At 56.0% G+C, this 57671-nt stretch carries 49 protein-coding genes (2 of these 49 running past the window's edge); 20 read left to right on the top strand and 29 right to left on the bottom strand.

Annotated features, from left to right (window positions below; genetic code table 11):
- From kaiC to ACAW74_RS08825, 4 genes are all read left to right on the top strand, one after another.
- Positions 1 to 542: the end of a circadian clock protein KaiC gene (kaiC, locus tag ACAW74_RS08810; RefSeq protein ID WP_370697818.1), read on the top strand. 1171 nt of this gene lie to the left of the window's left edge; 542 of the gene's 1713 nt are visible here — the last part of the coding sequence; its start codon lies beyond the left edge, outside the window; the stop codon is at positions 540 to 542.
- Positions 543 to 627: 85 nt separating this feature from the next.
- On the top strand, positions 628 to 933 hold the full coding sequence (locus ACAW74_RS08815; protein WP_370697819.1) for a circadian clock KaiB family protein: 306 nt from the start codon (positions 628 to 630) through the stop codon (positions 931 to 933).
- Between the two features lies 1 nt (position 934).
- A complete protein-coding gene (locus tag ACAW74_RS08820; protein ID WP_370697820.1) occupies positions 935 to 1261 on the top strand; it encodes a circadian clock KaiB family protein in 327 nt (108 codons plus the stop codon).
- Positions 1258 to 2580, top strand: coding sequence for a sensor histidine kinase (locus ACAW74_RS08825; protein WP_370697821.1), 1323 nt, complete (start codon positions 1258 to 1260; stop codon positions 2578 to 2580). The genes ACAW74_RS08820 and ACAW74_RS08825 overlap by 4 nt, the downstream gene beginning before the upstream one ends.
- On the opposite strand, the gene ACAW74_RS08830 is transcribed toward ACAW74_RS08825, so the two are convergent.
- The 7 genes from ACAW74_RS08830 to scpA form a co-directional block, all read right to left on the bottom strand.
- A complete protein-coding gene (locus ACAW74_RS08830; RefSeq protein WP_370697822.1) occupies positions 2577 to 3179 on the bottom strand; it encodes a GNAT family N-acetyltransferase in 603 nt (200 codons plus the stop codon). The genes ACAW74_RS08825 and ACAW74_RS08830 overlap by 4 nt on opposite strands.
- 115 nt (positions 3180 to 3294) lie before the next feature.
- Positions 3295 to 3696 carry a ketosteroid isomerase-related protein gene (locus ACAW74_RS08835; RefSeq protein WP_370697823.1) on the bottom strand — a complete coding sequence of 134 codons (402 nt, stop codon included), beginning with the start codon at positions 3694 to 3696 and terminating at the stop codon, positions 3295 to 3297.
- 79 nt (positions 3697 to 3775) lie between these two features.
- Complete coding sequence (locus tag ACAW74_RS08840; RefSeq protein WP_370697824.1) at positions 3776 to 4078, bottom strand: Dabb family protein; 303 nt, start codon at positions 4076 to 4078, stop codon at positions 3776 to 3778.
- Between the two features lie 115 nt (positions 4079 to 4193).
- On the bottom strand, positions 4194 to 4916 hold the full coding sequence (locus tag ACAW74_RS08845) for an RluA family pseudouridine synthase (protein WP_370697825.1): 723 nt from the start codon (positions 4914 to 4916) through the stop codon (positions 4194 to 4196).
- Positions 4917 to 5053: 137 nt separating this feature from the next.
- Positions 5054 to 5455, bottom strand: coding sequence for a putative toxin-antitoxin system toxin component, PIN family (locus ACAW74_RS08850; RefSeq protein ID WP_370697826.1), 402 nt, complete (start codon positions 5453 to 5455; stop codon positions 5054 to 5056).
- Positions 5455 to 5691: a DUF8507 family protein gene (locus ACAW74_RS08855; RefSeq protein ID WP_502918609.1), complete on the bottom strand. Its 237-nt coding sequence runs from the start codon at positions 5689 to 5691 to the stop codon at positions 5455 to 5457. Before ACAW74_RS08855 ends, ACAW74_RS08850 begins: the two co-directional genes overlap by 1 nt.
- A gap of 12 nt (positions 5692 to 5703) precedes the next feature.
- Positions 5704 to 7917, bottom strand: coding sequence for a methylmalonyl-CoA mutase (scpA, locus tag ACAW74_RS08860; RefSeq protein WP_370697828.1), 2214 nt, complete (start codon positions 7915 to 7917; stop codon positions 5704 to 5706).
- 182 nt (positions 7918 to 8099) lie between these two features.
- On the opposite strand from scpA, the gene ACAW74_RS08865 reads away from it, so the two are divergent.
- Positions 8100 to 9050 carry a DUF2279 domain-containing protein gene (locus ACAW74_RS08865; protein WP_370697829.1) on the top strand — a complete coding sequence of 317 codons (951 nt, stop codon included), beginning with the start codon at positions 8100 to 8102 and terminating at the stop codon, positions 9048 to 9050.
- A 220-nt stretch (positions 9051 to 9270) separates the two neighbouring features.
- A complete protein-coding gene (locus tag ACAW74_RS08870; RefSeq protein WP_370697830.1) occupies positions 9271 to 10809 on the top strand; it encodes a S41 family peptidase in 1539 nt (512 codons plus the stop codon).
- Between the two features lie 71 nt (positions 10810 to 10880).
- Here ACAW74_RS08870 and ACAW74_RS08875 read toward each other — a convergent pair whose 3' ends face one another.
- The 9 genes from ACAW74_RS08875 to ACAW74_RS08915 all read right to left on the bottom strand — a co-directional run bounded on the left by ACAW74_RS08875 (position 10881) and on the right by ACAW74_RS08915 (position 19636).
- The gene (locus ACAW74_RS08875; RefSeq protein WP_370697831.1) at positions 10881 to 11414 is read right to left on the bottom strand and encodes a YceI family protein; all 534 of its coding nucleotides are present in this window, start codon (positions 11412 to 11414) and stop codon (positions 10881 to 10883) included.
- A gap of 78 nt (positions 11415 to 11492) precedes the next feature.
- Positions 11493 to 12194 (bottom strand): hypothetical protein, encoded by a 702-nt coding sequence (locus ACAW74_RS08880; protein ID WP_370697832.1) that lies wholly within the window; start codon positions 12192 to 12194, stop codon positions 11493 to 11495.
- Positions 12195 to 12284: 90 nt separating this feature from the next.
- Positions 12285 to 12842, bottom strand: a complete 558-nt coding sequence (locus ACAW74_RS08885) for a QcrA and Rieske domain-containing protein (protein WP_370697833.1) — start codon at positions 12840 to 12842, stop codon at positions 12285 to 12287.
- A gap of 83 nt (positions 12843 to 12925) precedes the next feature.
- Positions 12926 to 14548 (bottom strand): hypothetical protein, encoded by a 1623-nt coding sequence (locus ACAW74_RS08890; protein ID WP_370697834.1) that lies wholly within the window; start codon positions 14546 to 14548, stop codon positions 12926 to 12928.
- A complete protein-coding gene (locus ACAW74_RS08895; RefSeq protein WP_370697835.1) occupies positions 14529 to 15104 on the bottom strand; it encodes an RNA polymerase sigma factor in 576 nt (191 codons plus the stop codon). The genes ACAW74_RS08890 and ACAW74_RS08895 overlap by 20 nt, the downstream gene beginning before the upstream one ends.
- Before the next feature lie 59 nt (positions 15105 to 15163).
- Positions 15164 to 15982 carry a hypothetical protein gene (locus ACAW74_RS08900; RefSeq protein ID WP_370697836.1) on the bottom strand — a complete coding sequence of 273 codons (819 nt, stop codon included), beginning with the start codon at positions 15980 to 15982 and terminating at the stop codon, positions 15164 to 15166.
- A gap of 247 nt (positions 15983 to 16229) precedes the next feature.
- Complete coding sequence (locus ACAW74_RS08905; protein ID WP_370697837.1) at positions 16230 to 17231, bottom strand: glycosyltransferase family 2 protein; 1002 nt, start codon at positions 17229 to 17231, stop codon at positions 16230 to 16232.
- A gap of 86 nt (positions 17232 to 17317) precedes the next feature.
- Complete coding sequence (locus ACAW74_RS08910) at positions 17318 to 17665, bottom strand: YbaB/EbfC family nucleoid-associated protein (RefSeq protein ID WP_370697838.1); 348 nt, start codon at positions 17663 to 17665, stop codon at positions 17318 to 17320.
- Between the two features lie 123 nt (positions 17666 to 17788).
- Positions 17789 to 19636 (bottom strand): T9SS type B sorting domain-containing protein, encoded by a 1848-nt coding sequence (locus ACAW74_RS08915; RefSeq protein WP_370697839.1) that lies wholly within the window; start codon positions 19634 to 19636, stop codon positions 17789 to 17791.
- 336 nt (positions 19637 to 19972) lie between these two features.
- Between ACAW74_RS08915 and ACAW74_RS08920 the strand changes: the two genes are divergently transcribed.
- The 5 genes from ACAW74_RS08920 (at position 19973) to ACAW74_RS08940 (ending at position 26394) form a co-directional block, all read left to right on the top strand.
- Positions 19973 to 21196 carry a bifunctional 3,4-dihydroxy-2-butanone-4-phosphate synthase/GTP cyclohydrolase II gene (locus ACAW74_RS08920; protein ID WP_370697840.1) on the top strand — a complete coding sequence of 408 codons (1224 nt, stop codon included), beginning with the start codon at positions 19973 to 19975 and terminating at the stop codon, positions 21194 to 21196.
- Between the two features lie 115 nt (positions 21197 to 21311).
- On the top strand, positions 21312 to 23414 hold the full coding sequence (locus tag ACAW74_RS08925) for a BatA domain-containing protein (RefSeq protein ID WP_370697841.1): 2103 nt from the start codon (positions 21312 to 21314) through the stop codon (positions 23412 to 23414).
- Positions 23415 to 23679: 265 nt separating this feature from the next.
- Complete coding sequence (locus ACAW74_RS08930; protein ID WP_370697842.1) at positions 23680 to 24468, top strand: TauD/TfdA family dioxygenase; 789 nt, start codon at positions 23680 to 23682, stop codon at positions 24466 to 24468.
- A gap of 119 nt (positions 24469 to 24587) precedes the next feature.
- Positions 24588 to 25532, top strand: coding sequence for an aldo/keto reductase (locus tag ACAW74_RS08935; RefSeq protein WP_370697843.1), 945 nt, complete (start codon positions 24588 to 24590; stop codon positions 25530 to 25532).
- Between the two features lie 97 nt (positions 25533 to 25629).
- Positions 25630 to 26394 (top strand): glycosyltransferase family 2 protein, encoded by a 765-nt coding sequence (locus ACAW74_RS08940; protein ID WP_370697844.1) that lies wholly within the window; start codon positions 25630 to 25632, stop codon positions 26392 to 26394.
- Positions 26395 to 26476: 82 nt separating this feature from the next.
- On the opposite strand, the gene ACAW74_RS08945 is transcribed toward ACAW74_RS08940, so the two are convergent.
- Positions 26477 to 28138: a glycerol-3-phosphate dehydrogenase/oxidase gene (locus ACAW74_RS08945; RefSeq protein WP_370697845.1), complete on the bottom strand. Its 1662-nt coding sequence runs from the start codon at positions 28136 to 28138 to the stop codon at positions 26477 to 26479.
- Positions 28139 to 28236: 98 nt separating this feature from the next.
- Positions 28237 to 28680 (bottom strand): sterol desaturase family protein, encoded by a 444-nt coding sequence (locus tag ACAW74_RS08950; protein ID WP_370697846.1) that lies wholly within the window; start codon positions 28678 to 28680, stop codon positions 28237 to 28239.
- Positions 28681 to 28850: 170 nt separating this feature from the next.
- Between ACAW74_RS08950 and ACAW74_RS08955 the strand changes: the two genes are divergently transcribed.
- Positions 28851 to 29522 carry an AlbA family DNA-binding domain-containing protein gene (locus ACAW74_RS08955; RefSeq protein ID WP_370697847.1) on the top strand — a complete coding sequence of 224 codons (672 nt, stop codon included), beginning with the start codon at positions 28851 to 28853 and terminating at the stop codon, positions 29520 to 29522.
- A 277-nt stretch (positions 29523 to 29799) separates the two neighbouring features.
- Here the strand turns inward: ACAW74_RS08955 and ACAW74_RS08960 are convergent, their stop codons facing one another.
- Positions 29800 to 30192, bottom strand: coding sequence for a DUF6934 family protein (locus ACAW74_RS08960; RefSeq protein WP_370697848.1), 393 nt, complete (start codon positions 30190 to 30192; stop codon positions 29800 to 29802).
- Between the two features lie 100 nt (positions 30193 to 30292).
- On the opposite strand from ACAW74_RS08960, the gene lipB reads away from it, so the two are divergent.
- The 3 genes from lipB (at position 30293) to rnr (ending at position 34096) form a co-directional block, all read left to right on the top strand.
- Complete coding sequence (gene lipB, locus ACAW74_RS08965; protein WP_370697849.1) at positions 30293 to 31015, top strand: lipoyl(octanoyl) transferase LipB; 723 nt, start codon at positions 30293 to 30295, stop codon at positions 31013 to 31015.
- Positions 31016 to 31129: 114 nt separating this feature from the next.
- Entirely contained in the window at positions 31130 to 31534 is a 405-nt protein-coding gene (locus ACAW74_RS08970; protein WP_370697850.1) for a hypothetical protein, read from the top strand.
- A 75-nt stretch (positions 31535 to 31609) separates the two neighbouring features.
- The gene (rnr, locus tag ACAW74_RS08975; RefSeq protein ID WP_370697851.1) at positions 31610 to 34096 is read left to right on the top strand and encodes a ribonuclease R; all 2487 of its coding nucleotides are present in this window, start codon (positions 31610 to 31612) and stop codon (positions 34094 to 34096) included.
- A gap of 116 nt (positions 34097 to 34212) precedes the next feature.
- Here the strand turns inward: rnr and ACAW74_RS08980 are convergent, their stop codons facing one another.
- A complete protein-coding gene (locus ACAW74_RS08980; protein WP_370697852.1) occupies positions 34213 to 35361 on the bottom strand; it encodes a glycosyltransferase in 1149 nt (382 codons plus the stop codon).
- Between the two features lie 187 nt (positions 35362 to 35548).
- Entirely contained in the window at positions 35549 to 36694 is a 1146-nt protein-coding gene (locus ACAW74_RS08985; protein WP_370697853.1) for a DUF922 domain-containing protein, read from the bottom strand.
- Between the two features lie 244 nt (positions 36695 to 36938).
- On the opposite strand from ACAW74_RS08985, the gene ACAW74_RS08990 reads away from it, so the two are divergent.
- Positions 36939 to 37640 (top strand): HAD family hydrolase, encoded by a 702-nt coding sequence (locus ACAW74_RS08990; protein WP_370697854.1) that lies wholly within the window; start codon positions 36939 to 36941, stop codon positions 37638 to 37640.
- A 101-nt stretch (positions 37641 to 37741) separates the two neighbouring features.
- On the opposite strand, the gene secA is transcribed toward ACAW74_RS08990, so the two are convergent.
- Complete coding sequence (gene secA / locus ACAW74_RS08995; protein WP_370697855.1) at positions 37742 to 41146, bottom strand: preprotein translocase subunit SecA; 3405 nt, start codon at positions 41144 to 41146, stop codon at positions 37742 to 37744.
- Positions 41147 to 41485: 339 nt separating this feature from the next.
- Entirely contained in the window at positions 41486 to 41689 is a 204-nt protein-coding gene (locus ACAW74_RS09000; RefSeq protein ID WP_370697856.1) for a hypothetical protein, read from the bottom strand.
- A gap of 130 nt (positions 41690 to 41819) precedes the next feature.
- Here ACAW74_RS09000 and ACAW74_RS09005 point away from each other — a divergent pair, with 130 nt between their 5' ends.
- Positions 41820 to 43316 (top strand): BatD family protein, encoded by a 1497-nt coding sequence (locus ACAW74_RS09005; protein ID WP_370697857.1) that lies wholly within the window; start codon positions 41820 to 41822, stop codon positions 43314 to 43316.
- Positions 43317 to 43419: 103 nt separating this feature from the next.
- Positions 43420 to 44499 (top strand): chorismate synthase, encoded by a 1080-nt coding sequence (gene aroC / locus ACAW74_RS09010; protein ID WP_370697858.1) that lies wholly within the window; start codon positions 43420 to 43422, stop codon positions 44497 to 44499.
- Positions 44500 to 44507: 8 nt separating this feature from the next.
- Here aroC and ACAW74_RS09015 read toward each other — a convergent pair whose 3' ends face one another.
- The 4 genes from ACAW74_RS09015 to ACAW74_RS09030 form a co-directional block, all read right to left on the bottom strand.
- Positions 44508 to 47003 carry a carboxypeptidase regulatory-like domain-containing protein gene (locus ACAW74_RS09015; protein WP_370697859.1) on the bottom strand — a complete coding sequence of 832 codons (2496 nt, stop codon included), beginning with the start codon at positions 47001 to 47003 and terminating at the stop codon, positions 44508 to 44510.
- Between the two features lie 100 nt (positions 47004 to 47103).
- Positions 47104 to 48762 carry a T9SS type B sorting domain-containing protein gene (locus ACAW74_RS09020; protein ID WP_370697860.1) on the bottom strand — a complete coding sequence of 553 codons (1659 nt, stop codon included), beginning with the start codon at positions 48760 to 48762 and terminating at the stop codon, positions 47104 to 47106.
- Between the two features lie 371 nt (positions 48763 to 49133).
- The gene (locus tag ACAW74_RS09025) at positions 49134 to 50306 is read right to left on the bottom strand and encodes a CaiB/BaiF CoA transferase family protein (RefSeq protein ID WP_370697861.1); all 1173 of its coding nucleotides are present in this window, start codon (positions 50304 to 50306) and stop codon (positions 49134 to 49136) included.
- A complete protein-coding gene (locus ACAW74_RS09030; protein ID WP_370697862.1) occupies positions 50303 to 51721 on the bottom strand; it encodes a hypothetical protein in 1419 nt (472 codons plus the stop codon). Before ACAW74_RS09030 ends, ACAW74_RS09025 begins: the two co-directional genes overlap by 4 nt.
- 317 nt (positions 51722 to 52038) lie before the next feature.
- Between ACAW74_RS09030 and carB the strand changes: the two genes are divergently transcribed.
- Entirely contained in the window at positions 52039 to 54912 is a 2874-nt protein-coding gene (gene carB / locus ACAW74_RS09035) for a carbamoyl-phosphate synthase large subunit (protein WP_370697863.1), read from the top strand.
- 257 nt (positions 54913 to 55169) lie between these two features.
- Here the strand turns inward: carB and ACAW74_RS09040 are convergent, their stop codons facing one another.
- The gene (locus tag ACAW74_RS09040; protein WP_370697864.1) at positions 55170 to 55460 is read right to left on the bottom strand and encodes a hypothetical protein; all 291 of its coding nucleotides are present in this window, start codon (positions 55458 to 55460) and stop codon (positions 55170 to 55172) included.
- Positions 55461 to 55570: 110 nt separating this feature from the next.
- A complete protein-coding gene (locus tag ACAW74_RS09045) occupies positions 55571 to 56587 on the bottom strand; it encodes a LacI family DNA-binding transcriptional regulator (RefSeq protein ID WP_370697865.1) in 1017 nt (338 codons plus the stop codon).
- Positions 56588 to 56825: 238 nt separating this feature from the next.
- On the opposite strand from ACAW74_RS09045, the gene ACAW74_RS09050 reads away from it, so the two are divergent.
- Positions 56826 to 57671, top strand: the 5' portion of a protein-coding gene (locus ACAW74_RS09050; RefSeq protein ID WP_370697866.1) for a Gfo/Idh/MocA family protein. 528 nt of this gene lie beyond the right edge of the window; only the first 846 of its 1374 coding nucleotides appear in the window; it begins with the start codon at positions 56826 to 56828; the stop codon falls past the right edge of the window.

The raw sequence follows: 57671 nt of genomic DNA on the forward strand, positions 1-57671 counted from the left end.
CGATGCTGATCCGGCTGATCGACTTTTTGCAGGCCCAACAGATCACGGTGCTCTTCACGGCACTGACTCGCAACACAGTTGTTGAAGAGCAGACCGACGAAGGCGTGGCTTCGCTGGTGGATACGTGGCTGCTGGTGCGCGACATCGAATCGAACGGCGAACGCAACCGGGGGCTCTACGTGATGAAGGCGCGGGGTATGCGGCATTCCAATCAGGTACGTGAGTTTGTGATTACCGATCACGGCGTCGACCTGGTCGATGTCTATCTCGGCCCCGACGGCGTGCTGACCGGTTCAGCGCGCGAAGCACAACAACTACAGGAGTATACCGGCGAGGCCCTGCGCGACCACGCGGTGACTCAGAAGGATCGTGAAATTGAACGTAAACGGCTGGTGCTCGAATCAAAAATTACCAGCCTGCGCGAAGAATTTGAATCGGTTCAGGATGAGCTCAACAAGACCTACATTGAAGACGAGCTTCGGAAAGAAATTCTTCAGAAGAATCGCGAGCAGCTTACCCGTATCCGACATAAAGAAGAGTAAGCAGCCCCACCAAACTGCCACTCTTTCAACTTTTTAGCTTTCAGCTACTTAGCTCTACCCGTTCACTACACACACGTCCAAGGGAATGAACACGCCTACCAATGAGCAGGATACCATCTGGGAGCTGCGCCTCTACATCGCCGGTAATACACCCAAATCGGTGGCGGCACTGGCCAATCTCAAGCGATACTGCGAAAACAACCTTAAGGATAATTATGTCATTGAAGTAATCGACTTGCTGGTTCACCCCCAGCTGGCGGAAGGCGACCAGATTCTGGCCGTGCCAACGCTGGTCAAGAAAGTGCCCGAACCGATTCGGAAAATCATCGGCGATTTGTCGAATGAAGAAAAAGTACTGGTTGGGCTGAACATTCGCCCGGCAACGTCTTAACATGCATACGCTCAACCCTGCCGATGACCCCTCCCCTGAAAACGGCGCAGCGCCCTATCAGCTAAGCCTATTTGTAACGGGGGCCTCGGTCAACTCGGTGCGGGCTATTACCAATCTTAAACGCCTTTGCGAGACGTACCTGCCGGGGCGTTACGCACTGGAGGTTATCGACGTGCATCAGCAGCGCGACATAGCCGAACAGCACCAGATCATTGCCTTACCGTTGCTGATCAAACGCTTACCCCTGCCCGAGCGACGGCTGATCGGTGATATGTCGAATACCGAAAAGGTGCTTCAGGGATTAGGCCTAGCTGCCCCTTTTGCATGAACGCAACCCTGACCTACGAGGAGTTACTGGCTGAAAATCAACGACTGCGCGAGCAGCTGGAAGAAGCCACCGAGACGATCCACGCCATCCGCACGGGTCAGGTTGATGCGTTGGTGGTCACGGGCGACGACGGGCACGAGCTCTACACCCTGAAAACAGCCGATCAGACCTACCGGGTGTTTATCGAAACCATGAACGAAGGGGCTGTTACGCTCAGCGCGGGCGGCCTCATCGTCTACGGCAACTCCATGTTCGCCACCATGGTGGGGCTACCGCTGTCGCAGGTGATTGGCCTTTCGTTCGACAACTTTGTGGCGGCTCAGAGCCTATCCGCCTACCAGCAACTGGTTGAGATGGGCTGGACCGACAAACACCGCGTTGAAATGACGCTCTGCGACCATACCGACCACGCCATTCCGTGCCTGCTGTCGGTGACGGCTCTTGAGCTCGACGAAGGACCGTCGTTGAGCGTTATCATTACCGACCTGACGAGTCAGAAAGAAACCCAGCAGCTCCTTTCTCTTAACAATGAGCAGTTGAAGCTGGCCAATCGCGCGCTGGAAATCAGCAACAATGCGCTCAACCTGTCCAACGATAACCTTCAGCAGTTTGCCTACGTAGCCTCGCACGATTTGCAGGAACCGCTCCGCAAAATCAGGTCGTTTGGCGAGTTGTTGAAGGCCGATTATGGCGCAAATCTGGGTGATGAAGGGCACGATCTGATCACGCGCATGAACGCCGCCGCAGCCCGCATGACGCTGTTGATCAAAGATCTGCTCGACTATTCGCGCCTGACTATGCAGCAAGTGCCGTTTAAGCCCGTTTCGCTCGATTCGCTGCTTACCGATGTGCTCGATGACCTGTCGGTGTCCGTAGCCGAATGGGGTGCTGTAATCGACCGCGCCGACCTACCCGTGGTACAGGGCGATAAAGTGCAGCTTCGGCAGTTGTTTCAGAATCTGCTAAGCAATGCGTTGAAATTTCACCGCACCGACGTTTCCCCGCATATTCGGGTCAGCGCCCGCCGAGTAGTGATTACCGACCTGCCCGCGGCGGTGCAGAACACCATTCCGCCTAGTTCCGTCGCGAATCAGGTCTTCCACGAGATCAGTGTGGCCGACAACGGCATTGGTTTCGATGAGAAATACCTCGACCGTATTTTTCAGGTATTCCAGCGACTGCACGGTCGTCGGATTTACCCGGGCAGCGGCGTTGGCCTGGCTATCTGCCGGAAAGTGGCCAACAACCACCGCGGCGAACTCACCGCCGAAAGCAAACCCGGCGTGGGCTCAACGTTCAAGCTTTTCCTGCCCGCCTAGGTACGTAGCGCCGTCTTGACCCAATAAACCATTTGCTTGGCCGAATCGGTGGTCTCCCCAATATCGGGCCAGCTGAAGGTGCTTTGTAGACGATCTTCGCGATGGTAGCCCCGACTGAGCCAGAAGGCGTCGAGCGGCTGATAGCTCGCCGGACGCAGGGGATGATCGGCGGGGCGCTGTACGGCACAGAAGCAGGTGGTTGGGTACGTACCGAAGCTCGCCGCGTGCGCCTCACGCTCATCGAAGAACCGATGCCCTAGCCCCATACCCCGGTAACGAGGCAGCAAAATGCTTTCCCCGAAATAAAAGATCTGATCGAGCGCATAGCCGGCTTTCCGAAAAGGCGCCTGTACTTCGGCGGTTTCGTCGAGCAGCGGCAGGCAGGTGGTAGCTCCCACCAGTTCATCACCATCGAAAACGGCAAACAGCAGCGAACGCGCCGAGCGGGCGTAGGTTTCCAGGTACGTTGTTTCGTAGGCAATAGACCCTTCGTAGAGGTACGGAAAATCACGAAAGACCGTGATCCGCAGCCTCGCCAACGGCTCGAACACTTCCCGGAACGACGCCCCGGTATACTGCTGAAAGGTCAGGTTAGGCATGGGGAGTGGGAATGAATAATGGATAATTTAAACTGTATAATGAGCACTGATAAAGAAGAGTTTGTCAGCTTAGCAGAGTCATTATACAGTCTACATTATCCATTATTCATTCTTTTTAAGCTACCAGCGACTCCCAGAGGGGCAGGTTGTAATACGTGGTAACGCGGGTGATTTTTCCGTCGGCCACGTCGAGAAACGAACCGGCAGGAAGCTGATACGTCTGGCCGTGCGCTTCGGGCAGATCACCGTCGGTTTTCTTGTATACCCCGTTGACGACAAATTCACAGGCGACGCGCGAAGGCGTTGCCGAATTCGTCAGGATCACCAGATCAGTGAGGGTTTCGTCGTAGCAGTCGTCCATATGCTGAAGGAACTGCGTAAACAAGTCTTTGCCGGTGCGCGACGATCCCTGGTTACTATCGTGCCGAACGTCGTCGCTCAGCAGCGCCAGCATGGCCGACCAGTCTTTCCGGTTAAACGCGGCATAATACGACGCTACAGTTTCGTGTGAAGTCATTAAAAGGGCGTTTGGTGTTCGATGTTTGGCGTTTGACGTTATTTGTCCAACGCGAGACAGCAAACGCCAAACGTCAAACCTATTTCACGTCTACGTCGTAAATCTGAACGCGGTTCCAGAGGTGTTTGCAGTTGTCTACAAACGCCAGGTGGATCGGGTGTTCCTGATAGACGTCGTGCGATGCTTCGTCGGCGAAGGTCAGCAGCAGCGCAAAGTCGTAGCTGTGGTCGATAACGGGCCGACGGGTAGCCGCCGCCGTTCCAATTTGTGCAGCCTGAATGGCCTCTACGCCCCGCAACGACTCGAGGCCCGCTTTCAGGGCGGCCCGATCCTCGTCGGATTCGGGGCGGGCCAGCCAGAAATAAACAGAATGAATGAACATGAGATGGAGATTGATAAACGATAAGTGGTAAGCGGCAAACGATAAGCTATTGATGCACAAGCGTCATCGCTCTTTTCGTATCGTTCATCGCTTACCACTCACCCTTTACCGTTGATTAACTGTTTTTTTCAAGTTGTTTCACCAGCGCGGCAAAATCCTTCGGGTAGGGTGACTCGACCGTCAGTTCGTCGCCGTTCAGTTTGGTAAAGGTAAGCGAATGAGCGTGTAGGGCTACCCGCTGAATCAGCGGTTGCTCTTCGGTATCCTGCTTCAGGTTGAAATCGCGCTTGATCTGCGACAGAAAAACCGGCTTCCCTCCGTAGGTGGGATCCTGCACGATGGGCGCTTTGAGGCACATCAGGTGCACCCGAATCTGGTGCATCCGGCCCGTGATGGGCATACACTCCACCAGCGTGTTGATCCGGTAGGCCCGCAGCGTGTTGAAGATAGTTTCGGCGACCTTGCCCTTTTCCCGATCGATTTTTACGTGCGTACCGTCGCGGCTCGGCGCAATGGGCAGGTAGACCGAAATGTCTTCGAAGTTATGGACGCCGTTGGTGATGGCATGGTAGCGTTTAGCCACCTCGCGGTGCTCAAACTGCATGGCGAGGTGCCGGTAGGCCTCCGGGTGTTTGGCAATGGCCAACGTACCCGAAGTCTCTTTGTCGAGCCGGTGCGCCAGTTGAGCGTCATCGCTGTAGGCTTTAGCCAGTCGCAGGATGCTGACGCCCGCCTTGTCGGTTGTGCGTTCGTCGAGCGAGGCCACGTGCGGCGGCTTGTTGATGAGGATATAGTCATCGTCCTCATACAGAATGAGGTCGGCGAAATTCAGTTTCATACCGCAAAGGTACGGCGTTTATGCCAGTAACACCCGCACCGCCTCGTTGCGCCCTCAGTCTGAAACGCCCGCTTCCATCAGCTCACCCAGGATCTTCTGGGCGGCAATGGAAATAACCGTGCCGGGGCCAGTTCGCCCTACAGTAATGCCATGAACGCTTGCAATGTCAAACATCTTACGGCAGGAAACTCGAGCTGTTGAAGCGCACTGAAATGACTGTCGTTGGTTACCAAGTAATCAACCCCTGGTGATACAGCACAGTCGACAAACTTGTTATCATCATAGTCGCTGGCAATAGCAGACCAACGGTAATATATCTCTGTCTGAACAGTATTATACTGTCTATCAATAAGTTCGAGGACGTTATTGGCGATAGCTACGGTCATCTTTCGCTCTAGAATCTCGGCGTACTCCTCCAAAATTTCGGTACTAACGGCCAGCTCAAACTGACCGGAACGATAGGCGTCAAAGACCGCGCGATAGGGAGACACTCTCGGGATAATGGCCAGCAGGCAGTTGGTATCCAGCACAATACGCATTAGTCGTGCTGATAAGGAGTGCGATTGTGCTCGGTCAGCCAACGCTCTGCCGTCGCAGCATTCCAGCCTTGCTGCTCAAACAAGGCATCAACGTCCTCATCCACTTTACGAGCGAAGTAATCGGCCAACAACTGTTTGATTTCCAGCACCTGCTCATCGGACACGGGTCGCGAGAAGGTTTTCAAAAGCTCTAGTTGCAACGAGGTTAGCATAGGCTTGCTGCTTTTATTCGTCATTAACAAGTTAATCTATACGGTTGATTCCATCAGTTCACCCAGGATCTTCTGGGCGGCAATGGAAATAACCGTGCCGGGGCCAAAGACGCCTTTCACGCCCGCGTCGTAGAGATATTGGTAATCAGCAGCGGGGATAACGCCCCCGGCAATCACCAGGATATCGTCGCGGCCAATAGCACGTAGCTCGTCGATCAGTTGCGGTACCAGCGTTTTGTGGCCCGCCGCCAGACTCGACACACCAACGACGTGTACATCATTCTCGGCAGCCTGACGCGCCACTTCGGCCGGTGTCTGGAATAGCGGTCCCATGTCGACATCGAAACCCAAATCGGCGAAGCTAGTTGCGATGATTTTGGCACCCCGGTCGTGACCGTCCTGCCCCATTTTAGCTACCAGCATTCGGGGACGGCGCCCTTCTTCCTCAGCAAAGCGATTGGCCATCTCACGCGCCAGCCGGAAATTCTCATCGTCAGATACCTCTGCCTGATACACGCCCGATACAGCCCGGATAGTCGCTTTGTGCCGCCCGAACACCACTTCGAGTGCATCCGAAATTTCACCCAGCGTAGCCCGGTGGCGGGCCGCTTCAATAGCTAAAGCGAGGAGGTTAGACCCCACCCCCGTCCCCTCCCCTGAAAACCAGGGGAGGGGGGTAGACTCGCCCCTAGCTTCACCCCTCCCCTGGTTTCCAGGGGAGGGGACGGGGGTGGGGTCAGCCGCTGCCGTCAATGCTGTCAGCGCCGCCTGTACCTTCGCCTGATCGCGGGTGGCACGTACCTGACGCAGACGCTCGATCTGACTGGTGCGCACGGCCTGATTATCGACTTCGAGCAGTTCGATGTCAGTTTCGGTCTGGGCGCGGTATTTATTTACGCCCACGATCACGTCGCGGCCGCTGTCGATGCGGGCCTGTTTGCGGGCGGCGGCTTCTTCAATACGCAGCTTGGGTAAGCCCGTGTCGATGGCTTTCGTCATGCCGCCCAGTTGTTCCACCTCGTCGATGAGGGCGCTGGCCTTATCGATCAGCTCGTTCGTCAGATACTCTACGTAATACGAGCCACCCCAGGGGTCGACAGCGCGGGTGACGTCGGTTTCGTGTTGCAGGTAGAGTTGCGTATTGCGGGCGATGCGGGCCGAAAAGTCGGTGGGCAGCGCGATGGCTTCGTCCAGCGAATTGGTGTGCAGGCTTTGGGTGCCACCCAACACCGCCGCCAGTGCCTCGATGGTGGTGCGGGCTACGTTGTTGAACGGGTCTTGTTCGGTGAGGCTGTAGCCCGACGTCTGGCAGTGAGTGCGCAACGCCAGCGATTTGGCATTTTTTGGGCCAAACTGTTGCACGAGCGAGGCCCACAGCACCCGCCCGGCCCGCATTTTGGCAATTTCCATGAAGTGATTGACGCCAATACCCCAGAAAAACGACAGGCGCGGCGCAAACTGATCAATGCTCATGCCCGCGGCTAGCCCCGTGCGGATGTATTCGAGACCGTCGGCCAGGGTGTAGGCGAGTTCGAGGTGGGCGGGTGCTCCGGCCTCGTGCATGTGGTAGCCGCTGATGCTGATGCTGTTGAACTTCGGCATGTGGCGGCTCGTGTACGCAAAAATATCGCCAATGATGCGCATCGACGGCGCAGGCGGGTAGATGTATGTGTTCCGCACCATGAACTCCTTCAGAATGTCGTTCTGGATGGTTCCCGACAGTTTCTCGGGGGCAACGCCCTGCTCTTCGGCCGCTACGATGTAAAAAGCCATGATGGGCAACACCGCCCCGTTCATGGTCATCGACACCGACATCTGATCGAGCGGAATCTGGTCGAACAGGATTTTCATGTCCTCGACCGTATCGATGGCTACGCCCGCCTTACCCACATCGCCCACCACGCGCGGGTGGTCGGAGTCGTAGCCCCGGTGCGTGGCCAGGTCAAAAGCGACCGACAGCCCTTTCTGCCCCGCCGCCAGGTTGCGCCGGTAAAATGCATTCGACGCTTCGGCGGTACTGAACCCTGCATACTGCCGGATAGTCCACGGTTGGCGCACATACATGCTGGCGTAGGGTCCGCGCAGATAGGGCGGAATGCCAGCCTGCCAGCCCGCCAGTTTCGATGGAGCGTCGGACACCGTGAAGTGGGGCTTCAGCCGAATGCCTTCCGCCGTGGTGAAAGGTGGCGTGTTAGGCGTGGTTGGCGATGAAACGGGTAACGCAGGTATGTTGGTGAAGTCAGGGCGCATGGCAGTAGGGCTGATCAGGAAAAACGGGCGAGCAGACCCGCCGATAAGCAACCCAAAATAACGGCTTTCGGCGCACATTCGTGATGTCACTTCATTCCACCGGAACGTACCCAGCCTTACGCATCTTATAAACGCATTTAGTTGATTTAAACTATATCTTTAGTGGTTTCTACGCACGGCTCATGGTTACCTGCCACTTTAGAACGTACCTGTTGCTCAGCCTGTTTTTCGTCCCGGCAATAAGCTGCGCGCAGGACATTCTCTATCCACCTGTTTCCACTGACTCAACTGACAACAGGCCAACAACGTACCTGACCACTGACTCGGCGGCCATTACGCACCGAAAACGCCGTCAGTTGCTGGGCGGCTCAACCGTGCTTTCGTTGGGGGCAACGTATGTGTATCTCGAAAACAAATGGTGGCGTGAAGGCTACACCCGCTTTCACGTCGACAATGGGCGCGACTTCCGCTATGCCAGCAACGTCGACAAGCTCGGACATTTATTGGGGGGCGTGTTTACCGCCGACGCCTACTACGCGGGTTTTCGCTGGGCCGGTATGACCCCGAAGCGGGCCGGCTGGTACGCGGCGGGGGCGGCAGCGTTTGTGCAATTAAGCATTGAGTTCAAAGATGGCTTTTCACCGCGCTATGGCTTCAGTTGGGCCGATGTCACGGTGGGTACGTTGGGTGGGTTCTGGCCGATAGCGCAACAACAATCGGCCTTTCTGCGCGCTAGTCAGTGGAAGGTCAGCTATTGGCAGCGGACCAACAAGTATTTCGATCACCGGGGTATCAAAACACAGGCGTTCAGCATCGACGACTACATCAATCAAACCTATTGGTTTTCGTTCTCACCCCGGCAGCTAGTGGGCCCACGCCTCCGGCAAGCGTGGCCCGACTGGTTACAGCTATCCGTTGGAGCAGGCCTTGAGGCCGAAACCTGGAGTATTGGCCGCACCGGCGAAGGTGGGCGCTGGGAGTGGTATCTGGCGCCCGATGTAGACCTGGTCAGGCTATTCAAACCGCGCCGCCCGTTGATAAAAACCGTTTTGCATTGCCTGAACTACATCAAAGTACCAGCCCCGACGCTGCAAATCGGGCCAAAACCACGCCTCTGGTGGGTCTATTTTTAGGTGTGTATACTGAGCAATTTGTTTTCGTTACTGAATCAGTCAATTACCCATATCTACATTGATTATAGGACTTTTTTTACTACAATCTTCGGCTATACCTACCGTATGCCGTATATAAAGCCGATTATTTCGCTATGCTTTGTATTTTATTCTGTTTTTGAATAGTTTAGAGGACCGTAAAATAATTAGCCTACGGGCTTCCTCTTGTTTTAACCTAACCATGCGTTTCTTATTTCAGATCACCCGGCGGCCTCTGGCTCGTCTGGGGCTGCTGACAATAATTCTCGCCACCTGCTGCGTGGCTTCGTCGGTAGCCCAAACCTTCACCCCCGATCAGGCGCATGAAGACATGCTGTACCTGCGGCGGCAGTTGAAAACCTACCATCCCGGCATCGGTTACTACACACCCGAAGCGCGCATGGAGCAACTTTTCGACTCCCTGTATAATCACCTCGATGCACCGATCGACTACCTGTCGCTGTTCAGGTACGTAGCTCCTTACGTGAGCAGCCTCAAAGACGGGCACACGAATCTCAACCACCGAAACGGCTACCTCAACCGTACCACCCACTATGTGCCGTTCTACATTCGGCAGGTCGATGGCCGGTACTATATCAGCCACAATGCCTCGGAAGACACCACGTTGCGGCGCGGCACCGAACTGCTCTCCATTCAGGGCCAATCGGTGGGAAGCATTCACCAGACGTTGATGGACGGCGACCGCTCGGGTTCCGACGGCGACAACCGAAGCGGCCGCGAGCAGTGGAGCCTTACCCAGTTTGCCGATTATTATGCCGCCTGGTATGGCTCCGTCGACACGGTGCAGGTACGTTACCGCCTTCCCAACGACACACTAACGCGCCAGATACGTCTTGCCTGCCCCACCTCCGAGCGGTTTCGGTACCTGCTATCCCAGCGCTACCGCCGCGACTTCGAGCAGCAGCCCGACCTGCGCCAGCCCAACCTGAGCGTTCGGCTGGTCGATTCGCTCAGCGGCACCGCCGTGCTGCGTGTATCATCCTTTATGAATCCGCGCGGATTCGATCCGTTCCAGTGGCAGTTTAAACGCCGTCTCAAAAAAGCGTTTCAGCAGATTCAGGCCGCCGGGGTCAATAACCTGGTCGTCGATTTGCAGAATAACGGTGGGGGTGCGGTGCTCAACTCGGCGCGGTTGCTCCAATATTGGCTGCCCGAGCCGTTTACCGTGATGGAAGGCGAGCACATGAAACGGGCCGCCCGTGCCGAAATCATTACACGCTGGAACCCGTTGTCGGCGCTGAATTTCAGCATGAACTACAAAGCCGACGGGCGCGGCTGGTTTGCGAACCGGGTTGCCCGGAAACGGTTCCGGCCAGCGGGGAAGCTGGCGTTTCGGGGGAATCTGTACCTGCTGATGAACGGGTCTTCGTTCTCGGCAGCGGCGTCGGTACTGGCCAAGACGCTCGACGCGGGCCGGGGTACGTTTGTGGGTGAGGCCTGTGGTGGCGCCTATTGGGGCGATTTTGCGGGGCAGTTCAAATACATCACCCTCCCCCACTCGCAGATTCAGGTACGTTTGCCGCTGAAAAAGCTGGTTCATGCCGTCGCAGCCGATCACGCCAACGGCTTTACCATCGAACCCGATTTCCCGACGTCGCGCTCCTACGACGATTTGCTCCAAAACCGTAATTACACCCTGCATCAGGCGCTTCAGCTGATCAAGGAAGGCGTATCGGCCGTTCGGGCCACCACAAGCGGCCCCCTGGAAGCGCTTAACTGAGCAAGGGGCGTGGGGCTCGGGGCGTGGGGTAGTAAATCGTTACCCCACGCCCCGAGCCCCACGCCCCTTGCCTATTTAAACAAAATCGAAAACGATAGTTTGAACTGATCGTCGGTGGGTACCGCCAGCAGCGTGGGCCGTTCAACGGCGTAGTCGGTCAGCTTGACGGTAAACTGGCCGTCAAGCAGCCATTGACCGTTCTGGTCGCGGCGCGTGGCCTGGATGGTTACGGGCTTAGTCACATTGTGGAAGGTCAGCTTTCCGGTGGCCGTCAGCGAGCCATCCGCGTTCGTTTTTACGTCCTGACTGGTAAACGTAACGTTGGGGTATTTCAGGCCGTCGAGCACTTCCACCATATGCGAGTCGCGGTTTTGGTTCTGGCTGTCGAACGACGCCACCCGAACCACAACGGCCACCTGTTGCACCTGTTTGGTGGCATCGTCGATAACCAACGCCGCATTGACGTCGCGGCTCACCCCTTCCCAATCGTGCATGGGGTGTTTCATGGCATACGTTACCGTCGATTTGGTCTTATCGGCAACGAGTTTTTTCGGCGCGATGGGGGCAAATGCCGTACAAGCCAGCAGCAGCGCAATGAGTTTCATGAGTTGGCTAAGACAATAGGCCTTTGTCATCAGTCGACAGACTGTTGAGGGTCAACTGACGACAAAGGCGTGAATCCGTTAAAATTTCAAGACGATGATGGACGCCGCAAACGCTCCGAACGTGGTGTAGGCAGCCGCGCGGTGATAGGGCTTCAGCGTGAAATCCTTTTCGATCTGATGAGCCAGAATATTAGTGGCCACCATACCCGCCAGGTGAACAATCGCGAGGTATTTGTGCAGCTTGATGGTACTCAGCCCGCGCCGCTGCCCAACCGCCGGGGGTGGGGCCGTCAGCGCCAGCAGCGCCGTCGTGCCGTAGGCAATGTTGATGGCCGTAGCCATGCCTTCGTGCAGTTCTTTGATGCGCGTGTAGTCGTTCCCTTTTGCGTTGTACAACTGCGACCCGATGATCCCCTGCGCAATGAAACCCGCCAGCGTGACAAAGCCGCCAATCTGGTGCAGGCTCAGCATGGTCCGGCGGACCTTCAGTTCCTTTTCACGACCTTCCACCGTCAGGGGTGAAGCCCCCACCAGGCGCACCAGCCCTTTTTTACCCCAGAACACCCGTTGGGTCAAGAGCATATGGTCGGGCAGCAACGGAGGGGCCGCAATCGAATCGGTGAGGCTGGACAGCAGCGCATCGGCCGATTCCGTGGCGGGGCGGGTGGTATCGGCAACGGCCGTAGCGGGAGCAGCTACGTTGGTGGTGTCCTGCGCCTGTACCGTCGAAAACGCACAGCAGCTCAACAGGCCGATCAGAAAGGAGCGAATCATACTCATGTAGGACTAAGCGTTAAGTATGGTGAATACGCCCCGTTCACCCACCAGATTGCGGGCAGACGGGGCGCACTCACGACACGTTTTTACGGATCAGGCTTTTACGGTCAGCGTATTGCCATCAGCCGATAGCGTAGCCGTATAGCGTTTTAAAGCCGTAGCCGCGGGGCCTTTGTTGACCGAGCCGTCGGTTTTAAATTCAGAGCCGTGGGCCGAACATACGATATCGTCGTTGCTAGACCGATAGGCGAGCAGGTCCTGCCCCTCGTGTGTGCACAAGCGTTGCAGGGCCACAAATCCGCTTTTGGCATTGGCGATAAACACGTCGCCAACTTTCAGGGCCGCGCCTGCCGTTTTCAGGCCGCTGACATTGGTGTTGGTGAGGTCGAGCGTAAAGTTGATGGCCCCACCGGCTGTGGTGGCGTTGCCGGTCAACCCGTTGCTGCCGCCACCGCTTCCGCCTGTGCCGGGAATCGTAGGCGTAGTGGGGGCCGGATCGCTCGACTTGCACGACGAGAGCGTGCTGCCCATGCAATAGAAGGTCATTAGCGCGGCGGTGCTAAGGCCAAGGCTGCGCATAAAATCGCCCCTCGATAGAGCGGCTGATTCGTTGGTCGAGTTGGTATCGGCGGATTGGCTGTTTTTGTTCATAACATGCTGACGTTTAAGGGGCAATCGTGTGTTGGTACAGTTAATTAAACAGAAAGGGGCATTTACAGAATTGGATAAAGTTGTCAGAAGCGATACCGAAGGCCGACAAACGCGCCGGTGCTGATCAGCTTCACGCGAAAGACACCTACGCCTTTGAGCGGGATTTTCATAAACGGCTCAACCTGCCAGGATAAACGCCTTGTGATAGGCCGTTCGTATCCCATCGACACGTTGATGTTACTAAAGCCAAACGAACCACCAGGCCGCCCCGCTTTTTGATTGTCCCAGCCGGTGTTCATCCCGATGCGCGGGTCGGCTGGGTCGGCAAATTCGTAGGTGTACGTTTCGCGCTGAATGAAGTAGCTCGTCAGGCCGGCCGTGGCAAACCAGCGGGCTGGCGCGCGCCCATCGCCACGCGGCCGGAGCAGCCAGTCGTAGCGTAGGTTCAGCGGCAGGTCAAGCATTTTACACACCCCGTCAATCTCTTTGGGCATCACGTAAAGGTGGTTGTTAAGTGGCGGGTTGGGCCAAACGTATTCATCTGAGTAGGTCTGGTACCGTTTGGTGCTCAACATAACGCCGGTATGCAGGCTCAGGCGATCAGTCAGTTGGTATTGTACCGATACGCCCATATTGCTTCCCGGCCGATCGAAGTTTTTCAGCCCGATGCTACTCAGATCAGGCGAGGCAAATACCATCACACTGAACCGCGATAGCCGGGGCGTTGATTGGCGGGCAGGTTGCTCAACGGCCACTTCCTGCACTTCGACCGCTGGCGGCGATGGCTTATTCACCAGGCTACTTAAGCTGGTCGCCGATGTCAAAGCTGGCAACCAACGCGCATCCATGGACGCGCTGGCCGCTGGCACGTTGGCTCGTACGGGAGCGTCAGGTACGTTGCCAGATACAGATGTGCTGGGTACGTCCATACCGGGTACGTCCATACCGGGTACGTTCAGGCGGGGCGATGCAGGTACGTCCGCCTGGTCAGGTACGTTGCCGGTCCGTGATCGGCGCCACAGCGTCGTCTGGTCAATGGCTCTATTTCGTCGTTTGGTCAGCACGGTTGCGCCGGCCACTACCGCATCCTGTTGGCGATCAGCTCGTTTTGCGCTGATTGGCCGAGCTGCCGGGTCGAGCCGCGACGACTTCCCCAACGTACCGACAGGCTCGCCTGTATGGGTAGCAGACGGCCGGTCGGATAGGGTCAGGGGCAACGTTTCAGGTTGTGTTGTTTGCTGCCGAACAGAAGGTATATCGCTCCGCTTGTCGCTTACGGTAGTCTCGTTGGTTTTGGCGGGTTGGGTCCGGTTCAGCGCCAACGCAGGCGATGCATCGGTTTGTGGTGAAGCAGACGGCGGGGTTGCCTGCGGCTTAGACGGCTCCACAGACGCAACCGGGTTGGCCTCAGCAATCGGGGTGGACTCGGGCTGCTGCCGTGGTACTGGGCTGGCCTTGACTGCCCCTTGCTGATGAATGCCAGCCGCCTTAGGTACGTAGATCATCCAGCCGAGTCCCCCCAACAACAGCAGCAGCATCGCCCCAATGCCGCCCCACCGGCTAATCTGGTCAAACCAGGTACGTCGGTCGTAGTCATCCAGCCGGCGCGACATGTCGGCCCAGTCTTTAGGATCGAAGGGAGCGTCGAACTCTTCAGCCGATTTTCTGAAGAGTTCGTCCAGATGGTTATCGGGCCACTCTTCCATACTCATCGTTTGTTTTTTTTTGTAGCAACAGCCGCAGGTTTTCCCGCGCCCGCGCCAAGTTCGATTTCGACGACCCTACCGAAATACCCAGTTGCGTGGCTATTTCGTCGTGGCTGTACCCATCAATAGCGTAGAGGTTAAACACCATCCGGTAGGCTGGCGTCAGTTGCTGTACCAGCGACAGCAGGTATTCGTGACTCAACCCGCTCAGGGCATCGGCTTCCTGACTCGTCAGGTGTTCGGCGGCGTGCAGATCGTTCTGGTAATAGTGCGGCGCAGCCTGCCGGTAATAGTCGGTAGCGGTGTTGATCAGGATCCGGCGCAGCCATGGTTTGAATGGTTGCGCCGGATCATATTGGTGTAGCTTCGTAAACACTTTCAGGAATCCATCGTTGAGCACTTCCACCGCTTCTTCGCGGGTCTGCGTATAGCGCAGGCAGACACTCATCGCGTAGCCGTAGAACTGCCGGTACAACAGTTCCTGACTCCGCCGGTTATGGCGTAGACAGCCTGCCAGCAAGTCGGGTAGGGCCTGTATGGACGGCGGATTCGCCATAGAACGAGCGTCGAAGCGTTAAAAATTGAGTAATCGTCGGGCCAATCAGGAACACCCGGTTAGGGTGCTTCCGGCGAATCGGCATAGACAATGGGCCACACACCCGGCCTGGGTACGCTCACGCCCTTTGTAACACCACGCTGACTGGCATCCGGGCCAAAGTAATAGAGTGGCCACCCTTTGTACGTAAGTTGTGTACGACCAGCCGCCGTAGTTGTCGCAAAATCACTCGCTTTCAAAATCGACGGAATCGATTTGATCGCCGAACCTTCCCAAATTGGCCAGGTCGCGTTGTTGCTGAAGTCGGCCTTGGTGTAGTTGTTTGTTCCTTTTTTGTCATTCGCAAAGGCATAGAGCGTTTTGCCGCCGGCATCGGTAAAGTACAGCGTTGAGCCGGTTCCTTCCTTGTAGTCTTTCGTATATGATTTGCCGTCGTTGCCAACCAGTTGCGTCGACGCAATCATCACCGTGTAGTCGGGTTTGGCCACGTACCAGACCTTATTAACGTTCTCGCCAAGTACATCCCCTGCCTTTGCATCGCTTTTGTAATAATAGAGCGGCCAGCCCTGAAAAGCGGTTTGTTTACTGCCATCGGCGCGGGTGATAGTTGTGAAATCGGCCGCGGCCAGGCTGGTACTCAAGGTAGGTGTTTCTTTGTAAAAAATAGGCCAGGTATCCAGGCATTGACCCGAACAGGCCGATTTGCCCGTAACGTCTGGTGCGAAAAAGTACAGTGTTCGTCCGTTTTGGTCGGTAATGACGTTGCCAAGCGAGGTCGGGTTCACCTGAATATCGGGACCGGGCGTGGCTTCGGTGTCTTTTTTACAGGCCGTCAGCACAGCCACGAGCGAAGCCGTCGACAGGATGAGTACCAGCAAAGAGCGTAGAGAGTACGAGTTATACAGCATAATTTTCAACTGATTTTTCGAGGAGAAATGTGACAGTTGAACCGGTTCATTAGGCTGTACGGAAACCGTTCGCGGCCGGTTGCGTCGGCGGAAAAAGTTTTTGGGCAGGGGGGCGTTGGCAAAGGGCTCGGGGCAGGGAGTAACATGGAATAGCAGGGGCTAGATCGACGACCTTGCTTCGTGCTATTCCCGACCCCGAGCCCCCTGCCCCACGCCCCTACAAATCAGCAAAGCGGCGGACGCCTTTAACGAAATAAGCCCAGATAAAGCTTTTAGGGAAAAGCGGCACGGCGGTGGTAGCTTGCCGGGCCAACGCCTGCCGCTGCGGCCGGAGCCGGGGCAGCCAGCCATAAAAAGCAAAATGCGCCCGAATAATGGCCCAAATAGCCGCCAGTTCGCCACGCAGCAACAACGGAGCCGCCGAGAGGCCGTCTACGATCAGCCGGAACAACAACAGCCCCCACGGATTGCGCTGCGGCAGGTTTTTGTATAACATGGCGAGGCTATTCCGGTAGTTCAGGTACGTCTTTTTCGGACTGGTTTTCGCCAACGTACCGGCCCCTACGTGGTACACCACCGAGCCGCCACAGGTCCAGACTTCGTAGCCCAGCCGCTGCACCCGCCAGCACCAGTCGATCTCTTCCATGTGCGCGAAAAACGACGCGTCGAAGCCGCCCGTTTTGTGAAAAACCGAAGCCCGCACAAACAGGCATGCCCCCGACGCCCAGAACACCCGCCGATCGTCGTCATACTGGCCTGTATCGGTTTCAACGGTGTCGAACATTCGTCCCCGACAGGCCGCGAAACCCAGCCAGTCGAGGTAGCCGCCCGCCCCGCCCGCATACTCAAACTGCGCAGGCTGGGCCTGCATCCTGATCTTGGGCTGGCAGGCAACAGTGTTGGGATTGGCCGCAAACAGGTCGAGCACGGGCCGGATCCAGTTGGGCGACACCTCGACGTCGGAATTAAGCAGGCAGTAGTACTCGGCGTCGATCTGGCTCAGAGCGGTATTGTAGCCGCCCGCGTAGCCCTCGTTGGTGGGCAGTTGCAGGATACGTACCTGCGGAAAATGCCCACGCAGGTACGTTACCGAATCGTCGGTGCTGGCGTTATCAGCCACATAAACCGAAAAGCCGTCGGCGTGTGCTAACACCGACGGCAGGAACCGGGCCAGGAAATCCCGCCCGTTATAATTCAGAATGACAATCGCTACCTGCAAAACTAGTTTGTCGTTTGGAGTTTAAGGTTTGTCGTTGGCTTACGCTCAGATACCGTCAAACGCTAAACGACAAACCTCAAACGAATTTACCCCATCAGGTTGCCCAGGTCCATGCCGGGGATGTTGGGAAGCAGACCTTCGGTAGCTTGCTGAATGTGGGCTTTGATTTTCGGCTCGATGTTGTCCATCGCCTTGTTGATGGCCGCCACAATCAGGTCCTGAAGCATTTCGCGGTCGTCGGGCTTCACCAGATCGGGGTCGATATCGAGTTGGATGAGTTGTTTCTGGCCGTTTACGGTGGCCCGAACCAGGCCTGCGCCCGATTCGCCGGTGGCACTGATGGTGTTGAGGCTATCCTGGGCCGCTTTCATTTTGGCCTGGATCTCCTTCATCTTTCCCATCATGCCCATCATATCGCCAAGATTTCCAAACATAGCTTTACTGGACAAGGAGTAATGAACAACGTATAATGTATGATGTACAATGAATGGGTGATTACCGAGGAAATCCATTGTTCATCCACATTGTTCATTACACATCGTTCGGTTCATTTGAGTTCATCGGATAAGCAGAAAGCGGCCGGTCCGTTCGTAGGTCTTGCCGTTTATATCCTTGATTTTGATGCGGTATGAGTAATAGCCTGCCTGCGCCGGTTGCCCGTTTACATCGCCGTTCCAGCCCTTGTCGTCTTTGTTTGTGGTGTTATAAACCACGCCGCCCCACCGGTCATACACGGTCATGTCCAGTTCATTCCAGAACATGCCTTTGGGCATAAATTCGTTGTTCTGCGAATCGCCATTGGGGGAGAAGGCCGTCGGGACGAACAATCGGGGTGCCAACTGCACATCAATGGGGTTGGAATAGCTCTCGATACCTTTCGAGTCGACGGCAACCACCTGATACTGCGTCACCTGGCTTTGCGGATCGGGCGTGTATTGCGTTGCCCGGCCAATGTCGAACTTATCGTCAGGCTGTCCCGTGTTGGGATCGATCCGGACGATGAGGTACGAACCGGGTGTTTCGTTCGAGAACGGCGAGTCGTTGTTCCAGCGCAATACGCCATCGGGGCCCACCGTCAGCAGGATCGAGCAGGCGGGTTTGGTGTAAGCCGATCTGATACCGCACTTGTTGATAACGGCGGTCTGGTAGCAATAACTCTGCGTGCCGGTACTGGCCGTTTTGTCGGTGTAAGTCAGGTCATTGCTCGTGCCCAGATCGGCAAACGGACCGCCAAACTGATTAGCACGGGCTACCACCAGCGTGTAGACTGCCGCGGGTGTCGTTTGCGGTTGGGGCAAGGCCGATTTTACATAAACGCCATCGCCCTGTACCGATACAAACATAGACGCTGGCCCCGCGATGGTGCCTGCATCGACACCTGTCACGCACGATTCGGCCGAGGTGACGATCGTTTGGTCAGGCGTGATGGGCGGGTTGGTCAGCGTGGCTTCGAGCCGGTAGCAGTAGCGGTCGCCGCATTGAATGTTGAAGGCGTCGGTGTAGGAACTTTGCCCCGAAGGCAACCCACCAACCAGCGGCGCGCCACCGTTGCGGTAAATTCGATAGCCCCGGAAGCTGTCGTAGGTACCGCTATAGGGAATCCAGTTGAGTTTGTTCTGCCGGTCGGCGGCCTGTGCGTTTAAGACAAGGCTGCATACCTCCGACGACCGCCGCTCCACGCCGCAGGCATCTTTGGCAACTACCTGAAAGCAGGTCACCTTATCAGACGGGGCCGCCACCGTAAACGGGCTCGCCGGGCTCACCAGCCCCACGCTGACAAATCCACTACCACCCGCATCTTTGCGGAGTATCTCGGCGGTTGTACCCGTTGGTGCCTGATAGCGCAACGTGATGGCATTGTCCGACGATATGAGCGAATTGATAACCGGGTTCACGGCCGACGACGCATTTTGGGGAACAACCACCGTCTGTGAAGCCGGTCCCTGACAACCGCTTGTTCCCCCTATCAAACCACGCACGGTCACAGTCCGCGATAAGGTATTGGCGTAAGTATGTACAACGGTTTTAGGGCCCGGCGTTGGGTACGTATCGCTTGCCCCGTCGCCCCATGTGATAGTGATCACATCATACGTTGCCGTTTCAGCAGTCAGGTTATAGGTCAGCGTTGTGCTCAGGCCTGAACAGACTTTGGCCGTAAACTCGATAGGCTTGGGCTGTACCACCTCCACGGTTCGGCAGGCGATGGTGCCCTGCGCCCGGTTGGCCTTCTGCAAAATAGTGTAGCTGCCCGGCGCTGTATATGTATTGGTCGTTCGTGAAACGGCATTTGTAACGTTTGCAGCGGGCGTTACGCCATCGTACTGGAACTGATACGCGGCATTTTTGACATCGGCTGGTACTCCCGTAATGGTGATAGCCTGCCCCAAGCACACTTTTGCAGGCACGGTAAAGGAGCCGACGTTAGGGTCTCCGGGATAACTCCCTGTCGGACATTGCCCCCGCGCCGTACGGACACTAAAAAACAGGCAGCTCCAAAGGGCGCTAACCGCCAGAAGCCTGTAAAAAATTGCGCTCACAACGTATTGCTCTTTCGTATAACAACTACTTAAATGATCTGACTTCCTAACGTCGATTGCGCCGTTTTCGCGTCTGACGAAACGTATCTTTGTCGGAACCCGTTTTACTCTTGTAAGCCATCAGGGCCTCCGCAACGTACCTGAGTCTGACCAGTTCGTCACAAAAAACAGGCCACTATTCGGTAAAGCCAACGGCTACATGCTATGAACAAAGATACTACGATTATCCACCTGGATACTATAGAGGAGGCGATCGCCGACATACGCGCCGGTAAGATCGTTTTGGTGGTTGATGACGAAGACCGGGAAAATGAAGGCGACATGATCTGCGCGGCAGAGACCATCACGCCTGAGCTCGTCAATTTCATGATCAAAGAGGCGCGGGGCCTGATGTGCGCCCCCCTGACCATCGAGCGCTGCGACGAACTTGGTCTCGACATGATGGTGGGCAACAATACATCGGTCCACACCACGCCGTTCACCGTATCGGTCGATCTGCTGGGACACGGGTGTACGACAGGCATTTCGGCCTCCGATCGGTCCAAGACCATTCGCGCGCTGGTCGATCCCGAAACGAATCCCGATGAGTTGGGTCGTCCCGGCCATATTTTCCCCCTGCGGGCCGTGGAAGGCGGTGTCATCAGGCGGGCGGGCCATACCGAAGCCGCCGTCGATCTGGCGCGGCTGGCTGGCTTGAAACCGGCTGGGGTGTTGATCGAAGTCCTGAACGAAGATGGTACGATGGCACGCCTGCCCGAACTGCGCGTGATGGCCGACCGCTTCGGCATGAAGCTCATCAGCATTCAGGATCTGATCGCTTATCGCCTCCGCACCGAGAGCCTGATTCGCCGCGAAATCGGCGTGGATATGCCCACCGAATGGGGCCACTTCGACCTCATCGCCTTCAAACAAAGCAATACCGATGATACGCACTTGGCGCTGGTAAAAGGCACCTGGGAGCCTGGCGAACCCGTGCTGGTGCGCGTGCACTCATCCTGCGTAACGGGCGATATCTTCGGCTCGTGCCGGTGCGACTGCGGCGGACAACTCCACGCGGCCATGGAAATGGTCGAGCGCGAAGGCAAAGGCGTGGTGCTGTATATGTTTCAGGAAGGGCGCGGCATTGGGCTGATCAACAAGCTGAAAGCCTACAAACTTCAGGAAATGGGGCGCGATACCGTCGAGGCGAATCTTGATCTGGGTCTGCCGATGGACGCCCGCGATTATGGCGTGGGGGCGCAAATCCTGCGCGATCTGAACGTGCATAAACTCCGCCTTATCTCCAACAATCCGAAGAAACGGGCGGGCCTGATGGGCTATGGCCTGGAAATTGTTGACACTGTGCCGATTGAAATGCCCAGTAATCCCCATAATGAGCGTTATTTAGCTACGAAGCGTGATAAAATGGGTCATACCATTTTAAAGTAGAGACGCAACCCTTTGCGTCTCACCTGCGTCAGTAATACAACGTACCTGCTGCTGACGTACCTCAAACCATCCGGCGGTGAGACGCAAAGGGTTGCGCCTCTACATACCCAAATACATGTCATTCCTTTTCCCGTCTTTTCTGTGGGGTTTGTTGGGACTATCTATCCCGATCGCCATTCACTTCTTCAACTTCCGACGTACCCGGCGGGTGTTTTTTACCAACGTGGCGCTGTTGCAGTCGGTGCAGACCAATACCCGGTCGTTTCGGCGGTTACGGCACTGGCTGGTGCTGGCAGCGCGCTGTCTGTTTCTGGCGGCGCTGGTGCTGGCGTTTGCCCAGCCGTTCAAGGCGTCGAAAAGTGCCATGGGCCTTACGCGGCAGGGTATTACCAGCTTCTACGTCGACAACTCGTTCAGCATGCAGAACGAGCAGAACGAGAAACGGTATATCGACATTGCCGTCGGGAAACTCGATGAATTGCTGACGCTCTTTCGCAACGCCACGTCGCTGCAATTGCTCACCAACGATTTTTCGGCGGGCGAACAGCAAACCACCAATGCCGAAGACCTGCGCGACCGCGTCACGTCGATCAAACTGGCACAGACACCCCGCACCCTAGATGCCGTGTACCGGCGGCAGCGCAACCTGTTGGCGGCCGCCAATCGGGGCGCGGGGCATCAGCTCTTCTGGTTTTCTGATTTTCAGAAAAGTACCGCCGGTGATCTGAGCCGCCTCAAAGTCGATACGGCCGACCGGCTCTTTCTGATACCGATTCAGGCGCAGGCAGTGCGCAACGTAGCCGTCGATTCAGTCTGGCTGGGTACGCCGTTCATCCGCGAGCAGCAAAACAACAGCTTGAACGTGCGGCTCCAGAATAGCGGCAAAGAAGCCGTGCAGAACCTGCCCATCCGGCTGTATATCGACGACGTCCAGGTATCCACGGCATCGGTCAACCTACCGGCCAACGGCACCGGTGACGTGGCCATGACCATCAACGTGACGAAAAAGGGCTTTCACCGGGGTCGCGTGGTCTTCGACGATTTCCCCGTTACGTTCGACAACGAATACTACTTCACACTCGAAGCCTCGCCCGCTATCCGGGTGTTGCACCTGTATGGTCAACGCAGCCCGTCGGATTACGTGCAGGCCGTTTTCGACAACGACAGTCTCTTTAACTTCCGGCAGTTTACCGCTCAGAACTTCGACGTGGGGCAGTTGAAAGGCACCGATCTGGTGGTGCTCGAAGGCGTGGCGCAGATCGCGGGTACGTTGCGCACCGAACTGGAGCAATTCGCCCGGCAGGGCGGCAGCCTGGTGGTGATTCCGCCGTCGCAGCCCGATCAGGGCAGTTACGGGCCGTTTCTGGCGGCGCTCAACGTACCTGGCTTGCAAGTCATTTCAGCGGCCGGCGCAACGCCACTACCCGTAGCCGAACCCGACCGGCGCAACCCATTCTTTTCCGATGTGTTCCAGCAGGGGTTCCAACAGGAAAGCCTCAACATGCCGCAGGCCACGCCCGTCTGGCAATGGGCAAGCGGCGACCGCCTGCTCACCCTGCGTAGTGGGCAGGTATTCCTGACTCAGTCGCGCGTGACCAACGCCAACCGGCAGCAGGGGCAACTCTATTTGATGGCCAGCCCGCTCAGTTCCGACTATGGTAACCTGGCCCAACACGCGCTGTTTGTGCCGTTGATGTACAAAATGGCCGCCCTGAGCGTTCGGCCACAACGCGTAGCCTACACCTTCGACGATAACCTGCTGACGTTGCCCATCCGAGCCACAACCGGGCAGGCTACCGATCAGGCGGTGTATAAGCTGAAAAACAAAGCGTTTGAGTTTATTCCGGTACAGCGCATCGTGGGCAATCAACTAACCCTGGAATTGCCCAAGGCGAATCAGCTCAATGCCGGGCAGTCGATCGAGGCGGGTTTCTTTGAGTTGCAGCGAACCGACGCCAACGGGCAGCCGCAGACCGAGCGTATTGTGGCGCTCAACCACGGCCGGGCCGAGTCGCAGATGAATTTTTACAGTCCGGCCGAACTCCGGCAGGCGTTTAATGGTCAGGCCAACGTCGAAGTATTCGACAGCGTACAGGATCGTGATTTCGTGCAGGTGCTGGAACGCGAAAACGTCGGCACCAACCTCTGGCCCTACTTCCTGATTGCGGCACTGGCGTTTCTACTGTTCGAAATCGGCATTATCCGGTTCTTGCGGTGACCCCGTCCAATCTGGCTGGTCTATTGATTAACAGCAAACCGTTCGCTTAAAAAAGCAGACTTGCGGAACATCTGGGCATAGTTGCTTGTAATACCGGTTGATATATACGCAACAGCGCTGGCAGGTACGTTCCGCCGCGATTCGCCCCTAACGGGTTGATAACAATCAGATTGGCAGCTGATTGCCGCTGCCACAACCTGATCGTTCGTTGCGTACCTTGCCGAACAATCACATCGAACCAACACATACACAGACTCGTACACACATGAACTTCTTTGCCAAGGTCACTTATACTACGCTCGATGAAACCATCGAGAACGTGAAGCAGGCGGTTCTCGCTAACCGCGTTGTGCAGCTCGTCGATTTCAAGCCCGATATGCCGGTCCACGAATTTTACAGCCACCTGTCGGAGACAATTGGTAAAATTCATGCGGCCGATGAAGACATCGCGACGGGCAAACAGGTGAACAACCGCTGGATCGACATCACCTACAACCCGGAAATTCCGGATCGGTACCGGTCGAGCAACACCCGTCAGCCCCTGCACACCGACGATTCGTATGTGGAGCTGAACGGCGAAGAAGCCGTCAACTTCTTCTACTGTGCCTCGCGTGCTAAGCTGGGCGGTGCCACGACGTTTGTCGACCTGCCCCTGCTCATCGAATGCCTGAAGCTCGACGGCGAAGAGCAACTGCTTAACGACCTGCTGACCACCGACGTGGTGCATCAGAAGGGCGGGCAGCGCAAGGTGCGTAAGTGCCTCTACGAAGATGGCGAAGGTGGTTATCTGGCCAACTTCAACTTCTTCTGCGTGGACCGCGACGACAACACGCCCGAAGCGCTCGATCTGGTCGATCGCTGGCACAAATTCCTCGAAACACGCGTGATGGAAGCGGGTATCATTACGCCGGTTCAGTTGCAGGAAGGCGAATGCGTTTTCTTCCACGACGACCGCGTAATGCACGGCCGCAACGCATTCTTCGCCGAATATCCGGGTCAACGCAGCCTCATCAAAGGCAAAATTATCCTGACACCCGCAACGGTAGAAGCGTAAACAATGGGTGAATGCGCGAATGAGTGATTGAGTGAATAGCTGGCCGGTTTCACCGGGTGTATCAGTTACTGATCCAACTAGTCACTCAATCACTCATTCGCGCATTCATTCATTATACTATGGCACAACTAGGTTTTGGTACCTGGCAATTTGGCGGACCTAGCTACGTCAACGACAAGCCCACGGGCTGGGGCGTGGCCGACGAAGCCGAAGCGACGCAGGCAGTCCTGACGGCCCTCGACGCGGGCATTCGTTTTTTCGATACCGCCGATAGCTACGGGCAGGGGCAGGCCGAAAACTGGCTGGGTACTGCGCTGGCTCAACGTCCGGAAGCCGATGTGCTCGTCTGCACCAAATTTGGCAACCGCCGCGACGACGCCAATCAGCCCTATCAGGATTACAGCCCAACGTACCTGACCGAGGCCGTCGACGCAAGCCTGCGCCGCCTCCGCCGCGATTCCCTCGACATCTTGTTGCTACACAGCCCCCCCGACGCGTTCGACTGGGCGGCGTATGACCCGGAACCCTACGAAAAGCTAATTCAGGCGGGTAAGATTCGGGCGTATGGCGTCAGTTCGCGGTCGGTCTATGGGGCACGGCGCGTGATGGAAGCTGGTTTTGGGTCAGTGCTTGAAGTGATTTACAACGCGCTGGATCGCCGGGCCGAAGACCTGCTGTTTACGCACCCCGCCGCCGATGCCTATCAGTTTATTGCGCGGGTGCCATTGGCGTCGGGTTTTCTGAAAACAACGTACCTGACGCAGGACCCCACCTTTGCCGCCGACGAATACCGCCATTACCTGCCCGACCGTGACCGCGACTGGCTGCTGCACAGCACCCGCCAACTCGCGTTTCTGGATCAGTTGCCGGGTGGCCTCAGCGCATCGGCCCTGCGGTTTTGCCTCAGTCATCCGCGCGTATCGTTTGTCATCCCCGGCATGCGCCGCCCCGAGCACGTTCTGGCTCATGTACAGGCCGCCACACAGGGGGCATTACCTGCCGATAGCCTCACGGCCATCAAACAAGCCGTACCCGACGTACCAGCGCACTGGAAACCGGCGTAACTTTGGGGAAATTTTTGACCGGATTTTTCGATGACACGGCGTTTCTTTTTACGCTATCTTCCGATCAATTAATCCTGTACATCCTGTCAGCATCCCTATGAAGCTTAGCGTCGTTATACCGGCATACAACGAAGAAGAGTCGATCACGCAGACCTTACAAGCCCTTTACCAGACACTGGCGAAGTATGGCATCGACCACGAAATCTGTGTGACCAACGACAATTCGAAGGATAACACGCTGGCAGTGCTCCAAAATCTGCAACAGCAGATACCGACGCTCGTGGTGTTTACCAACCTCGGCCCCAACGGCTTTGGCTATGCGGTACGATACGGCCTCGAACGCTTCAGCGGCGACTGCGTGGCCGTTTTCATGGCTGATATGTCCGACGACCCGGAGGACCTGGTGAAGTATTACCAGAAAATGCGCGAGACCGGCACCGACGCCGTGTTTGGCTCTCGCTGGCAGAAAGGGGGCAAGGTCATCGACTACCCCGGCGTGAAGAAGGTCATCAACCGCGTGGCTAATTTCATCATCCGGATTATGATGGGTATTCGCTACGACGATACGACCAACGCGTTCAAACTATACCGCCGCGAAACGATGGAGGGGCTCAAGCCGTTTCTGTCGCCTCACTTCAACCTGACCGTCGAGCTACCGCTGAAAGCCATTGTGCGCGGCTACAACTACGAGGTGGTTCCCAACAGCTGGACCAACCGTAAGTATGGTGAGTCGAAGCTGAAAATCAAGGAGATGGGTAGCCGCTATTTCTTCATTCTGCTCTATTGCTGGATCGAAAAAACCTTCTCACGCGGCGATTACAAAAAGAAAACCGTGAAACCGGCGGTTGAAGTGAGCCGGTAGGGAATGTATAGTGTATGATGTATAATGTACAATGGCGTTGCCGATAAAAAGCCTACGCACGCGGCTCATTGTACATCGTACATTATTCATTATTCATCACTAAAGCCCCCATCAGTAGTTCGATGTGCGCGCGGAATTCGGTTTCCTGCTGGGTACGTTGCTCAGGTGTCCAGCCGCGCTCGACGGCAAGTAACTGCGCCGTGCGAGGAATGGCGGTCAGTGTGGCCTGCCAGTCGATCAGGCCGAGGCGAATGCGCCGCATCAGCACGTCGGGCAGGGTCTGGGCCATTTCCTGCCTGGCGGCGTAAATGACTTCCGCCTCAATAAACGGGTGATTGGGAGCCAGGCGGGCCAGCCACTCATGCTCTTCGCGCAACAGGCGCAACACCGCCAGCGCATCGGTGCCGTAGGTGTTGGCCAGGTGCTGCAACACATCGGCCGGATATTCGGGATAGCTATCGGCCAGGTGCTGCACGTACTGTTTGTTGAAACCGTCGGCACCCTGAAGCAGCAGCGTTTCGGTCACGCAGGCGGGTGACTTGCCCAAACGCGCACAGCATACGTCGATGGTTTCCTGCGCCATCAGCCGGTACGTCGTCCATTTGCCACCCATAATGCTCACCAGCCCCGACCGTTCGTCGACTTCGACCTCGTGATCGCGCACCAAGGCTTTGCTGCTGGCATTGGGGTCGGCTTGTAGCAGTGGTCGCAATCCGGCAAAACCACCCGTCACGGCCTCTACCGATACCGGCGTCGTAACCAGTTCATTGACGTGTTCCAACAGGTAGGCGGCCTCGTCGGGTAGCAGTGTAGGCGTGTCGGTGGGGTCGGCTTCGGTATCGGTAGTGCCAATGAGCCACTGCCCGCGCCAGGGAATGGCGAACAGCACCCGCCCGTCGTGCGTTTTGGGTACCAATAACGCGGCTTGTTCCGTTGGGCCGGTAGTCATCGGCAGCGCGTTGGCGGGCAGCACCGCGTGGGCTCCTTTACTCGCCCGCATCCGTCGCCCCTGACCGGCATTGGCTCCCTGCCGAAGCTGATCGGCGTGCGTACCCGTCGCGTTGATGAAGAGGTCGGCCCGGATGGTCAGCGCGTCGCCGGTTAGTTTATCCACAGCCCGAATCGCCGTTAATTTCCCACTGTCGTCGGTTTCCCAGCTTTCGGCCCGAACGTGGTTTACGGCTACAGCACCATGTTTAACGGCCGTTTGCACCAGACTCAGGTTCAGCCGAACGTCGTCGAACTGCCCGTCGTAATACAGCACGGCGCTGTTTAGTTTGTTGGCGTTGAAGGCCGGAAAATGGCGCAGCGCTTCGCGTTTGTTGAGCCAGCGGCTGGGTGCCATGCGGCGGCTCCCGGCCAGCCAGTCGTAGATTTTCAGCCCAATGGCATAATACCAACCTTCGAGCAGCGTAGCGCAGGGCGTAACCAAGGCCAGCGGGTGGCAGAGGTGCGGCGCGATGTGCAACAGTGTGCGGCGTTCGTGCAGGGCTTTCCGCACCAGCGCCAGTTGTTTGGGGTCAACCGTTTTTACGGCCTGTTCCAGATACCGAACGCCACCGTGCACCAGCTTGGTCGACGTACCTGACGTACCGGCGCCAAAGTCGTCGGCTTCAAGCAGGGCCACGCGTAGACCTCGGCTTGCCGCATCGGCGGCGCAGCCTGCACCAGAAGCTCCGGCTCCTATAATGCACACATCAAACGGTTCGGTCCGCAGCCGGTTCAGGTGGGAGACGCGGTTCATAGAGAGTCCATTCTCAGTTCACAGTTTACGGTCCTTAGTTGCTTTCAGACACACTGTGTGCCAACGCGACCCAGGACTGTGAACCGTAGACTGAGAACTCATTTTTTATCGTATTTCTTCGGCGCGTACAGAAAGCCAAACGCTTCAGCTCCTTCGCGGGTGTGCACTTTGTGGTGCACGTAATGGGCCCGCATAATACGGAGTAAGTACGGGTTTTTCGTTTTGAAATTGATCTTAATGCGTCGATGCACGATGATGTCGTGAAAGACGAAATAGCCAATTCCGTAGAGTGTGACGCCCGCGCCGATCGGGGCCAGAAACCAGAGCGAGGGCACTTCCAGACCCACCACCACCAGGCCGGTAGCTACGAAACTAAACACCACGCTGAATAAGTCGTTTACTTCGAAAAACCCTTTGTGCGCATTGTGGTGCGAATGGTGCCAATTCCACATAACGCCGTGCATGATGTATTTGTGGGTGAACCAGGCGACCCCCTCCATCGTGATGAGGGTGGCGAGTGCGATGACAACGTTTACGAGCATTTTTGCGTTTATAAAGTAATCGCGTTTGATTGAGTAACGACCAACGCTGGCATAAAGTTGGCAGGCTTTGCTTTAGCGATGTCGCTTATATAGGCACGATGGCCTATTACGTAGGTTACGCTTGCAATTTCGCCGAAGGGTTGTACATTTAGGTGTGATCGAAACGCAGTATGGTGGGCAGATCAACTCTCGACTATAAGGCTCTCAAAGACCTGGTTCGCCAGGGCGAGGGCCACTCACTTGAGTTCAAACTCAAGACCAACCATCCCGACAAGATAGTTCGGGAAGTCGTCGCCTTCGCCAATACAGATGGCGGTATCCTCCTGATCGGAGTGGGCGACGACCGCACCATCCCAGGCCTTAAGTATGCCGACGAAGATGAGTACCTACTGGTACGAGCTATCGAAAAGCTATGCTTTCCGGCCATTCCGTACACGCTTGAGCGCGTCCCGCTGCACGACGAGCGTGAGGTGCTGGTGTTACGCATTCCCCGCAGCCCGCACCGACCTCACTATGTGCTGCCCGACCCCGCCGACCCCGAAAATCGGAAGGTGTACGTGCGGGTGGCCGATAAGTCGGTGCAGGCCAGTAAAGAAGTGCGCGAGATTCTGAAAGCCGAGCGGGCCGATCGTAGTGTTCGCTTCACCTATGGCGATAAGGAGCGCGTGCTGATGCAACACCTCGTTCAGCACCCGTCGATTACGGTCGACTCATTTGCGATGCTGGCCAATATCCCCCGCAAAATTGCCTCCCGAACGCTAGTCTTGCTGGTGCTGGCCAATGTGCTGGATATTCACCCCAGCGATGTGATGGATAAATACACCAGTAAGGTAGTGGGCTAGGCCACTTACCTGATGAGGTTTACGGTGGGCATGCCGCTCCGCTAAGAACACCTATTTAGCTTTTAGAATAGCACTCAGTTGCTCAGGGTTAACCTTGGCGAGTGTCTTTTTCATCAAAGCCCGTTTTTGAACGAACACCTCCTCCCTGCTTTTAGCAGATGGGGTTTCTTTGCCTGACGATGTCGACTGTCTCATTGTCTTAATGCTTGAGTTTCACTAGAAAAGCTTCGGCGCCGCTATTTGGCGAATAAGGTAGAATATCACTTCCGTAAACGCCCTATACACGAAAATAGTTGACAGCCAGTTGATAGTTGTCTGGCTTTGACAAGATACGGTTGTATAGTCGTTGACGTAGGTTCATCTCACCGATACCTTCAGGGTCACTACCTTGAAAATACACGGTTTCAGTAGGGTTTGCCAACAGAAACGTATGAAGTATAGTGGCTACTGTTGCGAAAATCATTTCTGCTTGACCATACCCACTTCGGGCACTATCGCTAAATACGCCTTCCGCTAACACGTCAACCAAAGCCATATTTGTCAGTCCCAGTATCGGTTTATCAAAAAGTACGCGCTTGTGTACAAAGGCTGGCTGTTTACTTGTGTTGAGTATATAAAAATCAAATTGTCGTCCGTCTAACGATGGGGCAACAGGAAATACAGGTTTCATTCAATTGAATCTGGTGGGATCAGCACGATAAAAGTATAAAATTTACCCAAAGCAGACCCGCTGAACGTACCTGGGCCTTTTCGGTGTTCTGTAGGTAGTTATGTTGACGACTACACTTCAGAACAAGGCGATTCAGGTACGTCATCTGGGCCTGATCGATTACCAGACCGCTTGGGATGAGCAGGAACGGATATTTGCCGATACGGTAGCCCGCAAGGTGGTCAATCGGGGTCTCTCACCCGATGAGCAACAGCCCACGCCCAACTATTTACTCTTCTGCGAACACCCGCACGTGTATACGCTGGGCAAGAGCGGGCACGAGTCGCACCTGCTGGCCAACGACGAATTTCTGAAGCAGATCGGCGCGACGTATCACCGCATCAACCGGGGCGGCGATATCACTTACCACGGCCCCGGCCAGTTGGTAGGTTATCCCATTCTGGATCTGGACAATTTCTTTACCGACATTCACCGCTACATGCGGCTGCTCGAAGAAGCGATCATCCAGACATTGGCCGATTATGGGATCGTAGCCGGGCGCATTGCTGGCCTCACCGGCGTATGGCTCGACGACGAGGCCGGTGCCCGCAAAATCTGCGCGATGGGGGTGAAAGCAAGCCGTTGGGTAACGATGCATGGCTTTGCGCTCAACGTCAATACCGATCTGCGTTATTTCGATCATATTGTGCCCTGTGGCATTCCCGACAAAGCCGTTACGTCGATGCAGCAGGAGCTTGGGTACGTTGTTCCGTTAACCGACGTAGCCGAGCGCGTACAGAAACACTTGATTGACTTATTTGAGATGAAAGAGATGGCGGTATGAACTAGGAAATATGGAGTATGAAATGGCTTTGCTCGGCTAACGTACCTGACCCGGCAAAGTCATCTCATAATTCATATTCCTTAATTCATGCTTCATGCATCCCTCATATTTCCAATGAAAAAAGACATTGCTTTCTTACCCGTTGAGGGCATACAGGTGGTTGTGGCTCGGAAATTGAACGAACTAAACCAATACGACTGGCAGGTTTTCCTGATCAATCAGAATCAGCAACCAATTGAAAACGTGTTTGTTACATCAAGAGGTTATGGCGAAAAAGATGGTGAAGAGCAAAAAACCGCTACGCTCCGCCATTATTTCGTCAGCCTGCAACCCGGTCAGCATGAGGTGGTTGAGACCATTATGCCCGACGTTTTTCACCTGAATAATGAATACTGGGTCAGTTATTTTATTGGCTCCCAGATTTACGACAAAAAATTCATCTTCGTCCCCGACAGCATCACCGAGTCGCACTTGGTCAACGTACCGGCGCTTGGGCTGGAAGGGATATTACACGTTTGAGGCGGAGGACCTGACGCGGCCGGCAGTGGGACGAAACAACCCACTGCCCGCACCCCACGCCCCCCGCCATTTCACATGAGACCTAAACAAACCAAGTATAACCGCCCCGCCAAAGGCCCCGAAAAGGGCGCTGGCAAATCATCGGCCCGGCGCACGCGTTCTGGGCAGGATGCCCAACCCCGACAGCCCATGTCGTATGTCGACGAACTGACGAACGACATCGCGGCCTTTTTTGAAATTAACCCCGCACAACCCTGGTCAACGATGGACGTCATGGACAATTTTGAGGTCCACGACCCGCGGCTGAAACGAATTGTGCAGCAAATCGTGGGTGATCTGGCCGAGCAGGGCCGCCTCACCCGCCTGCCCGATGGCCGCTACCAGTTTAACGAACAGCGGGATAAAAACACCATTCTCGGCACGGTGGAGCACGTCAGCCCCAATTTTGCTTTTATCGTTCCCGATAATACCATCCGCGACCGCGACAAAGACATCTGGATTCCGGCCGAAGACCTCGGCGGCGCCGTTGATGGCGATCAGGTACGTGTAGTCGTTTTCAGCGATTCGCGGCAGCGCGGCACCCGGCAGATCAGCAAACGGCTGGTGGGGCGCGTGGCCAGCATTGCCAAACGGGGCCGGCCCGAACTTGTGGGTACGTTAGAAAAGCGGGGTAAAGGCCTGGTTGTCGTACCCGACAGTCGCCGGATTTACCACGACATCCTGATACCCGACGATAAACTAGGCGGGGCGGTACTGAACGAGAAAGTGCTGGTGCGCCTGACCCGCTACCCCGATGCCGGTGACGAAGATGGTCTATTTGAAGGCGAAGTCGTGACGGTGCTGGGCAAAGCCGGCGAGCATAACACCGAAATGCACGCGATTCTGGCCGAATTTGGCCTGCCGAATGAATTTCCGGCCGAGGTAGAGCGCGAATCGGAGGAGATCCCGGTGACGATCGACGAGGCTGAAATTGCCCGCCGGCGTGATTTCCGGGGTGTTACCACGTTCACGATTGACCCCGTCGATGCCAAAGACTTTGATGATGCGCTGTCAGTTCGGTATCTAGACAATGGTAACTACGAAATCGGCGTCCACATCGCCGACGTAACGCACTACGTGTTGCCCGGCACCGAGCTGGAAGAAGAAGCGTACAAACGGGCCACGTCGGTGTATCTGGTTGACCGGGTAGTGCCGATGCTCCCCGAGAAACTGTCGAACGGAGTTTGTTCGCTGCGCCCGCACGAAGACAAGCTGACGTTCTCGGCCGTTTTTGAACTGACGCCCGACGCCAAAATCGAGGCCGAATGGTTTGGCCGCACCGCCATCCACTCCGACCGCCGCTTTTCGTACGAAGAAGCTCAGGCCATTCTGAACGCGGGCGAGGGCGATTTTGTAAAGGAGCTGACGTTGCTCAACGAATTGGCGCACAAACTGCGCGATCAGCGATTCCGCCACGGGGCTATCAACTTCGAGACGCCCGAAGTGCGCTTCAAGCTCGACGAAAACGGCGTGCCGCTGGCGGTTGTGCCCAAGATTCGGCAGGATACCAACAAGCTGATCGAGGAGTTTATGCTGCTAGCCAACAAGCGCGTGGCCGAATTTGTGGTGAGTCTTTCGAAAGGGCCCGACGAAAACACGATGGTTTACCGTGTGCACGAAGGTCCCAACGAAGATAAGCTACAGGTCTTTGCCGATTTCGCCCGCAAACTGGGCTACAAACTCAACGTGACGGCCGAGAAGCTCTCGACGGCCATGAACAAGTTTATGGCCGATATTGAAGGTAAACCCGAGCAAACGATGCTCTCGCAACTGGCCGTCCGGACAATGTCGAAGGCGCGCTACAGCACCGACGACATCGGGCACTTTGGGTTGGCGTTCCGGCGCTATTCGCACTTCACGTCGCCCATCCGCCGTTACCCCGACATGATGGCGCACCGCCTGCTTCAACACTACCTCGACCGGGGCCGCTCGGTGGATCAGGAGGCGTTGGAAAGCCGGTGCAAACATTCGTCGGAGCGCGAGAAAGCCGCCGCCGAAGCCGAGCGGGCCAGCATCAAGTACAAGCAGGTCGAGTTTATGAGCAGGATGCCCGCCGAACAGGAGTTTGAGGGCGTTATTGCCGGTGCTACCGAGTTTGGTTTCTTCGTGGAAATCCCCGAAAACAGCTGCGAAGGCCTCGTTCGGATGCAGGACCTGACCGACGACTTTTACGAGTACGATAAGGACAACTACCGCATCATTGGCCGCAAGAGCAAGAAGATGTATACTTTCGGCGATTCGGTTACAGTAAAGGTGAAAGAAACGAACCTGGGCCGCCGCAGCATCGATTTCGCCCTTGTCCGTGATAATGCCCAAACGGCCCCTGACCGGGGTACGTCGCGCCGGTCGGGCACCGACGACGGCGACAGCCTAGCCGACCGCCGCGCAGGGCGCAAGTTCAGTGGTTCGTCGGGTAACGCGCGCAACGAAACCCGCGCCCGCAAGGCTGCTGGCGGCGAAACCAAACGCACCAAAGGCACCGCCCCCAAAGGCCAGAATCGCCGCGGCGGCCGCAGTCGCTAGGCACACATGATTAATAGTAAGAAAGGAGTAGCGGTCAACGTTGCTCCTTTTTTTATGCCTTGCTGGCAGCGTAACGGGTTATATGCCCGGCTCCAGCCGGGCTATGCCGATAGCGGCTACCCGTCGCTGCCCGGTTGGAGCCGGGCGTTACTCATCAGGACTTCGCGATAAAAAGCCTGTAGCTTGTCGGCTTCGGTGGCCCAGTTGTATTCCTGTTCTACGGCGCGGCGGCCACGTTCGCCCATCGCGCGGGCTTCGTCGGGGTGCTCGATCAGGTACGTTAGGGCAGCGGCCACGGCGTCGGGATCGTAGGGCGATATGCAGAAGCCGCAGTTATGGCGTTCGACGATGTCTTTGTACAGGGGAAAATCGGCGGTAACGACGGGTAGACCCAGCGCCATGTACTCGAATAGTTTTGTGGTATAGGATTCGGGGTAATCGCCGACGGGCTTGAGCAAAGCCAGCCCGGCAACGGCCCCGTCGGCGTAGGGCAGTGCCAGACGCTGATCGGTGTAGCCATAAAAGCGCAGCCGGGTTTTCACCGCCTGATAGTCGGGGTTAGCGTCGAGGGTTGTTTGCGAAAAGGTTTGTCGGCCGAACAGATGCACGACAAAATTCGGGTACGTTGCCTGTAGGCGATTGAACGCAGCCAGCAGGGTGTCGAAGGCACGCTCCATACTGAGCCAGCCAATGTAGAAAAACGAATACGGATTTGTCTGCAGCTTGTAAGGTGTTCGGTAGGGCTCCAGCAGCGGCAGTGCGGCATAATTGTACACCACCACCGACGGTTTCCGCAGGTTGGTGTAGGTGGTGAGGTAGCCGTGTTCGGTGAATACGCAATAGCAATAACGCCGCGCCAGCTGATCCAGTCCGGCAAACGCCCGCGTGAGCAACCAGCTTTTGTTTCTGGTTTTCAGATGCATTTTCTTGAACAGGTTCTCCTGCACTTCGTAGATCAGCCGGGCACCGCGCAGCCGAAACAAGAACGCAAAGGGAATGAACTCAGGTACGTAGAAATGCACTACGTCGGGCCGGAGTCGCCAGCATTTCCAGACAACCAGCGGGCAGGTGAGCAGGATACGCCAGATAATCTGCTCGTAATAAGGCAGGGAAATAAATCGCACGTTGGGTGCCACCGCCAGGTCGGCGTCGGGAATCGCGCACCAGACGTCGTAGGTCTCGGCCAGAGCCGGGCATTGTTTATAGACAATACGGGGGTCGTGGGGGCGGTGGGCGGTCGTAATGTGCAGAACACGGGGGCGCATCAGTCGGTAATCATCGGCAGCTTACGCAATAGTCAGACTTACAGCCGACTTTACCTCGAAAATCGACAACAAACCGTGTCTTGCTTAACGACTTAGCCAATTCGGAAAAATTGATCGATCATCGTCGCCAAAATCAGCAACATACTAAAACCGCTATTGACGTAATACACCTCGGTTGGTGAGCGGACTATTTGTATCCATACCGGCGCAGTTCCCGGTCGATTTGGGCGTTCCAGCGAGCTTGTACGTCCTGGTCAATCCCGTGGCGGGTTTCGTCGTCGTATTGTTGCTGCCGCTTACCCAGTTCCCGATACATCTCGATATATCGATACTGAATGTTGCTGTTGTAATCGTTGAGCGACAAGCTATCGGGGTTGAGTGCCTGCTTAAATTCTTCCATCGCCAGCCGCGCAATGTCAAAATGGCGTTGCTCGTGGTTGAGGGCGTAGTCGTTGTGGCCAATCGGCTTCACCCACGACTGGCTTTTCAGCATAAACACCTTCAGTTTCAACCGCACATTGACCGTGCCTTTTTCTACCTGACTTTTGCCCTCATACGACACGCCGGGCATAATCTGGGCGGCGTAGCGGTTGTTGGGTGGGGGAATTGCCCGGAAATCGTCCCAGATCAGGGGCCGGTCAGGATCGTAGAAAACGGTATCACTGCTGGCGGGCGTACGGGTTTTCACGTCGGTCAGCGACACCGCCAGTTTACCCGCCAGCGCAGGTACGTTGTCGACTTCCTTATTCATGTAGTTGTTCAGGTAACGGAGCCCTTCGTTGACGCTCTGCCGGATGGTGCGCTCGATCACGTCGGTTTGACCGATGGGGCGCTGGTAGCGGGCGTTGCCCTGAAACGTGACCAACGACAGATTCTCGTCTTCGCGGCGCACATCAAACGCGAGTGTCAGCGCCAGTTTGCCGCTGACACTACCGCGAGGCCCGGCGGTTTCGGTCAGTTTACCCGCCGTTACGCGCAGCACAATCGGACGCAATTTGGTGTTTCGGCGCACAATCTGGTCGATATAACGGGCCAAAGCCGGGCCCGTTCCTCCCTGCAAATCAACTGGTTCGGCGGGTTTATCGGGGCGCAGAACCAGGCTGGCAAACGATTCTTTCTCAGCACGCTGATCAAGCACGTCGGCCACATAAAACTCTGTAGGCGTAAACGGCAGTGGCTCAGGGCGAAGCTGAATGACGGCGGGGGGAAGCGGTAAGCGAACAGTGGCGGTCTGGCTATCGGCGGGGCTGTTTGGGTTGAGCACGAGGCCCCAGCACAGCAGGCCGACAGCAACCAAACTAGCCATCATAAACTTGTTTATAATCAACGACATAAGGGCTCGGACCAGTAGTATGACCGTACAGGTATATAACGCAGTTGACCGCTCATTCGTGCCGCGTCGGAGCCCCGCCGGAGTGGCCGATTTTACGGGTTTTACACCTGACCGACATCAGCCGTTCAGGTACGTTGCGTCACCTCATCACGTACCTGGCTATTCCAAATGGGCACCCGGTTTTTGAGGCTATACTTCTTTTTCGGTAGGGCTACTGGCAGCCACCGGCTACTTTTGCGCCCATATGAAACCGTTTCCCAAGTTAATCGCCTTCGACGCCGACGATACCTTGTGGGCCAATCAGCCCTTGTTTGATGAAGCCGAGGAAGAGCTTCGCCGGTTACTCAGGCAGTTCGGCTCCGACGAACAAATCAATCTGGTCTTGCTCGACATACAGGCCGAAAACCTGCACCTGATGGGTTATGGTGCCAAAGGGTTCATGCTGTCGATGATCGAGGTGGCCATCCGCCTGACCGACGGTCAGGTACGTGGCACGCAGATCCAGCAGATTATCGAGTTGGGCAAAGAGTTGCTTCGGTTCCCGATTACGCTCATCGACGGGGTCGAAGACGTTTTGCAAACGCTCAGCGCCGACCACGAACTGATGGTGTTGACCAAGGGTGACCTGTTGGATCAGGAGAGTAAGCTCGCCCGCTCCGGTGTGGGGCAATATTTCAGCCATGTCGAAATCGTAAGCGAAAAACACGAAGCGGCTTACCGGCGCATCTTATCGCGCTATTCAGTCGAACCGGCTGATTTTCTGATGATTGGCAATTCGCTCAAGTCCGATATTCTGCCCGTCATCAACATTGGCGGGCAGGCCATTCACATCCCGTATCACACGACCTGGCACTTTGAAAAACTCCCCACCGACTACCAACTCGGCGAGTATACTCAGCTCGACAGTATCCGCGATGTACCGGGCTGGCTCACAACGGCCAACTAGGGTACGTACCTGACGAAAACAAAACGGCCCCCGATTCATGCGAATCGGGGGCCGTTTTACCGAACCTATAAGGTTTTCGAAAACCTTATAGGTTTATGCGTTTACTCGACCAGCATGGCTTTGCCGCTCATAATGTCGGCTTCAACGCTCTTGTATTTCACGTCTTTCTTCACCGTGCCATCGATGTATTGAACCGTCACGCGGGCGTTACGGTCAATCTTGGCGTTGCGAACCGGCACCTGCTTCGGCATGGGTGGTGCACCTGCGCCCGCCGCGTTGTTGGCCGCCATTCGGCGCGCATACTCTTCGGGCCCGCTAGCCAGATGGTCATCATCGAAATCTTCGATGTTGGTATGCAGTTCGGGCATCGGTTCGGGACGGCGTTGCGCCGGGGCCGACTGAATTTCCTGCTGCACCTCCTGCGCGTCTTCGGCCGGAATGTCGGCTTTGGCCAGGAAGCTGATCGTGTCAAAGTTGACTTTGCTGAGGAACCGTTTGAACAACTCGACCGACTCAAACTTGTAGACCAGCAGCGGGTCTTTCTGCTCGAATACGGCGTTCTGTACTGACTGCTTCAGATCGTCCATTTCGCGGAGGTGTTCTTTCCACTCCTGGTCGATGAGCGACAGCGTAACCGATTTTTCCATTTCGCGCACCACTTCGCGGCCACCCGTTTCTACGGCTAACCGGAGGTCGGTCACGACTTGTAGGTCGTGCACACCGTCGGTGAAGGGCACCACGATGTTCTTGATGAACTGCCCCTGCTGCTCGAGCACCTGCGTTAGCACGGGCAGCATTTTTTCGGCTACCGCGTGGTTTTTAGCCTGATAATGCTGCTCGGCCTCATTATACAGCTTGTTGATCTGATCGGCTTTTTTCAGCTTGAAGAAATCGCCCTGCGACAGTTGCGTGTCAAGACCAAGGTTGGTCAGCAGTTGCAGTTTCACCACTTCGAAATCACCCTCGGCATTGTTGACGATCTCTTCCACCACGTCGTACATGGTGTTGGCGATGTCGAGCGGAAGCCGTTCGCCAAAGAGGGCGTTGCGCCGACGGTCGTAGATGGCCGTCCGCTGGTAGTTCATCACGTCGTCGTACTCGAGCAGCCGCTTCCGCACACCGAAGTTATTTTCTTCAACTTTCTTCTGCGCCCGTTCGATCGAGTTGGTAATCATCGAGTGCTGGATCACCTCGCCTTCCTCCAGACCCATACGGTCCATGAGTTTGGCAATCCGCTCTGACCCGAATAGGCGCATCAGGCTATCTTCGAGCGATACGAAGAACTGCGACGTACCTGGGTCACCCTGACGACCCGCCCGACCGCGCAACTGCCGGTCGACGCGCCGCGACTCGTGACGTTCCGTACCGATGATGGCCAGACCGCCCGATGCTTTCGATTCGGCGGTGAGCTTGATATCCGTACCCCGACCGGCCATGTTGGTAGCGATGGTTACGGTGCCGGGTTTACCCGCTTCAGCCACGATTTCGGCCTCACGCTGGTGGTATTTGGCGTTCAGCACCTGGTGCGGAATCTTCCGCATCGTGAGCATGCGACTCAGTAGCTCCGAGTTTTCAACCGACGTTGTACCCACCAGCACCGGGCGGCCCTTTGTGACCAGTTCGACGATCTCGTCGGCCACGGCGTTATATTTTTCCCGAACCGAACGGTACACCTTGTCTTCCTGATCTTTACGGCTTATGGCGCGGTTGGTCGGGATGGCCACCACATCGAGTTTGTAGATCTGCCAGAATTCGGAGGCTTCGGTTTCGGCCGTACCGGTCATACCACAAAGCTTGTGGTACATCCGGAAATAGTTCTGCAACGTGATGGTCGCGTAGGTCTGGGTGGCGTCTTCTACTTTCACGCCCTCCTTCGCTTCTACAGCCTGGTGCAGACCATCCGACCAGCGGCGGCCTTCCATGATCCGGCCCGTCTGCTCATCCACGATCTTCACCTTACCCTCCTGAATGATGTATTCCACATCACGCTCGAATAGGCAATAGGCTTTCAGCAACTGGTTGACCGTGTTGATACGCTGCGTTTTCACGGCGTAATCACGAATCACGGCTTCCTTACGGAGGATTTTCTCCTGCTCGTTGAAATCGCTGCTTTTGTCGATCATGTTAATATCGATCGACAAATCGGGCAGAATAAAGAAATTCGGGTCTTCGCCGTTGCCGGTGATATAGTCGATTCCTTTTTCAGTCAGCTCGATGCTGTTGTTACGCTCGTCGATGGTGAAGAACAACGGCGAATCAGCCTCGGGCATCAACTTCTGGTTTTCGGCCAGGTAGATCCCTTCGGTTTTCTGGAGCACCTGACGTACCCCCGTTTCGCTGAGCAGCTTGATGAGGGGCTTGTTTTTGGGCAGGCCACGGTACGCCCGGAACAGCGCCAGACCACCTTCTTTTTCGTCACCCGCGGCAATTTTCTTACGGGCTTCCACCAGCAGATCATTCACAAGACGACGCTGCGCTTCCACCACGCGCGACACGCGGGGTTTCAGTTCTGCATAATCCTGCTCGTCGCCGCGTGGTACGGGCCCCGAAATAATGAGGGGTGTCCGGGCGTCATCGATCAGCACGGAGTCGACCTCATCGACCATGGCGAAATGGTGTTTCCGCTGCACGAGTTCGTCGGGCGTGCGGGCCATGTTGTCGCGCAGGTAATCGAAGCCGAATTCGTTGTTGGTGCCATAGGTGATGTCGGCCAGGTACGCGTTTTTGCGCGCTTCCGAGTTGGGCTGATGCTTGTCGATGCAATCTACGCGCAGGCCATGAAACTCAAACAGCGGTCCGTTCCATTCCGAGTCACGCTTGGCGAGGTAGTCGTTGACCGTTACAATGTGCACACCCCGGCCACCCAAGGCGTTCAGGAAAGCAGGCAGCGTCGACACCAGCGTTTTACCTTCACCCGTGGCCATCTCGGCAATTTTGCCGGTGTGTAGCACCACACCACCAATCAGCTGCACATCGTAGTGCACCATGTCCCAGCGGATGGTATTACCGGCGGCATCCCAGGTGTTGGCCCAATAGGCTTTGTCGCCATCGATACGGATGTGCCTTTTACGCATCGCCAGTTCACGGTCATAGTCGTTGGCCGTTACTTCCAGCGATTCGTTTTCCGTGAAGCGGCGGGCGGTTTCTTTAACCACCGCAAAGGCAACGGGCAGAATGGCCAGTAGCACACGCTCCAGTTCTTTGTTCCGGTCTTTTTCGAGCCGGTCTACCTCGCTAAACAATGACTGCTTGCGGTCGACATCCATATCGGGATCGTCGGCGACCTGCTGCCGCAGTCCGGCGATCTGCTCGTCGATAGGCTGCAACTCGTCGACGATCTGGGTACGTAGCTGTGCCGAAATAGCCCGCAGTTCGTCGTTCGAGAGGTCTTTCAAGCGCGCAAACTCGGCGTTGATCTGCTCTACGTAGGGCGTCAACTCTTTCAAATCGCGTTGCGACTTGGTGCCAAATAGTTTGGCGATACTTTTCGTGATGAAATTACTCATTTAGCTATAAAGAGGCTGGTCAGGCTATTCGCGAAGCCAACAGGCTGATCAGCTCGTCGTTACTTTTCCGTTTACAAAATTAACAGATAATGCCGGGAATGTTGGTAGCCCACTGGGACACACCTGCTAACGACTACCCAGGCTGTCTCAGAACCGGCTCGATTTTGAACCGATCGGTAGCCCGAATTTGTCAGCCTACGCATTGGCAATAATCAGCCCAATCGATCGATTTCAGACAGATTGTCAGGAAGCCAGTACAGTGTTGTGCAAATGCGCTACGCCACCAACAAAAAAGCCTTCCCCAATGGGGAAGGCCTGACTGTCAAGTTTATCGGCTGATTACGTCAGTCGGGTACGGGAGAAACAGCGATTTAAAACAACCCGATACATCCGCCCAAATTGCGCATAACACCATTGTTTAAGTTGCTTCACTTCGTCGCCTACTAATGTCTGTAGGGCTTTCTTTAATTCTTTTTCAAACAACTGTCGGTCAAAGCTGACCTTTTGAAGAATTAGTTTAACGTACTCAAGCATGGAGGCCATACCGCATTCGTTTTTTTGATTAAAGACTAAGGCTCTGGTGGAAAGAGGGAATTTGAAACAGCCCAGACTGAGCTAGAATCTCGTTATCATTGTAACGGGCTTCCGGTCAGTTTGTTGCTGACAAATGTATATGAAACTTGGAATATTCATATTAGTTTTTGCATTATATTTTCATGAGAAAACCAGTGTTTTAGCCCAATCCACTGATAATCCAATTGTTATCGAGTTAAGTGCAACCAGTTTTACTATTGAACGGCCCTTTACCATTTCCATTATCGTTCAAAACAGTGAGACCCGGCCTGTCGTTGTTTTCCCCACGATTGCGGGCCTGGTCAAACAGGGTACGTCTTATAGCTCAACCCGCAGTGAGCTTAGTGGTCGTGAGGTCGTTAGTCAGGTGGTTACCCAAACCTATGCGGCCACGCAGCCAGGTACGTTCCGGCTGGCTCCCTTCACGGTTACCGTGGATGGGCAAACCGTGCGCTCACCCGGCGCGCAACTGACTGTACGGCCTTCGACTACCGCCCCTACCACCACATCGGCGCTGTCAGCTACGGCATTAACCCGGGCTAAGACCGACAAGCGCGCCGCCTTCTTGCAGACGACTGTCAACTTCACCCGACTGTATACGGGGCAGGGCCTACACGTCAGGGTGTCGTTCTACGTGGCCGAAAACTACCCCTACGAACTACGCTTCGACCGATTGGCCCAGCAGGTGGAGCTCCTGACGCGACAGCTGAGGCCAGTTAATGCCTGGGAGGAAAACGACAACATCAGCGAACTGCGACCCCGCCCGGCCCTGCTCAACGGTCAGCGGTACGTAGAGTACCCGGTTTATTCAGCTACATTTTTTCCGTTGGCGACCCGCACCGGCCTTCCCCGGACCATTACGCTGCCGGCGGTGGCCCTACGGGTATCGCGCCTTGCACCCGCCCCCACTCAACCGACCGGACCAGGCTCGCAGACGGGGCGTGGCGCTACGACCCTCAACCAACCAGCCGACGAAGTGACCTTCATGAGCAATCCGGTGCAGGTGGCGGTGCAGCCCCTCCCCGGCCGAAGTGGCCAGACGGGTGCCGTATCGGTGGGTTCGTTTCGGCTGATCGATGAGGCCGACCGTAGCCGGGTGGGCGTGGGACAGAGTGTGCGCTACGATATTCGCATTGAAGGGCAGGGCAATATTGCCAGCATACAGGCGCCCCAATTCATCAGTGGAGGCGACGATCTCGACGTATTTCCACCTCAGGCACAGGAACAGATTGGTCGGGTAGGCGCGGCGGTGAGCGGGTACAAGTCGTTTCGGTACTTCCTCATTCCGAAGCAAAAAGGGACAGTAGCATTGGCTAATCGGTTTTTCTGGGTTTATTTCGACCCCCAGATTGGCCGGTACGATACGTTGCGCCCTCATTTGGTGCTCCGCGTTGGCGAAGCCACCGATAGCCTGGCAACGGGCATTGTGCCGTCTGATACGCTTGATCAGGCGGGTCGCCCGTCGATTTATGCGGGGCTGGAGCAAACCGACAGCACCGAGCAATCGATAAACTGGCCCGTATTGGTTCGGGCCATCGCCAACGTACTGATTATCATCATGATTCTGGGTACGTTGTTTGTCTTTGCAAAAAAGTAAGTTTAAGGTTCCATGTTCAACGTCTAAAGTTGCTCTGCGAAGTAGAATGACTTTACTAGGCAGCGCAACGTTGGACCTTGGACATTGAACCTTGAACTAACCAGTGAGCAGCACCTACGGAACTCTCTTCAAAATAGCCACTTTCGGCGAGTCGCATGGCGCGGCGATTGGCGTCACCATCGACGGTTGCCCGGCGGGTCTGGCGTTTGATACGGATTTTATTCAGGCCGAACTGGACCGGCGCAAACCCGGTCAGTCGCGCATCACGACACAACGCCGCGAAGCCGACGAATTTGAGGTATTGTCGGGTGTGTTTGATGGCATCACGCAGGGCACGCCCATCGCGCTCGTGATTCGCAACACCGATCAGCGCAGCAAAGACTATGGCCACATTGCCCAGCAGTTCCGGCCGAGCCATGCCGATTATACGTACCAGACCAAATACGGCACCCGCGACTACCGGGGCGGCGGGCGGTCGTCGGCACGCGAAACGGCGGCTCGGGTAGCGGCGGGTGCCGTCGCCAAATTATTGCTGCGTCAGTTGGGTGTGTCAGTACAGGCTTATGTGTCGCAGGTAGGGAGGTTGAAACTGGAAAAATCCTATTCGGAACTGAATCTGGCACTAGCCGAAGAAAACGCCGTTCGCTGCCCCGACCCGGCTACCGCCGAGCAGATGTTTGCCCTCATCGACGAAACCCGTAAGCAGGGTGACAGCATCGGGGGCGTTGTCGACTGCGTGTGCACGGGTGTACCGGCCGGATGGGGTGAACCTGTTTTTGACAAATTGCACGCCGAACTAGGCAAAGCCATGCTGAGCATCAACGCAGTGAAAGGCTTCGAATACGGCAGCGGCTTTGCCGGCGCCGAACAATACGGCTCACAGCACAACGACGAGTTTTATACAGATGAGCAGGGCCAGGTACGTACCCGCACCAACCAGTCGGGAGGTATTCAGGGCGGCATCAGCAACGGCGAAACCATCTACTTCCGGACGGCGTTCAAACCCGTTGCCACGATCATGCAGGATCAGGCTAGTGTCGATGCCGAAGGCAATGCCGTAACGGTTAGTGGCAAAGGTCGCCATGACCCCTGCGTAGTACCCAGAGCGGTGCCCATTGTGGAAGCGATGGCCGCGCTGGTGCTGGCCGACATGTGGCTGCGCAGCAAAAGCGCGAAGCTGTAAGTAAGGGGTTATTTGATGGCCAGTACTTTGAACTCGGTGCGGCGGTTACGCTGATGCTCGCCTTCGGTGCAGATGACGCCGTCGGTGCAATTATTCACCAGCATGCTTTCGCCGTAGCCAATGGCCCGCATACGTGACCGGCTAATGCCCTTCGAGGCCATGTAGTCGACCACGGCCCGCGCCCGGCGGGTCGAGAGGGCTTTGTTGACGGCGGCATCGCCCCGGCTATCGGTGTGCGACCGAATCTCGATCACCAACGTGGGATAATGCTGCATGGTGGCCACCATCTTATCCAGTTCACGTGCAGCGTCGGTACGAATACTGGCGTTGCCCATGTCGTAATAGATGTTATCCATCGTAACCACATCGCCTTCGCGCAACATGCGGAACGGTGTAGCCATCAGTTCGTCGGGTTTCGATTTCTTGGCCAGTTTACGAACCCGGCTGGTGCTGGTACCGTAGGTGGGTTTGCTGGCGATCAGCGTGTAGTCGCAACCTTCCTTGATGTCGAACACATACGAGCCATCCGCGCTCGTCTCGGTTTTCACGATTTCGCCGTTACACTCGTTTTTGAGCCGCACTGTCACGCCTTCAATGGGTGCGCCATTCCCCTCGCTTAACACCACTCCCCTGATCCGCGAATTGGTGAGCGGGCGGGCGGGGCGCCGGGCCGTTGTTTCAGGTGCGGCATAAACCGTGTCGATGATGACCGTGGGCGGCACCAACGGAATTTCGAGCCGTGAGGGCTGGTCGTCGGTCAGGTTTTTGGTAGAGAATCCGACCGTTGCATTCACATAGCCATCGCGCGAGGCCGTGAACGTATAGTCGCTCTCAGCTTCGAGGCACATCCGCACAAACCCGTTTTTATCGACCATCAGCATCTGATCGGTTTGGCCAGTGCGGTTACCTTTTGCCAGTACTGTCGCGCTATCGATAGGTACGTCGGTGCCGGGCGCGTAAATCCGGATGGTCAGATCGCGGCAGCCATACAGGGAACTCTGGCGCGAAAAGCGGAAAATATCGTCGGAGCCGTTGCGGTTGCTACTGAAATACCCCGTTCGGCGGCTACCGTCGGTGATCAGCCCGAAGTCATCACCGCTGGAGTTAATCGGCGCATCGATGGTTTCGATCGACTCGACGGTGGTGCCATCCATCGCCGCAAAGAAAATATCGAGTCCACCTTTGCCGCGACGCCCATCCGTAGCGAAGTACAGGTTTCCGTTTTCGTCGGCAAACGGGAAGAGTTCGTTGCTTTGGGTGTTGATAGTTGGCCCCAGGTTAATGGGATCGCCCCATTTTCCGTTCGTCCATTTCGACACATACAGATCCGTGCCACCAAATCCGCCGGGCATATCCGACGCGAAAAACAGCAGCTGGTCAGGCGTCCCGTCAGTGCCTTTGGCCAGCGCCGGATGGCCTACCGAATACTCGTCACTATTGAAGGGCAGTTCGTCGATATTGGCCCAGGTGCCGTTGGCCTGCTGAGCGGTATAGAGCTTGAGTTTATTGACGTTCTCGGCACTGGTTTTGGCTTTCCCGTCGCTGTAGTTATTACGGGTAAACACAATGCGTGATCCATCGGCCGAGAAGGTGGCGGGGCCCTCGTGATAACGCGTGTTGATCGTTCGGTTAAACTCTTTTGCCGGATCGACAGCGTTGCGTTCGTACCCTAATCCCTGGGCCACATTGATGCCCGCCTCAAACCCAACCGGCGTACGTGAATCATTGGAGGTGGGCCGTGTGTAGTAGTCGCGGCCAACCAGCCAGGGGTTTTTAGACGGCGAAACAGCATTGGTAGCGGGTGTCTCCTTGATTGGCTCTCCATCGGCATCGAACCGGCGCCGGGCGTTGAGCATACCCCGGTTCACGACATAGATCAAATCCAGATACCCGGCACCGCCACCACTGCCGTTGGTTTCGATGGGGGCACCGCCCTTCCGGCCCGCCACGTAGACCAGGCCATCGCGGTAAAACATCGGGCTGAACTCTTCGTTGGGCGAATTGAGATCAAGGTCTTCAATCTGGTAACGGACCGGATCGCGCCGACTGGCTGGTGCGCCTTGCGAGGAGGTCGGTATAGGGCTTGGTAGCCGGAAACGAGCCCGCTCCCGGATAAGCTGATATCGATCAAACTGAACCTGCGCCTCGGCATACTTCCCATTGCTGACCAGCGTTTGCGCATAGGCCAGCAAGACAGCAGGCGTCTCCTGCCCCTGTGGAATTGTGGCAAGCCACTCTCGGAACGTCCGTTCGGCTTTCACATTATCACCGATGGCCTGATAGGCTTGTGCCAGATTGGCCTGCACGCTGGCCCGCTGATCGACTGTCAGCGAGGGGGTAATCAGTAGTTGTGTGTAGAGGTCGATGGCCCGGCCGTATGCCTTGTAACTTAGCAAACGCTCGGCCTGCTGTAGCAACGAATCCGGCTGCTGAACAAGGCCAGCCCAAGCCAGCGTATTGCTCAGCAGCAGAAATCCGAATGCTATCAGTAAAAGTCGTTTCATTCTTAACAGCAATTTGTCTGTACTATGGTTGGCTGTTCAGAGTAGGTAGGGGTATCGATACATTCCCTATACTCTAGTAGACCAAAATACAAACGGCCCGTCACCGCGATATAGTTAAGAAACGAACATATTCTCGTCCGTCACTAAGGCGTGCAACATAGAAATAAGTCCCGTCGGGTAAACCCGTTTCGGTGGTACTGGTCCGAATGCCTTGATTAGCCGTTCCGTCCCAGTCATTCTGGTAATTTGTATTGGCGTAAACCCGATGCCCCCACCGGTTAAATATCTCCAGATTTACCGTTACCGACGCCGGTACACCCCGGATCACGAAACGATCATTGACGCCATCGTCGTTAGGCGAGAAGCCTTCCGGAATAAAAACGACGGACGATTCAGGTGTATTGGGGTCGACAACCAGCGTAGAATCTTTTTTATCGGGCGTGTTGACCGAAACAGATACAGGCACCGTTAGCTGCGCCAGTGCCCCAACGCAGGGGCCGCTGCCGTCTGGGTCGGGTGTCGTGAGCGTAAACGTTACCTTACCGCGCTGCCGATCCTCTTCCGAAGTCACGTAACGAGGGCGGACACTCTGCTGCTGAGTCAATAACCCCGTGCCAGTACATGTCCAAGCGGGTTCGGTAGCTGAGCCCCGCAGGCGCGCTTGCAGGCACACCAGCCCTCGAGCCTGATCGAGCGAATCGAGCCACACCAATGCCGAGGGTGGGTTGCTCAGGCAAGGGGCAATGCCGTTGGCGCAGGGCGTTACATTGGCCGATATAGCTACCGGCTGGCTCAGGCAGCCCTCACGCGTGCGAGCGAACGCATAATACGTACCTGCCAGCACAGCACCCGGCGACTGCACGACAGGCGCCTCGGGTGTTGGTCCCGTCCGGAATTCGTAGGTCAGTTTCAGGTCAAGGACACCCTCTGTCGATCGCGTTAAATCGGCTGTCTGAAACGGGCAGGTGTTACGAACAACCGTTGCCAGCGCAGGCCTGAACGTTTGGGCCACCACCGGCAAGGCCAACACGTCCGAACTGTCGCTTTGGCAACTACCTACCCGGCAAACAGCCCGAAAACGCGTTACTGAGCCAACCGTCAGGCGGCGGGTAGCTCCAATGACCCCATCGGACCAGTGTACCTGGCCCGCGCAGGCATCGGCCAGCAAGGTCACCAACTGGCCCGCGCAGAGGGAGTTGGGTGCATGTTGAATAGATAGTATAGGAATGGTAGGTAAAGCAATGGAGACTATTAGTGGCAGAGCGGGATTCGACCGACAGCCGCTCTGCACGCAGGTAGCGCCATAGGTGGTCGTTTGGCCGGGGTGTACCACCGGGGATGAACCCGTCAGCGAAGCGTCGGTCCATTCAACGACGCCCATACTACAGACAGCGGTGAGTGTAACGGCGTCGCCCGCGCAAACGACGGGTGCCGACGCCGCCAGTTTCGGCGCGTCAGGTGTCACGACTGCTACTGTATAGGCATCGGCGAAGCAACTGACGCAACCCTCGGCCAGCCGACAAACGGCAGTATACCGGGTAGTCTGGTGGGGCGTTACACGAATAGAGACACCCGATTCGCCCGTCGACCAAACAACGGTACCTGCACAATCGGCTGCCTGTAACTGAATAGTTTCGCCACGACAAATCAGGTTTCGATCGCCCCGAATGAGCGGCGGCGGTGTGGTGCACGTCAGCGAAGCAGGGTCAGCCGGATACCCCACCGGTAAAGCCATTGCCTTGCCAGTCAGAGATATCATTACTCCAAGCCACCATCCTACCAATTGCCTAATAGACGTTTTCACCAAGCCGTTGTTCGTTGTTGCGATTTTGCCCAAAGGCAGACGAATTTCATGCCAACTTCGCCTGAAAAGCGTCTGCCCACCCGTTTGACTAAGCCAACGGCCATTCTGTCGAAATTGAGACAACAACAACGATAGCGGCATCATTTCATATGAAGCGGCCTTCTGGCCTCATAAATCATGCCAGACGAAACAGAGTATTTACACTTAAATTTTTAAAGCTTGTGTAACTATGTAGTTACTGAAAACAGAGTAGAAATTAACTTGATTAACACCGAAACAAAATAGTTAAAATAACAAAGGAATAATTTAAGAAGCAGAATAAATGCTCACACCTTATAGGAATCCGTGTCTTCTCCTGCCCTAGGCGCTACCCAGGCGGGGATAGCAGGTGTTGCCGAAAATTTGATCGGCACGCCAATCAGAGACACCTCACCGGCAAGGGGGTGTGGCTGCGTATCGATCATCTGGCGAGCCTGATGGTGCGGGTGGTGTGGTAGTTCATCGAGGGTGAGCACCGGCGTGATAAGCAGATCATGCTCAACGCCGAGCGCGGTCCATTCGGCTTGGGTACGTTCGGCAATCAGGTCCTGAACCTGCGCTTTGTAATGGGCCAGTTCATCGGGCGTCTGCGGTAACATAAACGCCATCCAGTTCGGGCGATCGACCAGGGCACAAAACTTTTGCCAGAATTTAGGCTCTAACGTACCCAACACCACGTACCTGGGCTGGACGGCGCCTGTTTCAGCGTCAGCTTCGTCACGGCAACGGTAGATGCCATAATTGGGTTGCCCACCCGAGAGCGGCATTTCGCCCCGTTTGGGTACGTTGCCTGTACCGGCATAAAGCGCCTGCGCTACCGACAACAACGGCATGACGCAGTCGGTCATCGACACATCGACCTGCTGCCCATGTCCGGTTCGTTGCCGGGCGTACACGGCCGCCAGCGTAGCCATGACGCAGCTGTAGGAACCACCCATAATATCGGCCAGTTGTACACCCGGTATGGTTGGCGGTTCGTCGGGCTGTCCTGTCAGGCTCAATACGCCCGACAGCCCAAGGTAGTTGAGGTCGTGGCCCGCCAGGTGCGCATAGGGTCCGGTTTGACCGTACCCCGTTATCGACACGTAAATAATGGCCGGGTTGCGCTCAGCGGCAGCCTTATACCCTATCCCCAGCCGATCCAGATAACCGGGTCGAAACTGCTCGACCACCACGTCGGCGGTGTCGAGTAAGCGGAAAAATGCTTCGCGTCCATCGGCTGTGGTGTAGTCGAGCGTAACGCTTTTTTTCGACCGGTTGTAGGCCAGATAATTGACCGAGACGCCGTTGATATGCGGCGGGAATACGCTGACGTAATCGGGGCTGCTTGGGTTTTCAATTTTGATGACCTCGGCGCCCATGTCGGCCATCAGCATCGTGCCCAGCGGACCAGGCAGCAGGCGTGTCAGGTCGAGAATGCGTAGCCCCTGTAACGGACCAGTGGTAGGCGTACGGGTCATGGCCGGGTGGTCGTTACGCTTTTCAAGCGCATCAGCCCGCCTTTCTGCAAGCCATCGGCGGTTGTAGGCTCCAGCCCGATTCGGGAGATTACGCCCTGCCAGCTCGCCACCCGACTCAAGTCGATTTCATACACACGCATTTGCCCATCGCCGATGATGGGGAAGTCGAGTTCCTGATTGGGTTTGTGGCGGAAGTCATTATCGCCCTGCCGGGTCCAGATGAGGTGCGCCGAGGTCGCGTTGGTCGTAAAGGCAGCTTGAATGTAGAGCCTGGGTACGTTACTGGCCGGTACAAACATAAACGGACTAGCCACCCGAAATTGGCCGGATCGGATCCCTTCCCAGCGGACATTGAGCGTATTCTGGATGGGCCAGCCCTGGTCGCGCGTGTTGAAATACGACCAGCCTTTTCGTCCTGTATCAAACACAAAATCAGGCGTGTTGCGCGGCCGCGGCTGGCTGTAGACAAACTGCCTGATGGTATTAACCGACCCGACAATCAAAACGTATTCATAGTCATACACACCGTTGTAATCCATCTGATCGACGGGTAGCGCAGCCATATAACTGGTTGAGTTGTCATACTCGTCGCCCGTTTGGGGCTGTCCCCAGAAACCACCGCCCCAGTTAAACTCATTGGGTTTATATAGTCCAACGCCTTTCCCCTGCCCGTTGACAATAGCTGTCCAGTTTTCGGTACAATACTGTACCTCCGACTTATTAGTAAAGGCCCGGTCGCTGATGGCATCGTTCGTAAAGGGGCGGTCGCCCTGATAACTGACGAATCGGTAGTAAGGCCCATTGAGGTAGACCGATGGCGTCTCCTGGTAGCTTGGGTTATAGAACGATGTGTCGGTACGTTGCACGGTGGTTCGGCTGCGGACCCGCACGGTATTATCGCGCAGCTCGTACCAATGTTCCATGATGCACTCGCCAGGTACGTTGACTAATGGCCACTGTATACCCGTGGCTTTCACATACAGGTGTGTGCTGTCGATTTTGCGCCATTCGATGCTACGGGCGGGTGTACCACCATAATCACCGACCTGAATAGGATTCCAGCCATTGGTTGCCCAGGCCGGGTGGGGTTTCTGCCCGTTGGGTTCATAAGGCACTGGCCCTGAATACAGGCTGTTCTGCACTTGCCGCCCGTAATCATGATTGTTGATCATGTTGGTTCCGCTGGCTTCCGACAGGTACGTGATGGCACCACCCAGATTGGGGTCGATGCCCAGTTTGATCAGGGCGTTGCTGACGAATACGCGCGTAGTAGGCGGTGGCGGCTTCACCGCCGGCCCATCGCCACCCCGATTTGGGAAGGTGTACGGCGTATTGATATCACGGGGCGGTTCGTAGGTTGCGCAGCCGAGCAGCAGGGTAGAAAAGACGAAAAGCGTAGCGATGCGTTGACTCATAACGGATACGAAATGCGCAGGTTGCGGGGTACGTAAAGACCCGAAGTTACGGCACAGGGCGCACAGGCACATGATCGGCCGCGGGTTTCTGAGGTACAGGTATGCTGCTCTAGCTATCAGGTTGTAGTACACATCTGTACTGGGCGGATACCATATCAACGATGATTCGTGTCTTTTCGCTGATTTTAACGGGCATTCTGGTTGTATTCCGCCGCCATACCCCCTACTTTTGCGGGATTTTTGCCCATACCTCTCGCTTGAGGTTGGTCACGATCAAGGCGTTATCTGTTCGTTATATCCGTCTTTTTGGCCCCATCATGCCCAAAAATCCCAATCTCCGCTCGGTTCTTATCATCGGCTCCGGCCCCATCGTCATCGGTCAGGCATGCGAATTCGACTATTCGGGTTCACAAGCTGCCCGATCTATCCGCGAAGAAGGTATCGAGGTGGCGCTGATCAACTCCAATCCGGCCACGATCATGACCGACCCGATCAACGCGGACTATGTGTACCTGAAACCGCTGGAGAAAAAGTCGATCATCGAGATTCTGGAGAAACACCAGCAAATGGGGAAACCCATCAACGCCGTGTTGCCCACCATGGGTGGACAGACTGCCCTCAACCTCGCCATCGACTGCGATAAGGCGGGTATCTGGGAAAAATACGATGTCCAGATCATCGGCGTCGACATCAAGGCGATCGAGACTACCGAAGATCGCGAGAAGTTCCGGCTGCTGATGCTTCAGTTGGGTGCCGGTGTCTGCAAAGGGCGCACGGCCCGTTCGTTTCTGGAAGGCAAAGAAATCGCCCAGGAAATCGGCTTTCCGCTCGTGATCCGGCCATCGTTTACGCTGGGCGGCACCGGCGGCGGTTTCGTCAACGTACCTGAAGATTTCGACAAAGCCCTGACCCACGGCCTGCACGCGTCGCCCGTTCACGAGGTGCTGGTCGAGCAGAGTGTCATGGGCTGGAAAGAGTATGAGCTCGAACTGCTGCGCGACGGCAATGGCAACTTCATCATCGTCTGTTCGATCGAGAACTTTGACCCGATGGGCGTGCACACGGGCGACAGCATCACGGTAGCCCCCGCCATGACCCTGCCCGATACGCTGTATCAGCAGATGCGCGACCTGGCCATCCGGGTGATGAATGGCATCGGGCAGTTTGCCGGTGGTTGTAACATCCAGTTTTCGGTGAACCCCGAAACCGACGATATCATCGTGATTGAGGTGAACCCGCGGGTGAGCCGGTCGTCGGCACTGGCCTCGAAGGCAACGGGGTATCCCATCGCCCGGATCGCGGCGAAAATGGCCGTGGGGTATAACCTCGACGAACTGATTAACCCGATTACGGGCACAACGTCGGCCTTCTTCGAGCCGGCTATCGACTACGTGATCGTGAAAGTGCCGCGCTGGAACTTCGACAAATTCCCCGGCGCCGACCGGTCGCTGGGCTTGCAGATGAAGTCGGTAGGTGAGGCGATGGGTATCGGGCGGAACTTCCAGGAAGCCCTGCAAAAAGCTTGTCAGAGCCTCGAAATCCGGCGCAACGGGCTGGGTGCCGATGGCCGCGAGCTAACCGACATCAATGCCCTGAAACACAGCTTGGAGCACCCGAGCTGGAACCGCCTGTTCCATATCTACGATGCCTTCAAAGCCGGGATGTCGTTCAGCACCATTCGGAAGCTGACCAAAATCGACCCCTGGTTCCTGCATCAGATTGAAGAACTGATCGAGCTGGAGCGCGAGATTGCCCAGTACGACCTCGACGACCTGCCGCCCGAACTGCTGCGCACAGCCAAGCAGAAAGGCTACGCCGACCGGCAGCTGGCGCATATTCTGCAGGTACGTGAAAGCAAGATTTACACCTACCGCCAGAACCACAACATCCGCCGCGTGTATAAATGCGTGGATACCTGTGCGGCAGAGTTTGAGGCCAAAACGCCTTACTACTACTCGACCTTCAATAACCAGCTGCCCATCACGCTCGACCGGCCCGAACCGGTGTCTGACCTACCGGGTAACGAGTCGATCCGCAGCAACCGGAAGAAGGTCGTGATTTTGGGTTCTGGCCCGAACCGGATTGGCCAAGGTATCGAGTTCGACTACTCGTGCGTACACGGCGTACTGGCCGCGAAAGAGGCGGGTTACGAGACGATCATGATCAACTGTAACCCCGAAACCGTCTCGACCGACCCCGACATTGCCGACAAGCTGTACTTCGAGCCGGTATTCTGGGAGCACGTGCACGCCATCATTCAGCACGAGCAACCCGAGGGGGTGATTGTGCAGTTGGGCGGACAAACGGCGCTGAAAATGGCCGAGAAACTGACCCGCTACGGCATCAAAATCATTGGTACGAGCTGGGAAGCCCTCGATTTGGCCGAAGACCGGGGCCTGTTCTCGGGCATGCTGCGCGAACTGGACATTCCGTATCCGAAGTTCGGCACGGTGCGCGAGTCGGAAGCGGCCATCGACCTGTCGCGGGAGTTAGGTTTCCCGCTGCTGGTGCGCCCCAGCTACGTGCTGGGCGGGCAGAGCATGAAGATCGTCATCAACGAAACGGAGCTGGAGCAGCACGTGATGAAGATTCTGAGCGACATTCCCGACAACAACATCCTGCTCGACCATTTCCTCGAAAACGCCATCGAAGCCGAATCGGACGCCATCTGCGACGGCGAAAATGTGCACATCATCGGGATTATGGAGCATATCGAACCGGCGGGTATTCACTCGGGCGACTCGTATGCGCTGCTACCGCCATTTGACCTGAGCGAGGCTGTGCTTGCGCAGATTGAGGAGTACACCAAAAAGATTGCGGTGGCGCTGAAAACCAAAGGGTTGATCAACATTCAGTTTGCCATCAAAGACGAGAAGGTGTACGTAATCGAGGCCAACCCCCGCGCCAGCCGCACGGTACCGTTTATCTGCAAAGCCTACCAGGAGCCGTATGTCAACTACGCTACGAAGGTGATGCTCGGCGCCAAGGTGACCGACTTTACGTTCAACCCGGTGAAGAAAGGCTACGCGATCAAGATTCCGGTGTTCTCGTTCAACAAATTCCCGAACGTAAACAAGGAACTCGGCCCCGAAATGAAATCGACTGGCGAAGGCATCTATTTCATCGACGACCTCAAAGATGAGTTTTTCCTCAAGGTGTACTCCGAGCGCAATCTGTACCTGAGCCGGTAAGAGAGCTAACCAGCCAATAGTCAACGACAAGGCGTCGTAACGTACCTGAGCGCTCAGGTACGTTACGACGCCTTACTGTTCGTGGGTTATATGCTTACTTCCGCTGATAGATGTATGTATTACCCTCCGTATGCAGATCCGTGTAAACCAGCTTAGTATTGCTGATTTCGTAAGGAATGTAAGGCGATTCAGCAATTGTCAGCCGCACGGTTTTACCATCCTTGTCATAGAAAACACGATTACGCAGATAGAGGCTTTTACTCGTTTGTGGCTGCCCTCTTTTGTCGGTGTAGGTGTTGGGTTTCGAGGCTGAACGTCCCTTGCTGACTCAATACGCCATTCGTACGCTCCACATAATTACCGGTTTTCAGGAACGTGACAATGACCTCGTCCGTACCGGGCGTGGTTAGCTCCTGACTGTTCCAGCCTCCCTGCGTTTGCACCCATCGCCAGTTACCAACGATTGGCTGAACCGGCTCAATGGTTGATTTGCAGCCAGCAAACAGGACCCATAGTACCGGCAACAGATAGTGAAGACGCTTTTCCATAAAGCTGGACCATTTAGAAAACCGGTTGCCCGACGCTGACCAACAGACTATGCATCCGTTACATACAAAAAAGGTCAGTAAAGCCCGGCTTGTTACGCACGATTCATTGGCTACTTTTCCCGGATAACCAGCGCTGGCTCAAGCATGATCCGCTGGATGTCGACGGGGGGCGCACCGGGCTTTGCGTCGACGATGGACAGCAGAATTTCGGCGGCTTTCAGGCCAATCTGGTACGGGTGCTGCTCAACAGAGGCCAACGGTGGCTGCTCCATGTAGGCCGTCAGGGGCAGGTTGGCGAAGCTGACGAACGAAATATCCTTATTGATACGCAGCTTGTGTTTTCGGCAAACCTGCATGGCATCGAGCGCCACGTAGTCGTTGAAGGCCAGGACGGCGTCGGGGCGCACCGGCGATTCGAGCAACTGCGTCATTTTCTCCGTAATGTCGCTCGTAGTCAGGTCAACCCGTTTGATCAGCGCGTTTTCTACGGGCAGCTTATCGTCGAGCAGGGCTTTAATATACCCCCGGTAACGATCTTCGCTGGCTACCAGCGGATGCGGGCCGTTGATGAGGGCGATCCGTCGAAATCCCCGCCTTGCCAGCCAGCGGGTTGCCTCGTAGGCACCTTTCTCGATGTCGCAACCGACCTGATGCGCCTCCACGTTAGGCGGAATCCGGTCGAACAACACCACCGGTATCTGCCGGTCGATCAGCATCTGAACGTGTTGGAACTCCGGAGACTCTTTGGCCACTGACAGCATAATGCCATCAACCCGGTTGGCCGCCAGCACGTCCAGAATCTGCTTTTCCCGTTCGTAACGATCGTGCGACTGATAGAGCGCCACCGTGTAGTGGTTCTGAAACGCGATCTCTTCCACGCCGTTGACCACCTCCGAAAAGAAGTTTTCCCGAATCTCGGGCAGCACCATGGCAACCACGCCCGTTTTGCCGCTTCGCAGGTTACGCGCCGTGGTACTGGGGTAGTAATTCAGCTGCAAAGCCAAGGCATGAACGGCCTCCCGGGTTTGCTGGCTGATCCGCAAATTACCCTGTAGCGCCCTCGACACAGTCGACGGAGAAATCTTCAACTGGCGTGCTATTTCCTTAATCGTTACGGCTTCTTTCATTAAGTGCGTGGCTCAGGCTCGCCGATAGGCGCAAGACAGCCCTGCTAAAATCGCTATTTTCTACCTTGTTGCGCAAACGTTTGCTCTATACGGTGCAAACGTTTGCGCAACGTGATCCACTGATTTTGTTGGTTGTTGCCTGTCTCCCCCACTTTACTTAAGGCTACAGGCTTCCTAACTTCCCTAAACCGTCGGGAACGTACCTGATTTATCCCCCGCTTTTCCTAACCATTTTTGCATGACTACTACACGTCGTTCTTTTCTGCGGACAGCCGCTCTCGGCAGCGTCAGCGCTCCCTTGCTTCCTAGTCTGTTTACATCAGCCTCGGCAAGCACACGCCCGCCGGTATTGAGTAAAGTACGGCTAGGGTTCATCGGCGTAGGCGCGCGTGGTATCTACCACGTTCAGCAGGCCCTCTACCGCGAGGACGTGGAGATAAACGCCATCTGCGACATCGATCCGAAGGCCATTGCCCGCGCTAATGCCTTGATTGAAAAAGCGGGCCGGAAAGCACCAGCCGCCTACACGAAAGGCGACGAAGCCTTTCTGGAACTCCTCAAACGCGACGATATCGACGGGGTGGTCATTGCCACGCCCTGGGAATGGCATACACCGATGGCTGTTGCCACGATGAAGGCACGCAAATATGCCGGGCTGGAGGTGTCGGCGACGGTTACGCTGAAAGAATCGTGGGAGTTGGTCAACACCTACGAGAAAACCGGCGCGCACTGCATGTTGCTCGAAAACGTCTGCTACCGCCGCGACGTGATGGCCGTATTGAATATGGTGCGGCAGGGTATGTTTGGCGAAATGACCTACGCCCACTGCGGCTACCAGCACGACCTGCGCAACATCAAATTCAACGATGGCAAATCCCTTTCGGGCGTGGGGGCTGAATTTGGCGAGAAAGGCTATTCGGAAGCCCATTGGCGCACTCAACACTCGGTCGATCGGAACGGCGATCTGTATCCCACGCACGGTCTTGGCCCCGTGGCGCACTGGCTTAACATCAACCGGGGCAACCGCTTCACGTACCTGACCTCGATGGCGACTCAAAGCCGGGGATTACACAACTATGTGGTC

It is taken from the genome of Fibrella musci (genome assembly GCF_041321105.1).
Lineage (GTDB): Bacteria > Bacteroidota > Bacteroidia > Cytophagales > Spirosomataceae > Fibrella > Fibrella musci.

What these genes read in the sequence shown, in the direction of transcription:
- ACAW74_RS08815 (WP_370697819.1), top strand. Translation starts at nt 628, where the DNA reads ATGAACACGCCTACCAATGAGCAGGATACCATCTGGGAGCTGCGCCTC.
- ACAW74_RS08820 (WP_370697820.1), top strand. Translation starts at nt 935, where the DNA reads ATGCATACGCTCAACCCTGCCGATGACCCCTCCCCTGAAAACGGCGCA.
- ACAW74_RS08825 (WP_370697821.1), top strand. Translation starts at nt 1,258, where the DNA reads ATGAACGCAACCCTGACCTACGAGGAGTTACTGGCTGAAAATCAACGA.
- ACAW74_RS08830 (WP_370697822.1), bottom strand. Translation starts at nt 3,179, where the DNA reads ATGCCTAACCTGACCTTTCAGCAGTATACCGGGGCGTCGTTCCGGGAA.
- ACAW74_RS08835 (WP_370697823.1), bottom strand. Translation starts at nt 3,696, where the DNA reads ATGACTTCACACGAAACTGTAGCGTCGTATTATGCCGCGTTTAACCGG.
- ACAW74_RS08840 (WP_370697824.1), bottom strand. Translation starts at nt 4,078, where the DNA reads ATGTTCATTCATTCTGTTTATTTCTGGCTGGCCCGCCCCGAATCCGAC.
- ACAW74_RS08845 (WP_370697825.1), bottom strand. Translation starts at nt 4,916, where the DNA reads ATGAAACTGAATTTCGCCGACCTCATTCTGTATGAGGACGATGACTAT.
- ACAW74_RS08850 (WP_370697826.1), bottom strand. Translation starts at nt 5,455, where the DNA reads ATGCGTATTGTGCTGGATACCAACTGCCTGCTGGCCATTATCCCGAGA.
- ACAW74_RS08855 (WP_502918609.1), bottom strand. Translation starts at nt 5,691, where the DNA reads ATGACGAATAAAAGCAGCAAGCCTATGCTAACCTCGTTGCAACTAGAG.
- scpA (WP_370697828.1), bottom strand. Translation starts at nt 7,917, where the DNA reads ATGCGCCCTGACTTCACCAACATACCTGCGTTACCCGTTTCATCGCCA.
- ACAW74_RS08865 (WP_370697829.1), top strand. Translation starts at nt 8,100, where the DNA reads ATGGTTACCTGCCACTTTAGAACGTACCTGTTGCTCAGCCTGTTTTTC.
- ACAW74_RS08870 (WP_370697830.1), top strand. Translation starts at nt 9,271, where the DNA reads ATGCGTTTCTTATTTCAGATCACCCGGCGGCCTCTGGCTCGTCTGGGG.
- ACAW74_RS08875 (WP_370697831.1), bottom strand. Translation starts at nt 11,414, where the DNA reads ATGAAACTCATTGCGCTGCTGCTGGCTTGTACGGCATTTGCCCCCATC.
- ACAW74_RS08880 (WP_370697832.1), bottom strand. Translation starts at nt 12,194, where the DNA reads ATGAGTATGATTCGCTCCTTTCTGATCGGCCTGTTGAGCTGCTGTGCG.
- ACAW74_RS08885 (WP_370697833.1), bottom strand. Translation starts at nt 12,842, where the DNA reads ATGAACAAAAACAGCCAATCCGCCGATACCAACTCGACCAACGAATCA.
- ACAW74_RS08890 (WP_370697834.1), bottom strand. Translation starts at nt 14,548, where the DNA reads ATGGAAGAGTGGCCCGATAACCATCTGGACGAACTCTTCAGAAAATCG.
- ACAW74_RS08895 (WP_370697835.1), bottom strand. Translation starts at nt 15,104, where the DNA reads ATGGCGAATCCGCCGTCCATACAGGCCCTACCCGACTTGCTGGCAGGC.
- ACAW74_RS08910 (WP_370697838.1), bottom strand. Translation starts at nt 17,665, where the DNA reads ATGTTTGGAAATCTTGGCGATATGATGGGCATGATGGGAAAGATGAAG.
- ACAW74_RS08920 (WP_370697840.1), top strand. Translation starts at nt 19,973, where the DNA reads ATGAACAAAGATACTACGATTATCCACCTGGATACTATAGAGGAGGCG.
- ACAW74_RS08925 (WP_370697841.1), top strand. Translation starts at nt 21,312, where the DNA reads ATGTCATTCCTTTTCCCGTCTTTTCTGTGGGGTTTGTTGGGACTATCT.
- ACAW74_RS08930 (WP_370697842.1), top strand. Translation starts at nt 23,680, where the DNA reads ATGAACTTCTTTGCCAAGGTCACTTATACTACGCTCGATGAAACCATC.
- ACAW74_RS08935 (WP_370697843.1), top strand. Translation starts at nt 24,588, where the DNA reads ATGGCACAACTAGGTTTTGGTACCTGGCAATTTGGCGGACCTAGCTAC.
- ACAW74_RS08940 (WP_370697844.1), top strand. Translation starts at nt 25,630, where the DNA reads ATGAAGCTTAGCGTCGTTATACCGGCATACAACGAAGAAGAGTCGATC.
- ACAW74_RS08945 (WP_370697845.1), bottom strand. Translation starts at nt 28,138, where the DNA reads ATGAACCGCGTCTCCCACCTGAACCGGCTGCGGACCGAACCGTTTGAT.
- ACAW74_RS08950 (WP_370697846.1), bottom strand. Translation starts at nt 28,680, where the DNA reads ATGCTCGTAAACGTTGTCATCGCACTCGCCACCCTCATCACGATGGAG.
- ACAW74_RS08955 (WP_370697847.1), top strand. Translation starts at nt 28,851, where the DNA reads ATGGTGGGCAGATCAACTCTCGACTATAAGGCTCTCAAAGACCTGGTT.
- ACAW74_RS08960 (WP_370697848.1), bottom strand. Translation starts at nt 30,192, where the DNA reads ATGAAACCTGTATTTCCTGTTGCCCCATCGTTAGACGGACGACAATTT.
- lipB (WP_370697849.1), top strand. Translation starts at nt 30,293, where the DNA reads ATGTTGACGACTACACTTCAGAACAAGGCGATTCAGGTACGTCATCTG.
- ACAW74_RS08970 (WP_370697850.1), top strand. Translation starts at nt 31,130, where the DNA reads ATGAAAAAAGACATTGCTTTCTTACCCGTTGAGGGCATACAGGTGGTT.
- rnr (WP_370697851.1), top strand. Translation starts at nt 31,610, where the DNA reads ATGAGACCTAAACAAACCAAGTATAACCGCCCCGCCAAAGGCCCCGAA.
- ACAW74_RS08980 (WP_370697852.1), bottom strand. Translation starts at nt 35,361, where the DNA reads ATGCGCCCCCGTGTTCTGCACATTACGACCGCCCACCGCCCCCACGAC.
- ACAW74_RS08985 (WP_370697853.1), bottom strand. Translation starts at nt 36,694, where the DNA reads ATGTCGTTGATTATAAACAAGTTTATGATGGCTAGTTTGGTTGCTGTC.
- ACAW74_RS08990 (WP_370697854.1), top strand. Translation starts at nt 36,939, where the DNA reads ATGAAACCGTTTCCCAAGTTAATCGCCTTCGACGCCGACGATACCTTG.
- secA (WP_370697855.1), bottom strand. Translation starts at nt 41,146, where the DNA reads ATGAGTAATTTCATCACGAAAAGTATCGCCAAACTATTTGGCACCAAG.
- ACAW74_RS09000 (WP_370697856.1), bottom strand. Translation starts at nt 41,689, where the DNA reads ATGGCCTCCATGCTTGAGTACGTTAAACTAATTCTTCAAAAGGTCAGC.
- ACAW74_RS09005 (WP_370697857.1), top strand. Translation starts at nt 41,820, where the DNA reads ATGAAACTTGGAATATTCATATTAGTTTTTGCATTATATTTTCATGAG.
- ACAW74_RS09015 (WP_370697859.1), bottom strand. Translation starts at nt 47,003, where the DNA reads ATGAAACGACTTTTACTGATAGCATTCGGATTTCTGCTGCTGAGCAAT.
- ACAW74_RS09020 (WP_370697860.1), bottom strand. Translation starts at nt 48,762, where the DNA reads ATGATATCTCTGACTGGCAAGGCAATGGCTTTACCGGTGGGGTATCCG.
- ACAW74_RS09025 (WP_370697861.1), bottom strand. Translation starts at nt 50,306, where the DNA reads ATGACCCGTACGCCTACCACTGGTCCGTTACAGGGGCTACGCATTCTC.
- ACAW74_RS09030 (WP_370697862.1), bottom strand. Translation starts at nt 51,721, where the DNA reads ATGAGTCAACGCATCGCTACGCTTTTCGTCTTTTCTACCCTGCTGCTC.
- carB (WP_370697863.1), top strand. Translation starts at nt 52,039, where the DNA reads ATGCCCAAAAATCCCAATCTCCGCTCGGTTCTTATCATCGGCTCCGGC.
- ACAW74_RS09040 (WP_370697864.1), bottom strand. Translation starts at nt 55,460, where the DNA reads ATGGAAAAGCGTCTTCACTATCTGTTGCCGGTACTATGGGTCCTGTTT.
- ACAW74_RS09045 (WP_370697865.1), bottom strand. Translation starts at nt 56,587, where the DNA reads ATGAAAGAAGCCGTAACGATTAAGGAAATAGCACGCCAGTTGAAGATT.